At 43.3% G+C, this 57,671-nt stretch carries 55 protein-coding genes, 2 rRNA genes and 1 pseudogene (1 of these 58 only partly in view); 46 read left to right on the top strand and 12 right to left on the bottom strand.

All coding sequences use genetic code 11. The annotated features are described in order from the left end of the window. A 23S ribosomal RNA gene (locus tag V1500_RS08625) occupies nucleotides 1–156 on the top strand (it extends 2,790 nt beyond the left edge of the window). A 193-nt stretch (nucleotides 157–349) separates the two neighbouring features. After that, nucleotides 350–466: ribosomal RNA gene (rrf, locus tag V1500_RS08630) — 5S ribosomal RNA — on the top strand. Between the two features lie 520 nt (nucleotides 467–986). Here rrf and V1500_RS08635 read toward each other — a convergent pair. Further along, nucleotides 987–1,580, bottom strand: a complete 594-nt coding sequence (locus tag V1500_RS08635; protein ID WP_409305156.1) for a YdeI/OmpD-associated family protein — start codon at nucleotides 1,578–1,580, stop codon at nucleotides 987–989. Nucleotides 1,581–2,174: 594 nt separating this feature from the next. Between V1500_RS08635 and V1500_RS08640 the strand changes: the two genes are divergently transcribed. Beyond that, nucleotides 2,175–3,440 carry a S8 family peptidase gene (locus tag V1500_RS08640; protein WP_409305157.1) on the top strand — a complete coding sequence of 422 codons (1,266 nt, stop codon included), beginning with the start codon at nucleotides 2,175–2,177 and terminating at the stop codon, nucleotides 3,438–3,440. Nucleotides 3,441–3,490: 50 nt separating this feature from the next. Here V1500_RS08640 and yidC read toward each other — a convergent pair whose 3' ends face one another. Together yidC and V1500_RS08650 are read right to left on the bottom strand one after the other, a co-directional pair. Beyond that, a complete protein-coding gene (gene yidC, locus V1500_RS08645; RefSeq protein ID WP_409305158.1) occupies nucleotides 3,491–4,279 on the bottom strand; it encodes a membrane protein insertase YidC in 789 nt (262 codons plus the stop codon). Nucleotides 4,280–4,307: 28 nt separating this feature from the next. Continuing rightward, entirely contained in the window at nucleotides 4,308–4,595 is a 288-nt protein-coding gene (locus V1500_RS08650; protein ID WP_409305159.1) for a hypothetical protein, read from the bottom strand. Nucleotides 4,596–4,774: 179 nt separating this feature from the next. Between V1500_RS08650 and V1500_RS08655 the strand changes: the two genes are divergently transcribed. From V1500_RS08655 to V1500_RS08665, 3 genes are all read left to right on the top strand, one after another. Beyond that, nucleotides 4,775–6,268, top strand: a complete 1,494-nt coding sequence (locus tag V1500_RS08655; protein ID WP_409305160.1) for a UDP-N-acetylmuramoyl-L-alanyl-D-glutamate--2,6-diaminopimelate ligase — start codon at nucleotides 4,775–4,777, stop codon at nucleotides 6,266–6,268. Between the two features lie 89 nt (nucleotides 6,269–6,357). Then, complete coding sequence (locus V1500_RS08660) at nucleotides 6,358–6,672, top strand: DUF3243 domain-containing protein (protein ID WP_409305161.1); 315 nt, start codon at nucleotides 6,358–6,360, stop codon at nucleotides 6,670–6,672. Nucleotides 6,673–7,071: 399 nt separating this feature from the next. Then, on the top strand, nucleotides 7,072–7,551 hold the full coding sequence (locus V1500_RS08665; protein WP_409305162.1) for a hypothetical protein: 480 nt from the start codon (nucleotides 7,072–7,074) through the stop codon (nucleotides 7,549–7,551). An 869-nt stretch (nucleotides 7,552–8,420) separates the two neighbouring features. On the opposite strand, the gene V1500_RS08670 is transcribed toward V1500_RS08665, so the two are convergent. Further along, nucleotides 8,421–9,221 carry a glycerophosphodiester phosphodiesterase gene (locus V1500_RS08670; protein ID WP_409305163.1) on the bottom strand — a complete coding sequence of 267 codons (801 nt, stop codon included), beginning with the start codon at nucleotides 9,219–9,221 and terminating at the stop codon, nucleotides 8,421–8,423. 202 nt (nucleotides 9,222–9,423) lie between these two features. On the opposite strand from V1500_RS08670, the gene V1500_RS08675 reads away from it, so the two are divergent. The 4 genes from V1500_RS08675 (at nucleotide 9,424) to V1500_RS08690 (ending at nucleotide 11,743) form a co-directional block, all read left to right on the top strand. After that, nucleotides 9,424–9,642, top strand: coding sequence for a DUF1659 domain-containing protein (locus V1500_RS08675; protein ID WP_409305164.1), 219 nt, complete (start codon nucleotides 9,424–9,426; stop codon nucleotides 9,640–9,642). 30 nt (nucleotides 9,643–9,672) lie between these two features. After that, nucleotides 9,673–9,891, top strand: coding sequence for a DUF2922 domain-containing protein (locus V1500_RS08680; protein ID WP_409305165.1), 219 nt, complete (start codon nucleotides 9,673–9,675; stop codon nucleotides 9,889–9,891). A gap of 84 nt (nucleotides 9,892–9,975) precedes the next feature. After that, a complete protein-coding gene (locus V1500_RS08685) occupies nucleotides 9,976–10,134 on the top strand; it encodes a YvrJ family protein (RefSeq protein WP_409305166.1) in 159 nt (52 codons plus the stop codon). A 289-nt stretch (nucleotides 10,135–10,423) separates the two neighbouring features. After that, nucleotides 10,424–11,743, top strand: a complete 1,320-nt coding sequence (locus V1500_RS08690) for an MFS transporter (protein ID WP_409305167.1) — start codon at nucleotides 10,424–10,426, stop codon at nucleotides 11,741–11,743. A gap of 174 nt (nucleotides 11,744–11,917) precedes the next feature. On the opposite strand, the gene V1500_RS08695 is transcribed toward V1500_RS08690, so the two are convergent. From V1500_RS08695 to ahpC, 3 genes are all read right to left on the bottom strand, one after another. Further along, nucleotides 11,918–12,337 carry an organic hydroperoxide resistance protein gene (locus V1500_RS08695; protein WP_409305168.1) on the bottom strand — a complete coding sequence of 140 codons (420 nt, stop codon included), beginning with the start codon at nucleotides 12,335–12,337 and terminating at the stop codon, nucleotides 11,918–11,920. Between the two features lie 640 nt (nucleotides 12,338–12,977). Then, a complete protein-coding gene (gene ahpF / locus V1500_RS08700) occupies nucleotides 12,978–14,507 on the bottom strand; it encodes an alkyl hydroperoxide reductase subunit F (RefSeq protein WP_409305169.1) in 1,530 nt (509 codons plus the stop codon). A gap of 12 nt (nucleotides 14,508–14,519) precedes the next feature. Continuing rightward, nucleotides 14,520–15,083 (bottom strand): alkyl hydroperoxide reductase subunit C, encoded by a 564-nt coding sequence (gene ahpC, locus V1500_RS08705; protein WP_409305170.1) that lies wholly within the window; start codon nucleotides 15,081–15,083, stop codon nucleotides 14,520–14,522. Between the two features lie 576 nt (nucleotides 15,084–15,659). Between ahpC and abc-f the strand changes: the two genes are divergently transcribed. Further along, entirely contained in the window at nucleotides 15,660–17,465 is a 1,806-nt protein-coding gene (gene abc-f, locus V1500_RS08710) for a ribosomal protection-like ABC-F family protein (RefSeq protein WP_409305171.1), read from the top strand. 143 nt (nucleotides 17,466–17,608) lie between these two features. Here abc-f and V1500_RS08715 read toward each other — a convergent pair whose 3' ends face one another. Further along, nucleotides 17,609–17,812 carry a cold-shock protein gene (locus V1500_RS08715; protein ID WP_117325210.1) on the bottom strand — a complete coding sequence of 68 codons (204 nt, stop codon included), beginning with the start codon at nucleotides 17,810–17,812 and terminating at the stop codon, nucleotides 17,609–17,611. Between the two features lie 450 nt (nucleotides 17,813–18,262). Here V1500_RS08715 and V1500_RS08720 point away from each other — a divergent pair, with 450 nt between their 5' ends. Both V1500_RS08720 and V1500_RS08725 read left to right on the top strand, forming a co-directional pair. Beyond that, entirely contained in the window at nucleotides 18,263–18,388 is a 126-nt protein-coding gene (locus V1500_RS08720) for a hypothetical protein (RefSeq protein WP_409305172.1), read from the top strand. 281 nt (nucleotides 18,389–18,669) lie between these two features. Next, entirely contained in the window at nucleotides 18,670–20,247 is a 1,578-nt protein-coding gene (locus V1500_RS08725) for a peptide chain release factor 3 (protein WP_409305173.1), read from the top strand. Nucleotides 20,248–20,614: 367 nt separating this feature from the next. Here the strand turns inward: V1500_RS08725 and V1500_RS08730 are convergent, their stop codons facing one another. Further along, entirely contained in the window at nucleotides 20,615–20,836 is a 222-nt protein-coding gene (locus V1500_RS08730; RefSeq protein ID WP_409305174.1) for a hypothetical protein, read from the bottom strand. 278 nt (nucleotides 20,837–21,114) lie between these two features. On the opposite strand from V1500_RS08730, the gene V1500_RS08735 reads away from it, so the two are divergent. From V1500_RS08735 to V1500_RS08755, 5 genes are all read left to right on the top strand, one after another. After that, on the top strand, nucleotides 21,115–21,678 hold the full coding sequence (locus tag V1500_RS08735; RefSeq protein WP_409305175.1) for a glycerol-3-phosphate acyltransferase: 564 nt from the start codon (nucleotides 21,115–21,117) through the stop codon (nucleotides 21,676–21,678). Between the two features lie 15 nt (nucleotides 21,679–21,693). After that, complete coding sequence (locus V1500_RS08740; protein WP_409305176.1) at nucleotides 21,694–23,307, top strand: aminotransferase class V-fold PLP-dependent enzyme; 1,614 nt, start codon at nucleotides 21,694–21,696, stop codon at nucleotides 23,305–23,307. After that, complete coding sequence (locus tag V1500_RS08745) at nucleotides 23,304–25,160, top strand: LTA synthase family protein (RefSeq protein WP_409305177.1); 1,857 nt, start codon at nucleotides 23,304–23,306, stop codon at nucleotides 25,158–25,160. The genes V1500_RS08740 and V1500_RS08745 overlap by 4 nt, the downstream gene beginning before the upstream one ends. A 23-nt stretch (nucleotides 25,161–25,183) precedes the next feature. After that, nucleotides 25,184–25,705: a GNAT family N-acetyltransferase gene (locus V1500_RS08750; protein WP_409305178.1), complete on the top strand. Its 522-nt coding sequence runs from the start codon at nucleotides 25,184–25,186 to the stop codon at nucleotides 25,703–25,705. A 268-nt stretch (nucleotides 25,706–25,973) separates the two neighbouring features. Continuing rightward, complete coding sequence (locus tag V1500_RS08755; protein WP_409305179.1) at nucleotides 25,974–26,996, top strand: EAL domain-containing protein; 1,023 nt, start codon at nucleotides 25,974–25,976, stop codon at nucleotides 26,994–26,996. A 95-nt stretch (nucleotides 26,997–27,091) separates the two neighbouring features. On the opposite strand, the gene V1500_RS08760 is transcribed toward V1500_RS08755, so the two are convergent. Then, nucleotides 27,092–28,297, bottom strand: coding sequence for an FtsW/RodA/SpoVE family cell cycle protein (locus V1500_RS08760; protein ID WP_409305180.1), 1,206 nt, complete (start codon nucleotides 28,295–28,297; stop codon nucleotides 27,092–27,094). 369 nt (nucleotides 28,298–28,666) lie between these two features. Between V1500_RS08760 and V1500_RS08765 the strand changes: the two are divergent. The 7 genes and pseudogenes from V1500_RS08765 (at nucleotide 28,667) to V1500_RS08795 (ending at nucleotide 35,112) form a co-directional block, all read left to right on the top strand. Then, nucleotides 28,667–29,364: pseudogene (locus V1500_RS08765) on the top strand (SDR family oxidoreductase). A 170-nt stretch (nucleotides 29,365–29,534) separates the two neighbouring features. Then, on the top strand, nucleotides 29,535–29,768 hold the full coding sequence (locus tag V1500_RS08770; RefSeq protein ID WP_409305181.1) for a hypothetical protein: 234 nt from the start codon (nucleotides 29,535–29,537) through the stop codon (nucleotides 29,766–29,768). A gap of 209 nt (nucleotides 29,769–29,977) precedes the next feature. Then, nucleotides 29,978–30,973 carry an aldo/keto reductase gene (locus V1500_RS08775; RefSeq protein WP_409305182.1) on the top strand — a complete coding sequence of 332 codons (996 nt, stop codon included), beginning with the start codon at nucleotides 29,978–29,980 and terminating at the stop codon, nucleotides 30,971–30,973. Between the two features lie 236 nt (nucleotides 30,974–31,209). Then, the gene (locus V1500_RS08780) at nucleotides 31,210–31,395 is read left to right on the top strand and encodes a hypothetical protein (protein ID WP_409305183.1); all 186 of its coding nucleotides are present in this window, start codon (nucleotides 31,210–31,212) and stop codon (nucleotides 31,393–31,395) included. 266 nt (nucleotides 31,396–31,661) lie between these two features. Then, entirely contained in the window at nucleotides 31,662–32,870 is a 1,209-nt protein-coding gene (locus tag V1500_RS08785; protein WP_409305184.1) for an MFS transporter, read from the top strand. Nucleotides 32,871–33,133: 263 nt separating this feature from the next. Continuing rightward, nucleotides 33,134–33,877, top strand: a complete 744-nt coding sequence (gene sigI, locus V1500_RS08790) for an RNA polymerase sigma factor SigI (RefSeq protein WP_409305185.1) — start codon at nucleotides 33,134–33,136, stop codon at nucleotides 33,875–33,877. Continuing rightward, complete coding sequence (locus V1500_RS08795; RefSeq protein ID WP_409305186.1) at nucleotides 33,874–35,112, top strand: anti-sigma factor domain-containing protein; 1,239 nt, start codon at nucleotides 33,874–33,876, stop codon at nucleotides 35,110–35,112. The genes sigI and V1500_RS08795 overlap by 4 nt, the downstream gene beginning before the upstream one ends. Before the next feature lie 109 nt (nucleotides 35,113–35,221). On the opposite strand, the gene V1500_RS08800 is transcribed toward V1500_RS08795, so the two are convergent. Continuing rightward, nucleotides 35,222–35,416: a small, acid-soluble spore protein, alpha/beta type gene (locus V1500_RS08800; RefSeq protein ID WP_409305187.1), complete on the bottom strand. Its 195-nt coding sequence runs from the start codon at nucleotides 35,414–35,416 to the stop codon at nucleotides 35,222–35,224. A 1,135-nt stretch (nucleotides 35,417–36,551) separates the two neighbouring features. Between V1500_RS08800 and V1500_RS08805 the strand changes: the two genes are divergently transcribed. The 21 genes from V1500_RS08805 to V1500_RS08905 all read left to right on the top strand — a co-directional run bounded on the left by V1500_RS08805 (nucleotide 36,552) and on the right by V1500_RS08905 (nucleotide 56,612). Beyond that, on the top strand, nucleotides 36,552–36,824 hold the full coding sequence (locus V1500_RS08805) for a hypothetical protein (RefSeq protein ID WP_409305188.1): 273 nt from the start codon (nucleotides 36,552–36,554) through the stop codon (nucleotides 36,822–36,824). 193 nt (nucleotides 36,825–37,017) lie between these two features. Then, nucleotides 37,018–37,878: an alpha/beta fold hydrolase gene (locus V1500_RS08810; protein WP_409305189.1), complete on the top strand. Its 861-nt coding sequence runs from the start codon at nucleotides 37,018–37,020 to the stop codon at nucleotides 37,876–37,878. Nucleotides 37,879–38,033: 155 nt separating this feature from the next. Then, entirely contained in the window at nucleotides 38,034–38,993 is a 960-nt protein-coding gene (hpaD, locus tag V1500_RS08815) for a 3,4-dihydroxyphenylacetate 2,3-dioxygenase (RefSeq protein ID WP_409305190.1), read from the top strand. A gap of 180 nt (nucleotides 38,994–39,173) precedes the next feature. Next, on the top strand, nucleotides 39,174–39,341 hold the full coding sequence (locus V1500_RS08820; RefSeq protein WP_409305191.1) for a hypothetical protein: 168 nt from the start codon (nucleotides 39,174–39,176) through the stop codon (nucleotides 39,339–39,341). A gap of 509 nt (nucleotides 39,342–39,850) precedes the next feature. Further along, on the top strand, nucleotides 39,851–40,972 hold the full coding sequence (locus V1500_RS08825) for a zinc-binding dehydrogenase (protein ID WP_409305192.1): 1,122 nt from the start codon (nucleotides 39,851–39,853) through the stop codon (nucleotides 40,970–40,972). Between the two features lie 189 nt (nucleotides 40,973–41,161). Then, complete coding sequence (locus V1500_RS08830) at nucleotides 41,162–41,770, top strand: cysteine hydrolase family protein (protein WP_409305193.1); 609 nt, start codon at nucleotides 41,162–41,164, stop codon at nucleotides 41,768–41,770. Between the two features lie 262 nt (nucleotides 41,771–42,032). Continuing rightward, complete coding sequence (locus V1500_RS08835) at nucleotides 42,033–42,707, top strand: GntR family transcriptional regulator (RefSeq protein ID WP_409305194.1); 675 nt, start codon at nucleotides 42,033–42,035, stop codon at nucleotides 42,705–42,707. Nucleotides 42,708–43,474: 767 nt separating this feature from the next. After that, nucleotides 43,475–44,731, top strand: coding sequence for an acyl-CoA dehydrogenase (locus V1500_RS08840; RefSeq protein ID WP_409305195.1), 1,257 nt, complete (start codon nucleotides 43,475–43,477; stop codon nucleotides 44,729–44,731). Between the two features lie 40 nt (nucleotides 44,732–44,771). Further along, entirely contained in the window at nucleotides 44,772–45,545 is a 774-nt protein-coding gene (locus tag V1500_RS08845; RefSeq protein ID WP_409305196.1) for an SDR family oxidoreductase, read from the top strand. 90 nt (nucleotides 45,546–45,635) lie between these two features. Next, entirely contained in the window at nucleotides 45,636–47,246 is a 1,611-nt protein-coding gene (locus V1500_RS08850; protein WP_409305197.1) for a long-chain-fatty-acid--CoA ligase, read from the top strand. Nucleotides 47,247–47,289: 43 nt separating this feature from the next. Next, entirely contained in the window at nucleotides 47,290–47,853 is a 564-nt protein-coding gene (locus V1500_RS08855) for a TetR/AcrR family transcriptional regulator (RefSeq protein ID WP_409305198.1), read from the top strand. Nucleotides 47,854–48,057: 204 nt separating this feature from the next. After that, complete coding sequence (locus V1500_RS08860; RefSeq protein ID WP_409305949.1) at nucleotides 48,058–48,891, top strand: 3-hydroxyacyl-CoA dehydrogenase family protein; 834 nt, start codon at nucleotides 48,058–48,060, stop codon at nucleotides 48,889–48,891. Continuing rightward, the gene (locus tag V1500_RS08865) at nucleotides 48,891–49,679 is read left to right on the top strand and encodes an enoyl-CoA hydratase/isomerase family protein (RefSeq protein WP_409305199.1); all 789 of its coding nucleotides are present in this window, start codon (nucleotides 48,891–48,893) and stop codon (nucleotides 49,677–49,679) included. The genes V1500_RS08860 and V1500_RS08865 overlap by 1 nt, the downstream gene beginning before the upstream one ends. A 13-nt stretch (nucleotides 49,680–49,692) precedes the next feature. Continuing rightward, a complete protein-coding gene (locus V1500_RS08870) occupies nucleotides 49,693–50,094 on the top strand; it encodes an acyl-CoA thioesterase (RefSeq protein WP_409305950.1) in 402 nt (133 codons plus the stop codon). A 45-nt stretch (nucleotides 50,095–50,139) separates the two neighbouring features. Continuing rightward, nucleotides 50,140–51,216 carry a phosphotransferase family protein gene (locus V1500_RS08875; protein ID WP_409305200.1) on the top strand — a complete coding sequence of 359 codons (1,077 nt, stop codon included), beginning with the start codon at nucleotides 50,140–50,142 and terminating at the stop codon, nucleotides 51,214–51,216. Continuing rightward, the gene (locus V1500_RS08880; RefSeq protein WP_409305201.1) at nucleotides 51,216–51,971 is read left to right on the top strand and encodes a 2-phosphosulfolactate phosphatase; all 756 of its coding nucleotides are present in this window, start codon (nucleotides 51,216–51,218) and stop codon (nucleotides 51,969–51,971) included. The genes V1500_RS08875 and V1500_RS08880 overlap by 1 nt, the downstream gene beginning before the upstream one ends. An 82-nt stretch (nucleotides 51,972–52,053) precedes the next feature. Beyond that, nucleotides 52,054–53,769, top strand: a complete 1,716-nt coding sequence (locus V1500_RS08885) for an acyl-CoA dehydrogenase family protein (RefSeq protein ID WP_409305951.1) — start codon at nucleotides 52,054–52,056, stop codon at nucleotides 53,767–53,769. 17 nt (nucleotides 53,770–53,786) lie between these two features. Then, a complete protein-coding gene (locus V1500_RS08890) occupies nucleotides 53,787–54,563 on the top strand; it encodes an SDR family NAD(P)-dependent oxidoreductase (RefSeq protein ID WP_409305202.1) in 777 nt (258 codons plus the stop codon). A 14-nt stretch (nucleotides 54,564–54,577) separates the two neighbouring features. After that, the gene (locus tag V1500_RS08895; protein WP_409305203.1) at nucleotides 54,578–55,363 is read left to right on the top strand and encodes an enoyl-CoA hydratase/isomerase family protein; all 786 of its coding nucleotides are present in this window, start codon (nucleotides 54,578–54,580) and stop codon (nucleotides 55,361–55,363) included. A 15-nt stretch (nucleotides 55,364–55,378) separates the two neighbouring features. Beyond that, nucleotides 55,379–56,356: a zinc-binding alcohol dehydrogenase family protein gene (locus V1500_RS08900; protein WP_409305204.1), complete on the top strand. Its 978-nt coding sequence runs from the start codon at nucleotides 55,379–55,381 to the stop codon at nucleotides 56,354–56,356. An 82-nt stretch (nucleotides 56,357–56,438) separates the two neighbouring features. Then, nucleotides 56,439–56,612, top strand: a complete 174-nt coding sequence (locus V1500_RS08905; protein ID WP_409305205.1) for a hypothetical protein — start codon at nucleotides 56,439–56,441, stop codon at nucleotides 56,610–56,612. A gap of 204 nt (nucleotides 56,613–56,816) precedes the next feature. On the opposite strand, the gene V1500_RS08910 is transcribed toward V1500_RS08905, so the two are convergent. Next, nucleotides 56,817–57,269: a YfmQ family protein gene (locus V1500_RS08910; RefSeq protein ID WP_409305206.1), complete on the bottom strand. Its 453-nt coding sequence runs from the start codon at nucleotides 57,267–57,269 to the stop codon at nucleotides 56,817–56,819. Nucleotides 57,270–57,671: the final 402 nt, after the last annotated feature.

Here is a 57,671-nt window from a genome sequence, read left to right on the forward strand (position 1 = left end):
GCTGAAAGCATCTAAGCATGAAGCCCCCCTCAAGATGAGATTTCCCATGGCGCAAGCTGGTAAGATCCCTGAAAGATGATCAGGTTGATAGGTCAGGGGTGGAAGCGTGGTGACACGTGGAGCTGACTGATACTAATAGATCGAGGACTTAACCAAATTGAAAAGCGGAGAAAGCCCGCTTAAACCGATAGGATGTTGGAGCTTCTGGCGGAAAAGACCTAAAGTCTTGCCCAGAAGAAGCGAAACAGCCGTACGGTTTGGCTTTCGCAGCTAGACATTATCCTGTTTTGAAGACACGCAAAAACCTTACCTGTTATCTAGTTTTGAAGGAACAACGTTCCTCTATATGTTTGGTGACGATGGCGAAGAGGTCACACCCGTTCCCATTCCGAACACGGAAGTTAAGCTCTTCAGCGCCGATGGTAGTTGGGGGCTCTCCCCCTGTGAGAGTAGGACGTCGCCGAGCAATGATAAGCCAGCCGAAAGGCTGGTTTTTTGTTGTTTTAAAAATACCATAGGGAAATTTCCTATAGAGGGAAACTGTAGAAGGCAAAATATATAAAAACACAAAAACCTGGATGGGAGGAGCAAGGAGGTCGGTTCAGCGAGGACAAAGGAACGAAGGCTAAAACCGCAGCATCCTGTTGCAACGCTTTCATAACCTGATCCTATGATTGTACCATTTACATGAAACGCGCAGAGACCGCCTTCTGGCGAAGAGTTCCGCTGATCATGGCCGTCCAGGATTAGATCGCGCACCGATGATAGTTGGGGTCGTCTATTCCTGTGCAGAATAGGGCGTCGCAAAGTAAGACAGAACCAGCCTGTTGGCTGGTTTTTTCATCGTAATATCAACATAGGACATTTTCATATGGTTTATGCTTAAAAAAATAAGTATCGTTAAACATTGTATGATAATGGACGGAGGAGATATTTTGGACTGACCTCCTTTCTTACAATAATTGCGAAGCTTTTGGTGTAAGTTGCTAATCATTTAATCCCTTTCCATTTAGAATTTGCTGTAAACATTTTTCAACCCTTGACTCTCGAGTTTTGGATTGCTTGGGTGAAGAAAAATAAAGGATGTAGGCTCTTTGCCGTCCCGGGGTCAATGCTTGAAAAGCAGTTTTCAAGGCTGGGATTTCATCTAATTTATTTTGAAGTTCTTTAGGGATTTTGAGTTCTGCAGTCTTTTTAAAATTCACTTCCAAACCGGCTTTTTCTACTTCAATGGCTTTATGAATATAGACTTTCAAGATGGCTTCCATTTCAACTATTTCTTGAATATTGGTGAACCGAATCTGGCGCGCAGCCTGTACATTTTCCGTTTGTCGAATTAGGATTCCATGTGTATCCTGTATCAAGGCACCTTTGTGAAAAAGAAGCGCACAATATTCTTTAAATCCATGTATTAAAACTATGTTTTTGTTCTCAAACGTGTAACAAGGATGCTTCCACTTAAATTCTTCGGTCAGCTCGCAGTCAAGAACAATGTTTCTTAACTTCTCATATTCTTTCTTCCACTTGTTAGCTTCAGTTAAAATTTCATCAACCTTGGGATTTAATCTGCTCTTTGTCATCAGGGAACACCTCACTTAGCATATTGGCCTTACTTAAAATTATATCAACCTTTAGATTGTATTTTTCGCAGCATACCGGTAAGGTCTAAATCAGTAAATCATCTCATGATACAAATAATCTTCGCTTAAATTTTACTATACATTTTTTTATTGTCTACTGGCACTGGCCGAATGTATCTTTAATTCAGAATTGCTATGAGATTTGGTATTAATGCAGTGGTTTAAAAACGGATCAAGTGAATTCAGTAGGCTATAGGGAAGAAAGTGGCGCTGCAGCCATAGGTTGATGGATTCAAATATGGCGTATTTATAAATAGTTAAAAGAAATTGTTGGGATGAAATATTTATACATAAATTTACTACTATCCCAATTTATAACTGGAAGAATATTTTTTCGGATAAAAGACCTAAGTTTTTAGGGCTTTTTTTATTTGATGATGAATTGCTACTGATTCTTAATAATTAAACGCGAAAAATGACGATTTTTAATGAGTATTGTGGCATATTTAATTATCTCAATATTGCAAATAAAATAAAAAATATAGCGAGAGCTTGGCTGGTTGTCAGCATTAAATCCGGAGAGGAGAAATTGGCATGAAAAAGGGTAAAAAGCTTTGCGGTGCTTTGTTAAGTGTTGGAATTTGTTTCTCGATGTTCTCAGGTGGGGCGCATGCAGTACAGCAGCAACAAAGTGATCCAACAGCAAGTCAGAAAGAAACTCGGGTATTGATTCAGGGGTCGGCAGCACAGTTATCTGACGCGAAAGCGAAATATGGAAAGAAACGCGACTTTGGTACCAAAGGTTTTACCACAACCGTAAACGGGCCGGAGTATGAGGCACTAAAGAAGAACAAGAGTCTAAATGTGGAAGAGGTTGCCATCGTTTCGATTGCACAGGCAAAAGCGGCGCCGGTAGAGGCAGCAGCTGTCCCGTCAACAAGAGTTCCATGGGGAATAAAAGCCATTTATAATGATTCTTCCCTGACAAAGGCATCAGGCGGAAACGGTGTCAAGGTAGCTGTGTTGGATACCGGCACAACAGCATCGCACATCGACCTTTCTGCTAACGTAGAACAATGTAAAGATTTTACTATTGGGAATCCCTATACAAACAATTCATGCACAGACCGGAACGGACACGGGACCCACGTATCAGGTACTGTCCTTGCCAATGGCGGCTCTGATGGGCTGGGGATCTATGGTGTAGCTCCAGAAGCAGAGCTATGGGCTTATAAGGTTCTTGGAGATAATGGCTCTGGTTACTCTGATGACATTGCTGCTGCAATCCGTCATGCTGCAGATCAGAAAACAAGTACAAATTCGAAGGTCATCATTTCGATGTCATTGGGTTCATCGACAAAGGATACGTTAATTTCCAGCGCAGTCGATTATGCTTACAGCAAAGGTGTGTTGGTTGTTGCTGCAGCCGGTAATTCTGGCTATGCTGCCAACACGATCGGTTATCCTGGAGCACTGCCTAATGCAGTAGCAGTCGCGGCGCTTGAAAATGTCCAGCAAAATGGAACATATCGAATTGCTGATTTCTCATCAAGAGGCAATCCTAATACCGATGGGGATTACGTGATTGGTGAAAAGGACATTGAGGTTTCCGCACCGGGAGCGGCTATCGAATCTACATGGCTAAATAACGGATACAATACGATCAGCGGAACATCAATGGCTACACCGCATGTATCAGGGTTAGCTGCAAAGATTTGGGCGGCCAATCCATCTTTGACTCAAACTCAGCTGAGAGCACAGCTTCAGAGCAAAGCAAGGCAATATGATATTTTAGGCGGATATGGGTCAGCCGCTGGAGATGATTATGCTTCCGGTTTTGGTTTCCCTCGTGTAAAGTAGGAAATAAATAGAAATGGCCGCCCAAGACCAAAGGGCGGCCATTTCCATTTTTATTTATCTGGTACTGCTGGTGTCGCGGCTTCCGAAGGAAAGCCGGTGTCTTTTTTATAAAACTTGGCCAGAAAAGCAGATTGGGCTATAAGGAACAAGCCGCCGATTGACCAGTATAGCGGAAGTGCAGCAGGAGCATTAAGCGAAAAGAATAGAATCATAATCGGTGACATAAGCATCATCGGTTTCATGCTTTTTTGCTGTTCCATTGGCATTTGCTGCATCGATTTTTTAGCCTGGAGATAATAAATCACGCCCGCGATGATTGCCATAATATAATCGGAATGGCCAAGATTGTACCACAGGAAGTTATGCGTCGCTATTTCATGCGATCCCTTTATTGCATAATAAAATCCCATTAAAATAGGCATCTGGATTAGGATTGGCAGACATCCAATGTTCAGGGGATTTACACCGTTTTTTTGGTAAAGGGCCATCAATTCCTGCTGTAATTCTCTTTGCTTTGCAGTATCTTTCGTGTCCTTAAGATTTTTCTGGATTCTTGTCATTTCAGGCTTGATGGCATCCATTTTCGTCTTCATTTGTGTCTGTGCTTTGTATTGTTTTATGGCAAGCGGCATTAGCAGCAATCGGATTAGCAGTGTCATGATCACAATGCTGATGCCAAAATTACCATCTGCCAAACCAGCAATAAACTCTATGAGCTTGGTCATCGGATCGACGAGGACAGATTGGAAAAAGCTCTCCTTGCTCCCTGATTGGGAACAACCTGTTAGTAATAGGGCTATCATGCTTGATAATATACTGATCGAAATAAATTTTTTCAATTTACAGCCTCCTCATTTGTTTGCATTCTTAACAAACGATGAGACTGAATGGTTCCTCTGTGTCGGCCGTACCTTCCTTTCTTCTTATGCAAATGATATATCGGAAAAATCCGGAAAATTCAAATTCAAACGGAACCGAGGGCTCCAAAATGCTGCCTTTTGCATTGCGACTGTATTTATTCCTAAGACCGGCACGGCTTTCTCTTTTATCAAAGAAGAAATAGGCAGCGAAGGGAAGGAGGGTTGTCAGGAACAGTCCAAACGAAACCATGCTTGGTATAGCATTATAGTCAATTTCAAATAGTAATTCCCACACTGTTTATCCCTCTTTTAAATGGTATATATCCACTATATCAGATTAAGCTTCAAATTCCTATTTAGGATAGGTGAATCACAGATTGTAAAAATATTTTCAGAATTATGGTAGAAAATAAGGATAATGGGGTAAAGAGAAAGGTATTTTGCAAAATTCGACAGATTTACGGGAGTTGTGACATGAAACTATCTCAGCTTGTACAGTCCATTTCTGAAAATGTGCTTCATTATCAGGATGATCAGGATATTGAAATTTCCGGTCTGGAAATGAATTCGAGAAAGGTGGGGCCAGGAACCGTTTTTGTAGCGATACCGGGCTTCACTCATGACGGCCATGAATACATAGAAGATGCAATAAAAAATGGTGCTGCTGCCATAATCGGCGAAATACCTCAGACATTGAGCGTGCCCTATATCCAGGTAGCCGACAGCAGAAAAGCATTGGCCAGAGCGGCCAGCGCCTTTTATGGCTTTCCTTCCAGAAAACATAAATTGATCGGCATTACGGGTACAAACGGAAAAACCACTGTTTCTTATATGCTCAAGCATATTTTGAATACGGCAGGAAGAACATGCTCACTGTTTGGAACGGTAACCTACTCAATCAACGATGAAAGCTACAAGCCTGCCAATACAACCCCTGACTCCCTGCAGCTGCAAAGGCTTCTTGCCAAAAGCAATGATGAATTCGTGGTAATGGAAGTGTCCTCTCATGCTTTGCATCAATCGAGGGTAGAAGCCATTGAATACGATTTTGCCATTTTTACTAATCTTAGCCATGACCATCTGGATTATCACCAAACGATGGAGGAATATTTTAAAGTAAAGGCGGGGTTATTCCTCAACCACTTAAATAGTGACGGAAAGGCAATTCTCAATCATTTTAATGAATGGGGCATCAGGCTGTCGCGTCTGCTTGGCGCAACCCAGACAGCAGCCGTGACGCTTGGGCGTACAGGCTCGAATCCCTATACCATCCGGGAATGGAGTCCATTCGGTGGGACATTTACATTAATGGAAAAAAATGAAGCTCATACTATCGAAATTGGTATGCCTGGCATTCATAATGTGTATAACGCTGCAATGGCATTTATGGCGGCCCGTGAGATTGGGATACCCGCTGACGTAATTATCAGTGCATTAAAGAGCTTTGAAGGTGTGCCGGGTAGGTTTGAAGTGTTCCCTCATCCGTCAGGTGCCCGCTTCATTGTAGATTATGCCCATACAACCGATGCGGTCGAATATTGTCTAAGGACGGCCCGGTCATTTGGCGCGAAACAAGTTTCCCATATTTACGGATTCCGCGGCGACAGGGATGTTTCCAAGCGGGCTCATATGGTAAAGACGTCAGCTTCCTACAGCGACCGTTTTATCTTGACCTTTGATGACCTGAATGGTGTCGATCCCAAACATATGGTTGAAGAGCTCGAGCAGCTGACTGAAGGCTGGGGCAATGGGAAAGGGCTGGTGATCTCCGATCGGACACTCGCGATCATCAAGGCCTGGGAGGAAGCAGATGAAGGCCATTGGGTGTTTATTACCGGGAAAGGTCCTGAGGCTTATAAAGAGGAATTCTTGCTGCCATTCCAATCTGACCGCGACCTGATTGATTTTCTCCGTTCAGAAGAGGTTATTGGTGCAGCATATTCACTCCCTGAAACAATGATGCCTTAATGATGTCAACACATACAGCACATTCCGATGTTTAGATAAGCGGAAAAAAGGCTATTGAATAACAACCTTACGAAAAGGAGTGGTTACAAATGGAACAAAATAATTCAATCAATCAAGGAAAAGTTGAAGAGCAGTTAAATTCAATGGGTACCGAAAAGAAGGATGAAATTCTTTCAAGCTTTGACACCTTTAAGGACTATCTAAGTTCAAAGGTCTCTAAGGGTCAAATGCTGGGTATGAATGAAGAACAGCTTGCAAAAACTGCCCAGAAGGTTGCGGATTACTTAGCGGACCATGAGGAACCTCGAAATCGTGAGGAAAAGCTGCTGCAGGAACTCTGGAAGGTTGGAAACGAAGAGGAGCAGCACAAACTTGCGCATCTGCTTGTCAAATTGGTTCAGTAGAAACGAAGAAAGCATCGGTATATCCGATGCTTTTTTTCAAAATACATATAATGTAAAATTGCGCTGGTTGTGGTCAATTTTAGATTACCTAAAATAACTTGTTGAATAGATTCTAAAGTCGAAGGTTAATAAGTGTATGTACAAGGGATGTATAGTGTTCCTATAATAAAAAGCTAACTAGAATCTCTTATTGATACTCCGGGACTCTATATTCGACCTAATCGTTTTCTATTCACGAAGTAAATGCCGACCTTACATTAAGCTGCTTGGGAGCCAAGGAAGATTCTATTATGTTTTGCTGATTCCAGAGGTATACGCAATTTTATGGGCTGGCAGGCACCTATCTTTCGCTCTCTACATATTCATACAGGGAAGTTTCGAATAAGAGGTGAAATTCATTTGGAAACAGCCCATAACAATTTTCCGTATACATTCGTTGATCAAACGTTGGAAGAAGACTATTTCCTGCATGAAAGCACTGAAGGCATGAGCCCGAATTATAGTCCATTCAGAGGCGGTTTCCCGCAAGGTGCCCAGCCATATTACCCTCCGAGGCCACCACAGCCTGGAGGCCGCCCGCCATTCGGGGGACGCCCTCCGTTTGCCGGAGCCCCGCAGGACGGCCCTCCTTCATCCCCGCCGCCTGCTTTTGCCCCTCAGCCACAGACGGCGCAGCCATTTGCGGTGGATCCCGGTGCGATGAGAAGATGTAGATATCGATTTACCTATGTATGGCTTCGCAACGGCCGTTCCTTTTGGTTCTATCCCACCTACATCGGCAGGATGTCTGTAGCCGGATACAGATGGCGCCCCCAAAGCCGCAGATGGATGTACTATGGTACAGACGCAGACCGGATCCTTTCGTTTCAGTGCTTTTAGAGATGCCCCGCAAAAAACAGACCATTCAGAAACGATTTGGTCTGTTTCTTTATATAATTATGCAATGTTACTTAACTTACTCGATGTTTCAATATAAGCCGATTCCATATGGTGGAAAATCCTGCCATATCGACATAATCTAGGCATCGTCTATTATGATAGAGCATCCGGCAAGGGGAAGCTATGTTAGAGATATTTGCATTACATATCAATGCATTCAATGAGGAAAGGATCATAAGAGTATATCTTGCCTTCTGAAACTGCCAGAAACTAAGTTTAGTCTCGAAAGCAGGAGTTCAATGCTCGAAATCTGAAATTTATGTGCGAACTCCCGCAACGTCTGCACGAAATCCGATATTTATGCTCGAACTCGGAAAAATAGGATTTGCCAGCTCAAAAACAATCGTTTCTCTACAAATTTTGAATCTATCATAAATTTTTTCAACACATCCATTGTTAAGCCGTATCTAATGCCTTCTGAAACTGCCAAAAACTAAGTGTATGCTCGAAAGCAGGAGTTTTATGCTCGAAATCTGAAATTTATGCGCGAAGTCCCGGCAATTATGCGCGAAACCCGATACTTATGCTTGAAATCGGAAATAGGGGATTTGTTGTCTTAATAATAATCCCTTCAATGTAATTATTTCATTGGAGCTAGTTTTTTGGATTTGTAGTGACGTAAATATTGCCTGCTCATCGTCTAAAAAAGTCAGTTTCATGACCGCAACCCGGACTAACCTCACTGACATCGCCGTTACTGACTAGATTCGCGCCACTATCCAGAGAGATTTATAACTTCTTACCAAGCAAAAGCATAATGAACCTCATCGTAAAAAGGGTGAACCATTTCAAAGTCCACCCCAATCATTTTAAAAATAATCTGGATAATCTGTGGTAATTCCATCCAGTCCCATATTAGTGAATTTCACAATTTCTCGAGGTTCGTTGACGGTCCATGTAAATGCCTCTAAACCAGCGGCCTTTATTCTTGCGGCCAGCCTTGGTGACATCATAGTCCTCTTTGTGTTAATGAAGCTGGCAAAACCGGAAATCTCGCTTATTTTCCTGCTGGAGATTCCCAGGGGAGAATATTTGAACAGAACTCCTGCTGGAATGGACGGAAGCAGCTTGTGAAACCTCTTGATGCAGTGCTGATCGAACGACTGTACCATTATTTGCTGATCAGAGGGTATGTGGCGTGATTTCAGTTCTTCAACAAGCTTTTCTTCGATGCCTTTATTCAAATGCGGATCCTTAATCTCGATCATCAGGCCGGCTTGGGGCAGTATTTCGTCCAATACCTCTCTCAGCGTTGGTATGCGTTCGCCGGTAAAACCGCTATCGTACCAACTTCCCGCATCCAATTTCCGCAAATCCTTCAACATGTAATTCCTTACATCCCCTTGGCCATCCGTAGTCCTGTCCACAGTTTCATCATGAATTACGACAATCTTGCCATCCTTGCTGAGCTGTACATCTATTTCTATCAAATCTGCCCCTAATTCTACTGCCTTTCGATATGAAGCAAGGGTGTTTTCAGGGCAGTACCCTGCAGCCCCCCTATGTGCAATCCTCATTGGGCTGATTGTTCTTTTCTCTGATTTTTTACTGTTGTATTTACCTGAAAATATTAAAAGAAGAATCGGTATTGTTACTAGTAAAAGCGCCAATTGGTCTCTCCTATTTTGAATCGTTTATAACATTCATGATACCCATTATTTTGCATAAATAAAATGTCTATTTGCCACCATCTTTTTGTATTTCAAGTTGTGACAGAAAAGTGACGATGTATTTTTTCGGGAGAATTTTTTTCTCTTTCATTCTACTTTAGACGAAGTTTTTTATATAAAGAGGGTGAAGGAGGTGATACACATGGCAAGCGAAGCGCTTTTCGACACAGTATTGAGATTGACGTTCGATAACGGAGTCAATGAAAAGGGTGAACCTGTGTTCAAGAAGAAAGCATTCTCCAATGTTAAAACACAGGTAAACTCAGACCAGCTGCTGATGACTGCACAGGCAATCGCTGGATTGCAGACAAAGCCGCTAACAGAAGTCCAAAGGCAGGATACTAAAATCATCACTGCGTAAGGAAAAGGATGAAGGGAGGAGGTGAGTTAAATGGCAAAAACGCTGGAATTGATCTTTGCTACGAGGGAGGGAAAGACTGCTTCCCTATCTATCGAGGATCCAAAGGAGCCTGTGGACAAGGCGCAGGTTGCACAAGCGATGGACCAGATTATCGCAGCTAATGTATTTACATCTTCCTCAGGCGATTATATTGGCAAGAAGGGTGCCCGCCTGGTAGAGCGCAATGTAAGTGAGTACGAAATAGTCTAATTCATATGAGGGCATCCCTGTTATACTTCTTAGCGAAGGAGTCATGATCCTGGGAGCCCTCTTTTTTATGGAGGGGTGAGGAAAATGGATCAAATGCTGCCGTTCATTGGCGATGTCGGTTTCCCAATCGTTGTCACACTCTATTTGCTTCATAAAATAGAGGCAAAGCTCGACATGCTTAACGAATCGATTATAGGCCTTCCAGGCAGGATGCGTGAAGGAATCCATCCAAAAGCCAGTTAAATTTAAAAGACATTATGGTCTCCGGAAATCATAATGTCTTTTTTATTTGAATTCGATTTTATCGGCTACAAATGGCGGAATTCCTAACTTCACAAATGATAAACCTCCAACAAGCAAATACGATGATAAAGGGGGGATTGTAAGTCTGTCCGTAAACCTCCATTGCGGAGACAGTCAAAAAATAAAGGGTTTTTATTGGCTGCATGGAATATTGAAAGTACGTGCTTAGTACATTAATGGGAGCACGATTATGACTGCAGGTTTATTTTTAGAAAAAGGGTGAGTGTGAATGGATCCTCAGATTGGTTCTGAAACAAGAAAACGGAAGGGGAATCTAGGCTTATATCTTTCGCTTCCTGTAATGTCGTGGGCTTTATATGATTTTGCGAACACCATTTTTTCATCCAATATCAATACCATTTTCTGGCCTTTCTATCTGGATGAAGCCATAGGCGGCAATGAAGTGCTCGACCAGGTTGCAAGTACTTTTATTTCTTATGCCAATGCCATAGCCAGTTTGCTGCTTGTGGTTTTTTCCCCATTATTCGGTGTAATGATCGATCGTACCGGCAGGAAAAAGAAGTACATCGTCCTCTTCACATTGCTGGCAGCGGCCGGCACATTCCTCATGGGGGTTTTTGGCGGCGTTAAATTGGACGGGACATTATTTGGTGTACCCATGGCACTGGCCCTAGTGGTGATTTTATATATATTCGCAAAGTTCTTTTATCATTCAAGCCTGGTCTTTTATGATTCCATGATCACAGATCTAGGAACGAAGGAAGAGCTGCCCTTGATATCCGGCTTTGGCGTAGCGGTCGGGTATGTCGGCACCCTGGCAGGCTTGGCCGTATATCCGTTTATAGGGGACACTGGCTATCACAGGGCTTTTATCCCGACTGCGTTATTGTTTTTAGTTTTTTCGCTTCCGTTATTTCTCTTCTTAAAAGATAGACCAACAGCACAAACAGAAAAGCATTCTTTTTTGTCAGGGTATAAGGAGATTTGGCAAACCTTTAAGGAAATGAAGTCCTATCAGGCTGCGTTCACCTTTTTGATTGCTTATTTCTTTTTGAATGATGCCATTGCGACAGCTATCAGCATGATGGCAATCTACGCAAAAAACGTCGTGGATTTTTCATCGGGGGCTTTCATCCTTCTTTACTTGGTCTCAACAGTAACGAGTATCATAGGTTCGTTTCTGTTTGGCTATATAACAAAAGCAAAGGGATCAAAAACATCCATCATATATGTAGGAGTTATCCTGCTGGCTGCCCTCGCAGTAGCGGTGTTCGCGCCAAATGCAGGATGGTTCTGGCTGGCAGGAAGCATGTTCGGAATCTCGCTGGGGGCAATGTGGGTGACCTCCAGAACCTTTATAGTAGAACTTACACCTGAAGGAAAACGAGGCCAATTCTTTGGTTTATTCGCCTTTTCGGGCAAGGTGTCCGCTATTGTCGGGCCTTTCCTGTATGGGACGATCACATTGCTTTTCTCAGATCTTGGCGATACCGCAAGCAGACTGGCGCTTGGTTCGCTGATGCTGATGGCACTCGTGGGCCTTGTTTTCCTGATTAAAGTAGAGGATAGGGGAGCTTGGGTAAAATGAGGAGCGTTTTTTAAAGGAGTTTAAATTGGATAGGCTGTAAGAGAATAAAATCCAGATAGACCAATGATGATCCTGCACAAGAAAGGAAACCAGATAGAATCCCTTATAAGGAGACGGTTTGATAATACCATAGCTAAGGCTGCAGGACATCCTGCAGCCTTTTTTCCGCAATTTTCATATGGTGATGATTGTGACATCGATGTTCCCTTTGGTAGCCTTCGAATAAGGGCATACCTGATGGGCTTTTTGTACCAGTTCCTCGGCTTCCTGCTTGTCTACTCCGTGAATGGAGACATCGAGCCGTACGGCCAGCTTGAAGCCGTTGTCTGCCTCATCCTTACCGATCGTTACATTGGCAGTAACGTCAGTGCCTTCTACTTTCTTTCCTTCCTGACGGATTACAAGGTTCAAAGCGCCATCAAAGCAGGCTGCATAACCTGCCGCAAAAAGCTGCTCTGGATTGGTGGCGTTGCCGCCGGGACCTCCCAATTCCTTCGGCATCTTCAACGATAAATCCAGAACGCCATCCTCTGATTTGACTCTTCCTTCCCGCCCGCCGGTTGCGGTTACGGCAGCAGTATATAACGGCTTCATATTGATCACTCCCATTTATAGATTTCACATTAGTAATTCCCTTATATTTTGTCTCTAAACAATGGCAGGAGAGTAAAGAGAAGGGGGTGTATGGACAAATTTCGGTTAATGCCTATATGCAGCGCTATTGTTAAAACAAGTATATTTTTTTAGTTGCCTCTGTTAAACGATAAAGTTGATTTTGAGCAAAACAAAAGGAGTTGTTATCAAGTTTCTTTTAGTAAAACATCACGAAACAATATACGGATATTAGTATAAGAAGCAATATCAAAGGGATTGTTACGGCTATGATAATAAACCATATCTTAATCCACCTTTTTCTTTCAACGCCCAACCCTTAATCCCCCCTTATTAATTTAATTAGCCAATCACTTATATCCTTATCATACTGTTTATTGTTGAACTAATCTGCTCAACGTGAAGATCAACAACGACGTTTATTAGCACTTTTTAGTTAAAATAATTAGTCCTTGATGCGTTACCCGCAGAAAGAATAGTCGTAAAAATTGCTCACTAAGTCAAGTGCAGGTCTTCAGCCCAAAAAAGCCGCCTTACTAGTGATATAGTAAAAGCGGCTTTCGGAAAATAAATTCTATTGAGTTGTTTATTCTAAAATTACACAGCTGTTAGTAATGCTGCATTAATTTCGGATCATATAATCAAATGCGCCCAAGGATGCGGTAGCGCCGGATCCCATGGAAATGATGATCTGCTTATATGCACTGTCTGTACAGTCGCCAGCAGCAAATACTCCAGGAATATTCGTAGCGCCATGCTTATCGACAATGATCTCACCGAAGCGAGTTCGTTCGATAGTATCACCCAGCCAGTCTGTATTTGGTACAAGACCGATTTGAACGAAGACACCCTCTAGCTCAATGTGATGAACTTCTTGTGTTTCGCGGTCCATGTAAGAAATACCGTTAACCTTATCAGTGCCGGTTATTTCTTTTGTTTGGACATTTTTTAAGACCGTTACGTTAGGCAGACTGTAAAGACGCTCCTGGAGCACACGATCAGCTTTCAGTTCTGGCATGAACTCAAGGACTGTTACATGTTTCACAATACCCGCAAGATCAATGGCCGCTTCAATCCCTGAATTACCGCCGCCGATCACGGCTACCTGTTTCCCTTCAAATAAAGGACCATCACAGTGAGGGCAATACGCAACACCTTTGTTCTTGAATTCTTCTTCACCAGGAACGCCGACGTTTCTCCAGCGTGCACCTGTTGAAAGGATGACTGTCTTGCTCTTTAGAACAGCACCGTTTTCTAGTTCCACTTCGATTAGGTCTTTCTTTTCCAGGCTCTTGGCACGCTGTAAATTCATGACGTCGATATCATACTCTTTCACATGCTCTTCAAGGCTTGCAGCAAGCTTAGGGCCTTCTGTATATTTCGTAGAGATAAAGTTTTCGATACCTAAAGTATCCATAATCTGGCCGCCAAAGCGCTCAGCGACAATGCCTGTGCGGATGCCTTTTCGTGCCGCATAGATAGCCGCACTTGCCCCTGCTGGACCGCCTCCGACAACAAGCACATCGAATGGATCTTTATCTGCAAACTCGGATGCGTCTGCAGTGCTTCCCATCTTTGCAAGGATTTCTTCAAGTGACATACGGCCGCTGCCGAATGCTTCCCCGTTCAGGAACACGGTCGGCACTGCCATGATGTCCTTGTGTTCTACTTCATCCTTGAAAGCCGCACCGTCAATCATGGTATGGGAAATACCAGGGTTGAGAACGCTCATTACGTTCAGTGCCTGTACCACATCAGGACAGTTATGGCAGCTAAGGCTGATGTAAGATTCAAAGTGGTATTCGCCTTTTAGGTTTTTTACCTGTTCAATGATTTTTTGATCGACCTTAGGTGCTCTTCCGCTGACTTGAAGCAACGCCAATACTAATGAAGTAAATTCGTGTCCAAGAGGAATACCGGCAAAAGTAACCCCTGTGTCTTCGCCGACACGATTCACACTGAAGCTTGGCGTTCTCTCTAATTGTGCTTTCTCTAACTTAATGCTGGAAGACATGCTCACTAATTCTTCGACTAACGCCAGCATGTCACGAGATACGTCATCGGATCCCGCGCTGACTTTTAACAGAACATCGCCTTCCATAAGCTGAAGATATTGGGCTAATTGTGCTTTTATATCTGCATCTAATACCATGGTTCGGGCTCCTTAAATCTTGCCTACAAGGTCAAGGCTTGGCTTTAATGTTTCAGAGCCTTCCTGCCATTTAGCCGGGCACACTTCACCTGGGTTGTTGCGAACATACTGTGCTGCCTTGATCTTGTTAACAAGTGTGCTTGCATCGCGTCCGATGCCATCTGCATTGATTTCAACAGTCTGGATGATGCCGTCTGGATCGATGATGAATGTAGCACGGCCAGCAAGACCAGTTTCTTCGTCAAGTACATTGAAATTGCGGGTGATTGTATGTGTAGGGTCACCAATCATTATGTACGTGATTTTGCCAATAGCGTCTGAGCTGTCATGCCATGCTTTGTGTGTGAAATGGGTGTCAGTAGAAACAGAGTATACTTCAACGCCAAGCTCTTTTAGAGTTGCGTATTGTTCTTGTAAATCTTCAAGCTCGGTCGGGCATACGAAAGTAAAGTCTGCTGGATAGAAGCAAACTACGCTCCACTTGCCTTTTAGGTTTTCATCGCTCACCTGGATAAACTCTCCATTATGGTAAGCAGATGCATTGAATGGTTTTACTTCAGTTCCAATTTGTAACATAGAAAAATTCCTCCTTAAATATGCGTTAGAATTATAAAAAGCATGTTGTTAACATGCTGGATTAAAAAGCTTAAATATAATAATTCTAATGAGATATATATTATTGTACAATAATCATTTTTGTCAACCATAATGATTATGTTGATTTATTCTTCTAAAAAAATAGTTCAAAATAACCGTTTCTTATACAGAAAAATGAATTTTAATTAAAAATTAATATTATGCTTGAAAAGTATAGGTAATAAATACTGAGATTTTCAGTAAACTGATGTTCATCTATAAAAGAATTCAGTGTATAATAGAAACAAATAGTGTGAAGGAGGCATCTAATTTAGACATTATGTACATCCATAACTTTTTAGCTAATTAATTTTATAGCAAAAAAGTGCTCTGCCTGTGCAGAGGTATGGGATCCGTATGTCTACATTAGATTAGCAATTTCAAACGTACATTATACTTTTTTAGAATGCCTTCGCTCGATCAGATGGCATGTTTCCATATCTCTTTGTATGTATGCACAGGCTACCCCTGTGCTTTTTTGCTTTCATTCGATTGCAAAAACGGGAGGTAATCCATATGCATGTGTTAAAGGCTGAAAATATTATACTCGAAATAGATGGAATGACTATAAGCCAGGGAGTCAATATAGAACTGCGGCCGGGTGAAAAGGCAGCTCTGATAGGCGATAACGGGTCGGGGAAGACGACTTTCCTCCACATTTTGCTCGGAAAACATCCTTATTCAAGCGGAAGTGTCAGCTTAGGCGTAAAAAAAGAAGAGGTTGGCTGGATGCTCGAGGAACCAAGGAGTCACGAAGCAACTGTTCGGTCGTTTGTTGAGCAGGGGAACGAAAATTTCTATTCGTTAAAATTAATGCTGGCCGAATGCGGCGGTCAGTGGGAACATGAGGGCGGAAATCCTGAATTCATTGAGAGGTATAACAGCCTGCTCCAGGAGTATTCAGACCGGGGAGGCTATGAATGGGAGCTGCGTGTAGAGCGGGTCATGAAGGAGATGAGAATAGACGAAAGTTTATGGGGCAACCGCTATTCAAGCTTAAGCGGAGGGCAGAAGACTCGATTGAGGCTGGCCCGCCTGCTGATTAATCAGCCAAAGCTCCTTGTGCTGGATGAGCCAACCAACCATTTGGATGTCGAGTCAGTCGAATGGCTGGCCAAGTGGTTGCAGGCATATAAGGGAACCGTGCTGTTTATATCCCATGAAAGGGAGTTCATTGATCAAGTGGCAACCGTCACATATGAATTGACAGACCAAGGGACTAAAAGATATTCCGGAGGCTATTCCCAATACAGGCGGATAAAGGAACAGGAGCAGAAGGCTGCCGCGGCATTATATCAAAAACAGCAGCGAGAAAAGAAGAAGCTTCTGGAAATCATCCAGGGATATAAACAGTGGTATCAAAAGGCCTCGAACGCGGCAAGCGTACGTAATCCTTTTGCGCAAAAACAGGCAGGCAGGCATGCTGTGCAGCTTAAGTCAAAGGAAAAGGCACTTGAAAAGTTGGAAAGCAGGCAAATCCAAAAGCCAAAGGAAGGTAAAGCAATAAACGCTTCCTTTGTAGGTGATGCATTTGAAAGTAAAACTATGATTATGTTGGAGAAGGTTTCTTTTTCCTATAATGAACAGCCCATATTTCATAATGTGAGTCTCCAGATTATACGAGGAGAAAGGATTGCAGTAACAGGTGTCAATGGTTCGGGAAAAACAACCCTATTAAAACTGCTAACCGGCCAGATTGCCCCCAATAGCGGAGAAGTTAAACAAAATCCCCAGACAAAGATTGGGTATTTTATGCAGGAACTTGAGAGCCTGAATCCGGCCAATTCCATTCTTGAAGAAATACTGTCTCTAAAAGATGTCACACAGGAAGAAGCCAGAACAATTCTTGCTTGCTTTTTGTTCAGACGGGATGAGGTATACAAACAAATCCAAGATTTGAGTATGGGGGAAAAATGCAGGGTTGCTTTCGTGAAGCTTTATTTTTCGGATGCAAACTTATTAGTACTGGATGAACCTACGAATTACTTGGATATCAGTGCCAGGGAACAGATTGAAACGGCTCTTCTTTCATATCATGGCTCGGTTGTGATTGTTTCACACGACCCGTTTATGCTGAGGAGGATTGCGACGAGGGTAATTGCATTGGAACGCGGCGTTCTGCATGACTTCCCGGGGAATTTTGAACAATGGGAGGGCTATGAACACAGGAACAATGAGCTGCAAAATCTTAAAAATACGCAGCTGATGCTGGAAGCGAGGCTGGAAAGTTTAGTAAACAGCGAGGGTCAAATCGAATTGAATGAACTTCTGAAAGTCAAGAGGCAAATCGATGAGATTAAGAAACAAACAGGAAATCCTTAAGTCATTAAGAAAGGATGCTGCATAAGCAGCATCCTGAATCAAGCTAATAGGAAAGTATGGTATATTTAGCTTCCTGCAGATAAAGAAATACTTTACCGAAGCGCCAAGCCTCAGGTCAGTTTTTTCTGCCATTGGAAGTAAGATTAAAGTTTTACAACGTTTTTAGCTTGAGGTCCGCGGTTGCCTTCTTCGATTTCGAATTCGACTTCTTGGCCTTCATCAAGAGTCTTGAACCCTTCTCCCTGGATAGCAGAGAAGTGAACGAACACATCGTTGCCGTCTGGAACTTCGATAAATCCAAAACCTTTTTCGCTGTTAAACCATTTTACTTTACCTGTTACTGTCATTCGATAAATCCTCCTAAAAATTAACCAAAAAATTAATGTGCGCATTTCATTCTTCGTCTTAGGCAAATCATCAAAATTCACACATTAGCAAGCCCCAAAGGAATTCAACAGGAAACCCTTGATGTTTGCTAATATATGAATTTATTGGTGACTGAAAAGTTCCAATTGTCTATATTATAGCTGGAAAAAGACGAGTTAACAAGAAAAGGAAGGACTTTTGCACTTTCTTCAATCCCTATATTTTCCGTTAAATTAATTTTTATACTTGGTGCGTTTATTATAAACAGGAATTATCTACACTATATTTACCCCGCGCTTTTCTCTTTCAAACCACAATTTATCAGGTTACGCATTATTTTTGATAAAAGTCTGCTTTAGCCTAAGTCCATGCTTTAACAACCGGTTTGCCGGGTATAGAATAGAAAACCATATGGAAGGGAATGATACAGCATGGCAAAATCAATAATGAAACGTTTATTAATCGCCGCACTTCCGATTGTGATTAACCAGGCAAAGGAATATATGAAAAAGAAGAAAGCAGTTAAGAACATGCAGAAGACCAATATGGCCAGATAATGAGTTATATAGAACACGGCTTCCGGAAATCACCGGGAGCCTTTTTTTATGGATATATGAATACTCAAAAGGTATACAAAAGAAACCAGTGATAATATGTTCACGGATTGTAGCAAGAAACGGTGCATTGTGATATATTTTTCTATGTGTATAAAAAAGTGGCTAAATAGCCGAAGTTCCGAAAAACGGCCGAAAAGGGCCGTTTCTATATTGACCAAACACTAAAATGCTATTCGGTAAAGTATTTCCAACTATTTAAACAATAAGGAAGGTATATATAAATGACTAAAGCATTACAAGAAGAGGTTCAGTCCCGGAGAACCTTCGCAATCATTTCCCACCCGGATGCCGGGAAAACAACCCTTACGGAAAAACTCCTGTTATTCGGGGGTGCCATTCGTGACGCGGGTACGGTAAAAGCAAGAAAAACAGGAAAGTACGCAACCAGTGACTGGATGGAAATCGAGAAGCAGCGTGGGATTTCCGTTACTTCATCAGTGATGCAATTTGATTACGATGGTTTCCGGGTCAATATCCTTGATACACCCGGACACCAGGATTTCAGTGAAGACACATACAGAACTTTGATGGCTGTGGACAGCGCCGTTATGATCGTCGACTCAGCAAAGGGTATAGAAGATCAAACCATCAAATTGTTCAAGGTATGCCGAATGAGAGGTATTCCGATCTTTACATTTATCAATAAGATGGATCGCCAGGGGAAGGCGCCTCTTGAGCTTCTTGCAGAGCTTGAAGAGGTCCTTGGTATAGAATCCTACCCGATGAACTGGCCGATTGGCATGGGGAAGGACTTTGTAGGAATCTATGACAGATTCAATAGTCGAATTGAGCAATTCAAGACGGAAGGTGAGGAAAGATTCCTTCCATTAAATGAAGATGGTGAACTGGCGGTTGACCATGAACTTCAGAATTCTTCCCTCTTCGAACAGACACTTGAGGAAATCATGCTTTTGTCTGAGGCAGGAAACGAGTTCTCAGAGGAAAGAATAGCAAAAGGTGAGCTGACTCCGGTATTCTTTGGAAGTGCCCTGACAACATTCGGAGTCCAGACGTTCCTTGACGCTTACTTGAAGTTTGCTCCAGAGCCCCAGCCGCGCGAGGCAACAAACGGCAAAGTGGAGCCAGTCAGCAATGATTTCTCTGGGTTCATCTTCAAAATCCAGGCAAACATGAATCCGAAGCACCGCGACCGCATTGCCTTCCTGCGTATTTGCTCAGGGAAATTTGAAAGAGGGATGACCGTGTTCTTAAGCCGGACAGGAAAGCCTATTAACCTGTCATCCTCTACACAATTTCTTGCGGATGACCGTAACACCGTCAATGAAGCTGTGAGCGGCGATATTATCGGTTTGTATGATACAGGAAATTATCAGATTGGCGACACAATCACAACAAGCAAAGACATGTATCAATTTGAACGTTTGCCGCAATTTACACCGGAGTTATTTGTCCGTGTTTCTGCGAAAAACGTCATGAAGCAAAAGCATTTCCATAAGGGAATCCACCAGCTTGTCCAGGAAGGTGCCATCCAGCTGTTCAAGACAGTGAGAATGGAAGAATATTTGCTTGGTGCCGTCGGCCAGCTGCAATTTGAAGTTTTCGAACATCGCATGAAAAACGAGTATAATGTGGATGTCGTCATGGAACGAATCGGCAGCAAAATCACACGCTGGGTGGAAGATGAGAAAGTGGATGAAAATCTTCACAGCTCACGCAGCATCCTTGTAAAAGACCGTTATGACAAATATGCGTTCCTCTTTGAAAATGAGTTCGCATTGCGCTGGTTCAACGATAAAAATCCTGATGTAAAACTGTATAATCCAATGGACTTGAGATAAATACGAAGCCCCGTACACGAAAAATGTGTCCGGGGCTTTTTAGCGCATATGGACATGCCAACATCGGCTTTGCCATGCCCTGCATGATGAGGGGGACGTCAGCGTTGCCGGACCCGCGGGATGTGGATCATCAGCATTGAAACAGGAGGTGACGGGTTCTGACCTTCCTCCAGCGGCCGAATTAGCCGATGAACCTTGATTTAGGGGATGTGCTGAGAGTTACAAGCTATGAACGACATTTCCACACAATACGTCGGGAAAGGGTTCTTCATACTTGCGACGAAACTGCACCAAGCTGCATTCCATTCAAATCGTTGAAGATTAAATTCTTCATACAGGGATGAAGCTGCCCATCCATACAATTCATTTAAGAAAAATCTTCATTCAGGTCATTAAGCTGCCTATTCATACAATTCGTTGAAGAAAGACCTTCATTGAGGTCATTAAGCTGCATATCCATACAATTCGTTGAAGAAAAACCTTCATTCAGGTCATTAAGCCGCACATCCATACAATTCGTTGAAGAAAGTCCTTCATTCAGGTCATTAAGCTGCATATCCATATAAATCATTGCAGATTGAATCTTCATACAGACGAAGCTGCATTTACATACAATCGTAGAAGAAAGGATCTTCATAGATGATGAAAGCCCGTTTCCACACGAAACGTTGAAGATTTGGTCTTCATTATGGCTATCTTGCAGTTCACATGAAGTATAGGACAGAGAGCTTCAGCTTGCTTATTAAGTCGCATTTTGTCTGTAAAAGTAGAAAAACAGGCTGAACTTTTAAAAATGTTATATAATGGAAAAGAGTCCTAAAGTTGTAAGACTTTTCTGCAAAAGATGTGACAAAGAGTGGGGAAAACATGAGCGTCTTAGTTTTTGTAATTGTTGTGGCCGTTTCATACCTTATGGGCTGTGTAAATGGCGCCTATTATTTGGCAAAGCATGTGGCTGGCAAGGATATCAGGCAATTTGGAAGCCAAAATGCCGGGGCAAGGAATGCCGGCAGGCTGCTTGGGAAATGGGGTTTCGCAGGTACTGTAATGATTGATGCAGGAAAGACGCTGCTTGCCCTTGAAATAACTAATAAGGTAAGCGGAGGTAACGGATACTGGCTAGTTTTTGCAGCCTTTCTGGTGCTGGTGGGCCATATCTGGCCGCTGCACTTAGAATTGAGGGGCGGTAAGGGCGTAGTTGTGTATCTGGCTGCTGCCTTATATTTTACTCCGCTTTCCATTCTGGTGACAGCTGCCATCCTGGCTGTTCTTTTTGCAGTCTTCAGGCGCTTTACCATACCGGGGCTGATCGCACTTGCTTCTATACCGGTAACAACCTTCATTGCCGGCCATCCGTGGATATACACTGCGGGATTGCTGTTCATGCTTGCTGCAGTGGTCTATGCTCACATCGCATATAATCCGGTTTGAAAAGGAGCTGATAACATGGTTTCTCAATCTTTAGTGTACAAAATAGCCGACCAAAACGATGAGATGGAGCAGATATATTCGCTAAACTATCGTACGTTTGTGGAAGAAATCCCGCAGCATCCAAGAAATGGAACATCTACTCTCGTTGACCGGTTTGACAGCGAGAATACATATATCATCGCCAAAAAGGCAGACGAAGTGGTAGGGATGATTGCAGTAAGGGGAACCCGTCCATTTTCTCTTGACCAAAAGATTCCGAACCTGGATGATTATCTGGCTGCTGATTCAAATCCATGTGAAATCCGTCTGCTCTCGGTAAAAGAGAAGTTTCGGAAGAGCTATGTTTTTTATAAATTAGTCGGTGTGCTTGTATCCTACTGCCTGAAACAGGGTTACAATATGGCGTTGATATCCGGGGTGGAGCAGCAGCTTTCACTTTATCGAAAAATTGGCTTCATAGAGTTTGGCACGATGCTTAGCAATGGCAACGCCAGATTCCAGCCCATGTATCTGTCAAGGGAGCAGTTTGCCCGGTATTCCATGGCGTTCAGCAGGCTGATGGAAAACAGTGCTGCCATTTCAGAGCCATTAAATTTCCTGCCGGGACCGGTAGCCATTTCTGAAACAGTCAAGAAGGCATTTCAAAACCGCCCGATCTCTCACAGGGATAAAGCATTCCTGGCAGAAATCCTTGAATTGCGCGAGAAGCTGTGCCAAATGGTTAACGCAAACCATGCAGAGATTGTGGCCGGTACGGGGACGCTTGGCAACGACATCGCAGCCGGCCAGTTAAATAAGCTTCCGGGCAAGGGGCTCATCCTTGTAAACGGAGAATTCGGAAATCGGCTGATAGATCATGCCAACCGGTTTCAGCTCGATTTTCTCGTACTGTCCAAGGAGTGGAATGCCCCGGTTTCTGTAGAAGAAATCGATGTGTTTTTAACAAATCATCCGGAGGTCAGCTGGGTCTGGACGGTCCATTGTGAGACATCGACCGGTTATCTTTACGATATCGACGGAATTCACCAGGTTTGCAAAAAGCATAATGCAGAGCTATGTGTGGATGCCTGCAGTGCCATTGGAGTTATTCCAGCCGACTATCGGGGTCTTTTTATGGCAGTGACGGTCAGCGGAAAGGGGCTTGGTTCATTTCCCGGCCTTGCAATCATTTATCATAGGGATGCTGTCCGCCCTGATACCACCCTTCCCAGATATCTGGACCTTGGGACATACGCATCGCATGGCAGTGTTCCCTTTACTCATTCATCGAACCTGGTCCAGGCTCTGCATCAAGCTGTCAAAATGGCGGCTGATGAGGCACGATGGAAAAAAAGCACTGCCATTAGAAAAAAGTTTGCCGCAGCGGGCATTCATATATTAGGGGATGATGCTTACTCGCCGGGGATCGTCACCATAGTCGCTCCCGAAGGAATCTCTTCTCGGGTACTGGGTGACAGCCTTAAGAAAAGCGGCTACCTCTTAAACTATGAAACCGAATATCTATTAAAGAGGAACTGGCTGCAGGCGGCCTTTATGGGCAGCCAAACTGAAGAGAATGTGGATAGACTGATTAAAAAGCTGAAGCTGGAGCTCGAAAAACTGATGCCTCTTGGAGCAGGATCCCTATGAAAAGTTTGCGTTCCTTATCCAAAACCAGACTCGCGGTTTACGCTGCGTTATGCTCACTGTGGCTGAAAACGGTAGCGGTCTCCTTTGCCGGCTTCAATTTGACGGTCCATTCCTGGATGGATATCCTGGTGATCCTTGCGAATCCGGCCGGATCCATTGTTCTGCTGCTGGGATTCAGCTTTTATTTCAGTAAAGAGTTGAACAGATTGGCTTTGTTCCTTATCCTCCTGTTGGGTACCGGACTGCTGTATGCGGACTTGCTCTATTACCGCTTTTATATTGACTTTGTTACGGTTTCAGTGTTGTTCCAGTTTCATAATGTAGGAGGGATCGGGCCAAGTACGTTTGAGCTGATAAAACGCTGGGATTGGCTGATGTTTGCCGATTTATTTATATTCGGCGCTCTGTTTTACAAATGGAGAAATATCAGAATGGTCATTCGCCCAAAGCGGAAAAAACAATACCTGACAGCGGGAATCGCCATGCTTGCAGCACTGGTTGCAATCAATGCAGTCCACTCCGCGAATTTGCTGAAGTCCCAGTTTAACCGGCATCAGCTTGTAAAAGCGGTCGGTCCGTATAATTACCATCTCTATGATATAGCAATGGGCTTAAGGCCTACGATTGACCGTGTGTTTGCGGATAAAAAAGACACTGTTGAGATAGAAAATTATGTTTCGCATAAAAAGGGGAAGGAATCGCCATATTTTGGTGCTGCCGAGGGAAAGAACCTGATCCTGATCAGCATGGAATCCATGCAGAATTTTGTGATGAATCGGGAATTGGACGGTCAGGAAATCACCCCTTTTTTAAATGGGCTGATTAAGGAGAGCTTCTATTTCAGCCAGATTTATGACCAGACCGCACAAGGGAAGACTTCTGATGCGGAATTTATGATAGATGCCGGCTTGTATCCTCTTTCTAGCGGATCGGTATTTGTGCGGAGGCCTGATAACACGTTTAACAGTCTTCCCAAAATTTTGGAGGCTCATGGGAATTACTATTCAGCCTCGTTCCATGGCAATGATCCCGAGTTCTGGAACCGGCAGAATATGTATCAGAGTTTAGGGTATGACCGTTTTTATTCAAAGCCGGATTATGAGGTGACCCCGGAGAACTCTATTAATTATGGAATTAAGGACATACCATTTTTTGAGCAGTCGATTAGCCATATAATGGATTTGCCACAGCCATTTTATGCAAAATTTATCACCTTGACCAACCATTTCCCTTTCCTTCTCAATGAAGAAGATCAGCTAATCCCGCAGGCCAATACGGAACAGGAAGTAGTGAACCGTTATGTCACAACGGTCAGATACCAGGATGAAGCAATCAAGAAATTCTTTTCATCGTTAAAGAAAAAAGGATTATATGAAAACAGCGTCTTTGTTCTGTACGGCGATCATTACGGCATTTCTGAAAAATATCAGGGAGCCTTGAATGAGCTGTTAGACAAAGACTCGGACCCTGTATCTGAGGCAGCATATAAGCAAGTGCCTGTCATTATCCATATCCCAGGACAGAAGGCAAGGGAGATTTCTTCCCCGGGAGGAGAGATTGACATCCGGGAAACCATTCTCCATCTGTTTGGCATCAAGACCAAAGGCAAGTCCCAGCTGGTTTCCTTTGGGCATGACCTATTCACAAGGGACAAGAGCCTGCCCGTCATTTTCAGGGATGGAGATTTTGTAACCGATTCCCTCTTGTACAAGGATGATGTCTGTTATGACAGAAAGGCGGGCATTGAGCGTCAAGATGGTGCCTGTGAGCGTCTGCAAACCAGGGTCAATGATGAATTGAATTTATCTGATGAAATTATATTTCGAGACCTGTTGAGGTTTTTAACAAAATAGCCTGGATGATATGGAGGGTGTCAATGACGGTAATCCAGTTACAGCCTCTTATGGCACATGATACAGAGATCGGTGATGTTGTGGAGCTGTATAAAATGATTTGGGGAGCGGAGTCTGGTTTTTGTGCCAGGCTCCAGAAACACTCAGGCTACCATGGCTTTATTGGCCACACTGCAAAAACCGCAGATGGGGAAATGGCAGGTTTTGTATATGGATATTGCTCCCTTCCGGGTATGTACTATCGAAAACTTATGGAAGCGGCATTAACATCTGATGAAATTGCTTACTGGCTGGATGATTGTTATGAGTTCGTGGAGCTTGGGGTCAGGCCGAAGCACCAAGGCAATGGAATAGGAACCATGTTGCATGATCGCCTGCTGCAGGAGGCCACTTGTAAGACCGCCATTCTCAGCACCCAATACAGCAATGTCCGGGCAAGGTGTCTGTACGAGCGTCTAGGTTGGGTCTGTATCAGCGAATCTTTTTTTCCGGCGTCTCCTGGTCCACGCTATATCCTAATGGGGAACCGGTTAAGGGAAGGATAGGTAGATTCGATTAATTTAATATCCGCAGTTTGGTATGTTTGGAACTTGGAGCTAAGTTAAAACTGCTTAAAAGGCAGGATGCAGACCTTATCCTGCCGAGCAATTTATTTTCGGATTGCAACCGGGATTTTTGCTTTCATTGTACTGTCGGGTTTTACTCTCATATTATGAGAACATTTAATATGGGTAATGTGCTGGATGTTCTATCAAAATTAACCGCTTCATGATATATTTGGAAAATAATACAACAGTGTAAAGGAGAATAGCTTTGCCGCACAAATGTCCAGCTTGTTCTGTCAACTTTGTATCTATCGAAAACGGATTTTTATACATATCGGGAGAAGGTCTTATATCATTCATACTGCGCCATTTTCCACTCACCATCCTTCACGAGGATGGGGCGTACATACCCTTTGGTTCAGAGCAGGAGTTAGAGAGCGTGATAGATAAGCTTGCTGCTTCCGAAGAAGCCAATCATGTTGAAGCCGCGCTGACCAAGATTATGAAGAAGCCCGTTCTTTTAACCTTATTTCCTGAACTCGCGGAGAGGATCAGAAACCAGGAGGCTGTCCACATTATCCAGACAACGGATTTCCAGGGATATTTCCAGCCTATCATCAATCTCCAAACCAATGAATTATATGCCTATGAATCTCTATTGCGCGACCCGCTTAACCGGATTTCACCCGGGAAGCTATTCCACACGGCACAGGCAACGGGAATGCATAGCATGCTGGATCAAAAAGCCCGCGAAACAGCGATCAGATCTAGAGTGGGGAAGGTCGAAGACGGAATCAAAAGCTTTATCAATTTCCTTCCGTCTACTATTTACAATCCGGAATATTGTCTGCAGCACACCTTTCAAATTGTAGAGAAGTATGATGTAAGTCCGGAGGATTTGGTGTTCGAAGTGGTGGAAACAGAAAAAATTAAAGATATCGAGCACTTGAAGAACATATTCAAAGTGTATAAAAGGGAAGGCATGAAGGTCGCGCTCGATGATTTTGGGGCGGGCTTCTCGACAATGGAGGTTTTGCTTGCTCTTACACCTGACTACGTCAAGGTCGACAGGGCAAGCATCATGTTCTGCGACCAGGATCTAGAGAAACAGCGATTCCTGAAAGAATTGGCAGCCGTTTCCCGCAGCCTGGGCATTGCAACTCTTGCTGAGGGAATTGAAAGGAAAGAAGAATTAGAGTTTTGCAGGGAATTGGGAATGGATCTCGCTCAGGGGTATTATATCGGCAAACCAGGCGAGGTGCCAAAGATACCGGCACTCTCAGGGATTTAAGAGTCAGCCATTTTAGGTGACTATAGAAAAAGGGACAGGCGGTAAACGCCTGTCCCCATTTTTTATTACAGATAATGTTTGGAAATGCCAATATCTTATGCCGAAATTTTCGATTCTTTTTTTTGTTTCTCCTCCAAAAGGTTCATCCGCATGATGACGTTTTGCATCACGCCCATGGATAGCATCAATAAGAGGAGGGATGAGCCTCCATAACTGATAAATGGGAGGGTGATTCCGGTAATAGGCAGCAGCCCGGTAACTCCGCCTATATTAATCACCACTTGTATTCCGATCATGGAGGAAATCCCAATCAGGAGCAGGCTGCCATAAGGGTCAGGGCATTTAGCTGAGAGCATGAATCCTCTAAGGACAATGAACCCTAATAATCCCAGGACAAATATTACACCAAAAATCCCCAGCTCTTCCGCAATGATGGCCATGATAAAGTCTGTATGTGATTCGGCAAGATAACCATATTTCTGGACGGAATCACCGAGCCCGACCCCGGTGACGCCGCCTGAGCCGATGGCAAGCAGCGAATTCGCAAGCTGATAGCCTGCGTCCTTTGCATTTTCTTCAGAGAATGGCTCTGCAAGGCCGGTGAACCTTGAAACCCGTTCTTTTGAAACAAGTTCTGATGCCTGGCCGGTCACTACTGCTCCAAGCGCTATAACTGCGAATGCGACAAGTAAAATGCCAATTAATTTACTCAGGCTCTTCAACGACATTCCTGAGGAGAGGATGATGGCACCGGAAATACCAAGGACCACCACCGCCGTTCCAACATCAGGCTGGAATACAATGAGTGCGGTGATAATCACCAGAAATACGATTGGCGGGATAACGGCTTTGTCGATATTATTGATGCGGTCCTGCCTCTTGCCGTAGATAGCTGAGAGATAGATAATCATAGCCAGTTTCGCAAATTCGGCAGGCTGAAGGTTCCTTGACCCTAGTTGGAACCAGCTGGTCGCATTTCCGGCAGTATGTCCAACAATTCCTAACAATCCCAATAATCCGGCGATCCCGAGCATCATCGTCATGAGGAACTTTTTATTTGCATAGGCCTTATACGGAAAAATCATGGTCATCAACATGGCGATAAAACCAATGATCATGGAGGTCCTTTGCTTTTGAAGGAAAAAATCCATCGATTGTCCGTAACGGGCCACTGCTGTAATCATACTTGAACTGTACACCATTACTAATCCAAATAGGCAGAGCAGCACAACAGCTATGAATATAGGATAATCGTAAGCTCTAATTATTCTTTTCAATTGTGCATCACCTCTGTATTGCATGTTTTCTATTACTCTATAGTACCGGAAAAATCGGCATTTGATAATAAAATATTACTTCTTTTTTTCGTAACAGTATTTTCATTCAGATGGCTGTGTTTACAAACAGATTTCCTGGCAAGAAAAACATCCTCGATTTTATTATCGGTTGTTCCATTCCGCTTAATAGCTGGTTTGCACAAATATTATTGAAATCATGACTGCCATTTTACACGTTCAAAAGCTGATTTTTTCTGTTTTGCGGATTTTATCGTTATATTAGGGGCCATGCCGAATTGTGTAAAAATTATTCGGAATTTTCAATAATATTTATTTACCATTTGAAATGGTTTCATTACAATCAGTAGGAATTTAAAACAGGAGGTAGACGGGGTGGAGCGTGAACATTTTGTAACCGGATTTCCCGGATTCATAAGCAGCCAGCTGACCAGGGAATTACTCAAAAGGGACCATCGCCTTAATAAGATCTTTTTACTGGTCCTGCCTTTTCAAAAACAAAAGGCTATGAGCGAAATTTCTGCCATTGAGAAAGTCATAAAGGGGGAGCGTGTTCAATTTGAAATCGTATCTGGAGATATTACGTTGGATGGCCTTGGCATTGAAAAGCAACTACAGGAGCAGGTTCGCCACCAGGTGACGTATGTGTTCCATCTGGCTGCGATTTACGACCTTGCCGTCGAGGAGCCAACTGCAAGGCATGTCAATGTGACCGTACTGAAAATATGAACAACTGGGTAAGGAAGCTGAAAAAGCTGGAGCGTTACGTGTATTTCAGTACAGCCTATGTCGCCGGCGAGAGGAAAGGGAAGCTTTATAAGCATGAACTCATTCAGCCGCCTGCATGTAAAAACCATTATGAAAGCACCAAGTTTGATGCGGAGGTCATGGTTGACAGTCTGAAGAATGACATTCAGGTAACGATTATCCGGCCGGGTATTGTTATCGGACACTCCGTCACAGGAGAAACGATCAAGTTTGATGGATCCTATTTTATCATCACATTATTTGGACAGACTGCGTTTTATGCCGGTTCACCCATATATGGGAAAAAAATCTCTCAGCCAGGTTAATATCGTCCCCGTTGATTATATTATTCAGGCAACAATCGTACCTGGCTTTGCTTGAGGACGGAGCCGGAAAAACATATCACCTGACAGATCCGCATGCGTTAACCGCTACCGAAATATATGAAATACTTGTTAATGAGCTATTTAAAAGAAAGCCAAGGGGGACGCTGCCATTGTCTCTCAGTAAGGCTTTGCTGTCACTAAAGCCGATCCGCTCCTATTTGGGAGTCGAAAAGGAGGCTCTTGATTATTTTACCTGGAGGGGCGTTTTCGACAGTTCCCAGGCGCACGAGGACCTTGCTGATTCCGGCATCCACTGTCCCTCGTTCAGGGAAACGGCACCTGCGATGATTGACTTTTACCTGAGGAATAAAAATGAAAAAGCCTATCACATTCAAATCAGATGAGGGTTCAGGGCTAGAATGAGGGAATGGTCTGTACTCGCTTTCGTAAAATCTGCCTATCCGTACAGGTAGAATTTCTTTAGTAAACAAAAATCCGCGGGTCATGTCATTTGATATTCCAATTGATCATGTTCATAATAAACAATACCCTGTTTCTTCCTAATTTACTGTAAACGGGTTCAACCATTTTATTATTTGGAGGTTTGTTGCCAATGGAAAAAAGACAATTGGGTATAAATGGTCCTGAGGTTTCTAAAATTGGCCTCGGGCTCATGGGAATGTCGGATCTCTATGGGGATGCAGATCGCAGTGAAAGCATTGCCACCATTCACGAAGCGATGGAAAAAGGCATTACCATCTTCGATACTGGCGATTTTTATGGCATGGGCCGGAATGAATTGCTTCTTAGAGAGGCTCTAAAGGGAAAAGACCGGGACAAGGCTTTCATTTCTGTCAAATTTGGTGCCATGCGTGGTCCGGACGGTTCATGGCTTGGATATGATGCCAGTCCAAATGCGGTTAAAAATTTTCTCGCCTATACGTTAAACAGGCTTGGGGTTGATTATATAGATTTGTACCAGCCGGCCCGTGTGGATTCTAACGTACCAATCGAGGAAACGGTTGGCGCTATTTCCGATATGGTCAAAGCAGGCTATGTACGTCATATCGGACTGTCCGAAGCAGGAGCGGAAACGATTCGCCGTGCCCACTCTGTCCATCCGATATCATGGCTGCAAATTGAATACTCCCTGTTTAGCAGGGGCATTGAAAAAGAAATATTGCCCACCCTCAGGGAATTGGGGATAGCTTTGAATCCGTATGGTGTATTATCGAGAGGCCTGCTGAGCGGCAAATGGTCGAGGGAACGAGAAATGAGCAACCGGGATTTTCGTAACTACTCACCAAGATTTCAGGGCGAGAATTTAAGTCATAACCTGGAGCTTGTTGAAGCTTTGCGCAGGGTGGCGGAGGAAAAAGGCACGAACGTTGCACAGCTGGCGATTGCCTGGGTTCTATCACGCGGAGAGGATGTCATCCCGTTAATTGGAGCGCGTAAACGCGAGCATCTTCAAGACGCTTTACATGCTATGGAATTGCATTTATCTGCAACTGATCTGGAACAAATTGAGGAAGCCGTCCCCGCCAAGGCTGTAGCCGGCCTGCGCTATGCAGAAAGTCAGTTTAAGGAACTCGACAGCGAGAAATAATGGTTCAGCACTGATTCGGTCCACCGGGATGGGGTCATTATAAGGGTGTATACAGTAATCATGTCATTTTTTAAAACAGATGCTTATCGGTATCTGTTTTTTTTGTAAGCAGTGTCCAAAACAATGGTTTCCGGGACACCTCGGGAACATTATTAAGGTTATATCGTGGGATTAAAGTCTTGCCTTGCTGAGAAGAATAGAAAGGTGCCAAATTCTTATCGAACGGAGATGACCGTATGGATAATAAAAGAAAAGAAACCATGCTTGAACGAACTGGAAGAAACGACGTACCAGGCGGCGATCCATTTGCAGGTGTACAGGATGCACGAAATACAAAAGAGGGGACAGGAAATATGATACACGAGAATAGCCTGTCAAATAAATCAGATAATGTAGAAGGCAGCGAGACTATGCATGACTGATAGGACAAACGCCAATCCTGGAGATGCAGCTGAATTTTTTTACATATGCAATTAAAAAAGACCCTAAAGACGGGTCTTTTTTCTCTGTAAGATAGCTATTTATGTGTACACAGCGGCAAACAATGTATGTTTTTCATCTAGGCATTCTGTTAACCTTGCCCGATTTTTCATTCTAAGTATTCTGTTAAATATCGTTTACATACTTTGAAATTGCCGGTAATATATTTAGTGATGCGAAATAACAATAAAGACTGGCGGATGAATTTATGTTAAAAAATAAAAATGTGTGGATCCTCATGGCAGGAGAGTTTACAGCAGGGCTTGGCATGTGGGTTGGAATAATAGGAAATTTGGAATTTCTTCAGAAGCTCGTTCCATCTGATTTTCATAAATCACTAATCCTGCTCGCCGGTTTGCTTGTTGGTGTTCTGGCAGGGCCGATGGCGGGAAAAATCATCGACAGGTCATCGAAGAAAGAAATCCTTATCTATTCTGGTTTGGTCAGAGTGTTTTCAATGTTCTTCATGTTCATTGCCATCTGGACCGAAAGCATAGCCTGGATGATTGCCTACATGGTAGGAATAGGGCTTGCAGCGGCTTTTTATTTCCCGGCAATCCAAGCTGTCATTCCGATGATCGCAAGAGGAGGAGAATTGCTTACACTGAATGGTGTCCATATGAATGTCGGCACAATTGCCCGCATCATAGGAACTGCTCTGGCAGGCATATTGCTTGTATATATCTCTCTGTTTAATCTATATCTCCTTACCTTAGTTTCGTACATCATCATTCTTATCTGCACATTTGCCCTTGATATACAAGAGGATGCAGTGCATGAAAAAACGGATAAGTCCGTCAGTAAAAATACAGGAGGCTTTAAGGAGATCATCCCGCTGCTAAAGAAGTCGCCGCAGGTGGTACTGGCGCTTTTCCTGCTATTGGTACCAACCCTCTTCATAGGAAGCTTTAATTTGATGGTACTTGAAATAAGTGAATTGCAGCAGGACCCGTCTGTAAAGAGCTGGCTATATACAGCAGAAGGATTGGCATTTATGCTTGGTGCTTTCTTAATTAAAAAAGTAACGGGGGAAAAGAACCCGGTAAAGATTATGCTGCTTTGTGCAGTGATCATATCATTTTCCCATCTATCCCTCTTTTTTGCGGACAGCAAGATTCTATCCATCCTATCGTTTGCCGTATTTGGCTTTTTTGCCGGTGTATTTTTCCCGGTTGCGGCTACTTTGTTCCAGACCGCTGTGGCAAAGGAATACCACGGCAGATTCTTTTCCTTCAGGGGAATGGTCGACCGGATTTTGTTTCAGTTGATTCTGGTTGGGACCGGCTTTTTCCTCGATACCATCGGGTTCAAGAATATGGTCCTCTGCTTTGGAGGAATGTCGCTGATCCTGGTAATTTTCTTTTTCTTAAGACAAACCAAGCCGCGGGAAAAAGTACAGCTGAAATCAGCCTCTTAAATGACCGGATAAATCCGGTCTTTTTTTTGTGAAGATTCAAAACCGAATTTTTTGGAATTGCAGTGGAATTTGTTAAAAATAATTTCTTGCCACCCCCTAAAATATGCCTGTCCTGGCCGAATGTATTTTAATGATGCCAGGCTAGAAAAAACAATATTGTATTGAGGAAAACAGGACTTTTGTACCTGTTCATTACTGCCGCCCCATTAAAAAATAAGATTGTCGCATTATGTTATAATGTGGCATAGAAATGGGGTGAGCAGATGCTAAGTGTAATTTTTTCGGCGTTTAAGAAAAAACGTTCTTTGGAAGAGACAGTTATAAAAATTCAGAACGGCGATCTGCTTCTCCGAAATGAATTGATTGAAAACTTCAAGCCGTTCATTGCAAAAGCAGTTTCATCGGTTTGCCGAAGATATATAAATGAGTCAGATGATGAGTTCAGCATCGGGCTGATTGCATTTAATGAAGCGATAGATAAGTTTACATCGGATAAGGGCCATTCCCTTCTTTCCTTCGCGGAGACCTTGATCAAGCGGAAGGTAATAGACTACATACGCAGCCAGAGCCGACGCCAGGACGTCATTGTAGACATGCACTCTGCAAATGAGGGGGACAAGCTGGAAGCCTATCTGGAAACCGAAAAGTCGCTCCAGGAATATGAAAAAACGAAGGAAGCGGAAAGACGGAAAGAGGAAATCCTGCACTATCAAATGCTGCTGAAGGAATTCGATGTTTCCTTTTCGGACCTGGCAGAACATTCTCCTAAACATGCCGATGCCAGGAAAGGCGCCATAGCCATTGCAAAAATTATTGTGGAGGATCAAGAGCTGAATGAGATCCTCTTCACAAAAAAACGGCTTCCCATCAAGCAGCTGGAAGAACGGGTCAAAGTAAGCAGAAAGACAATCGAACGCAACAGAAAGTATATCATTGCTGTTTCGATCATCTTAAACGGCGGGTTTTTATATTTAAACGAATATATAAAAGGGGCAATTGATGAATGAAAAAGGGAGTAGTTTTAGAGGTCGATAATCATTTTATAACCCTCTTGACCCCAGAAGGTGAATTTTTAAAAATGATGATAAATGAAGGACGCTATGAAATCGGCGACGAAATCGACTTCATTCCAAACTTGAAAAAGAAAAGACGAAGAATACCTGCTTACTTTCATTTTTCCTGGCCGAAAACTGCAATAGCCGGTGCGGCTGCGATACTGATTCTGTCATCCGCATTGCTTCCGGGGGTATTTTCCGACAAAGTTTCTGCATATATGACAGTTGATCTTAACCCAAGTGTCGAAGTAGCCCTAAATAAAGATCTGAAAGCGGTAGAAATAAAGGGCCTTAACAAGGATGGCAAACGCCTGATAGAGAACATTCCCGGCTGGAAGAATAAAGATATCCGCTACGTAACGGGACAGATTATTGAACAGAGCAAAGAACTAGGATACCTGAAAAAGAGTAAACAAGAAATTTTGTTCAGTACCACAGTGGTGGAAAATGAAAAAAATCTCCACAAGGAATTGAAAAATTCAATTAAAGCCGTTTCTGTAAAGCAGCCAATAAAGGCTTCCAGCATCACCATCCTGGAAGCAACCGAGAAGGAACGCAAGAACGCGATCAAAGAGGGGATGTCTACGGGAAGATACGTTCAGCAGCAGGATGAAGCCAGGTCTGATGCGCCAGTAAAAAAACATAAAACGGAACCAGCGGCTCCCGGTCCCATGACAGAGGAAAAGTCCCTCACATCTGCAAAAAGTGCAAAATGGCAGCAGGCTATTCAGCAACAAAAAAACAAGATCCAGGAAAAACCAGGTAAACCCGTTGTAGATAAGAGCAATGAAGCCGCTGCTGCAGTAAAACAAAAGACCATTGCCAAACTGGCCAACAATCAGCCAAAACATGAAGCAACGAACAACAAAAAGCGACAGCCAAACCGAAAGCATACAGATACCAAAAGACCGGAGCAGAAAAAAACAGCTAAGCCAAAGCCAGAGCCATCACCATCACAATTCCATAAAGATAAGCAAAAAAAGGCTGCACCACCAAAAAAGCATAGCACTAATTCAATAAAAAAACCTGTCGAAAAAATAAAGGATAAGGTTGAAAGAAAACAGTATGAGAAGGCCCGAATAGAAAGAAAAAAGCAAAGAATAAAACAAGAGAGAACAACCGGGACAGGTAAAAAGAAGCTGGAAGATAGTTTGGGAAAAACAAGCAATCATGTACCCATAAAGTAAAAAATATGATTCCGTTGAATGACTACTAGGAAAGCTGCACTCTTTGGCAGCTTTCCATTTTTAAGGCTTCTGATAGCCCCGTATTAACAATCGGCTGCCATATATTTAATTATTTATTTAGGTTGCTTAGTTCAGATTGTGCCTGGGCGATGAGACGTTTAGTGATTTCTCCTCCGACTGACCCATTTGCCCGTGAGACCGTTTCAGCCCCTAATTGAACACCGAATTCCTGTGCAATTTCATATTTGAACGTTTCTAAAGCCTGTTCAACTCCAGGTACCAAAAGGCTGTTTCTGTTTGCCATATCCAATCTCCCCTTTTCTCTAGCTTACAGCGGAGGAAGCAGTAGATCGCTTGTCATCGCTGTGTTAATAGTATGTGCAAAATATCAGCTTCAAATTGTATTTTATTTTGGATATTTGTCGGTAAAATATTCTTCTGTGATTGTATTTTCCATGATGCATGATTATTTTGTCCACGCGGAATGATAGCCATAACGAAGAAGATTATGTCATATATGGTCTCGTGTGCAATCGTGTCTCTGTGCTGAAAGGGTAATGACTGACAGATCCATCTATCATTCAACTTTTGGTCCACTTTTCGTATCGAAATGAACTTGTATGGGTCGCAACAGCACACGCATTAATGTTAGTGATTTTACCCATTTCATCCTGGATAGTCGATAAATTTGTATGAACAAATATTAAAGAAAGCTTTAACACAGTGTGACCAGGATAGGATAGTTAAGTTCCGCTAAAATTTTTAGCTAATTTTGGAATACTATGGAAAACAAGGATCTTTTGGTACCAAAAGGTAAAATAAAAAACATCTGATTAGACGAAAAATGTAATATTTAGTATACCGAGTATGTTTTCGAAATAATGGCCGACAAGTTTATGACGGCGATTCAAAATCCCACCACTTAATGACAAAATGTAACATTGATTCGATGTGATGAGGGTAAATCGGCGGGCCCGTGCCGTCTCGGAAATTTAAGTTTCAATCAAGTTTCGTTCTTAGGAACCAGGCAGTTATCGTTTCATTTTCAATTGGATATGAGGACATGTACCGGCATATATTTTCCGGTATTTTTATTTCAAAAAAGTCGGCATGTTTTCTTTCCTGAATTGTCGAAGTTAGGCTACATATTCGACGAAATCTGATCAATGTCAGCTAGCGATATTTCTTCAGGAATGCCCTTCGATTTTCTTAGATTTCACCTTCAGGATCTGGCGCAGCCTTGTCCTAAATCTGGCCCGGATTATTTACAACCACTTTACAAACTTTGTAAGTATTCTCTATTTGGTAAACATATTTCTCATTAACAATTTCTATATAGTTTGAACTTAAAGTTTGCTTGATAACCAAAAGAAATTTTGGTACATCATACGTCGAAATAAAGGATGATCCTGAATAGGCGGTGATATGTATGAAATCCAATGTTGATTACAAGAGGTGGAAAGCAGACAACTGAAAAAGTCGTGGCATGTATGAACGGTACCAGGCAATCCGTCTATATCGTGAGGAAACCTGTTGCTGAAATCGCCGCCATTCTCAAACTTAGCAGTAAAATAATTGAAAACTATATCCCTTTCTATCGAGATCAAGGTTTGGACGGGTTAACCATGAGCTTCTCATCGGAAAACCGCACGGTTGACAACGGAACAGCAAGCGCACTTAATGCAAGTCAATATGAATTTTCAGTCCCATGAATGCGGGTTCCCAGCCAAGTTCAATTGGACGCTGGTCTGCTAATACGTAAGGTTACTTTATATTTCTGTCGAGAGAGAATTGAATACAAAATACAAAAAAATCAAAAGATTTTGACAATATAATGCTAATATATTAGTATATAAGAAACTGAATATAGTGAATAACGTATACATGTTGAAGGAGTGGTGAATCTTGACGGAGTATAGTATTTGGAATCAGTTATCGTCCCTAAGTTTTAAACAGTACTATCTGGATGCAAATGGGATCAAGACACGAGTTTTAGAAACTGGGCAAGGTGATCCTTTAATATTATTACATGGTACCGGAGGGCATATTGAGGCGTATGCCAAAAATTTCAAAAGTTTAAGTAAACATTTTCGGGTGATCTGTATTGATATGGTTGGCCATGGCTACAGTGATAAACCAAATCGTCCGTATACGATTGATTATTACAGCCAGCACTTATTGGATATTTTGAAAGCGCTTAACTTAACTTCTGTTTATTTGTCCGGAGAATCTTTAGGTGGTTGGGTAGCGGCATGGTTTGCAGCCCATCATCCTGAATATGTTAAAGCGATGATTTTGAACACTCCGGGAAATGTAACAAATAATATAGAGACAATGAAAAAGTTAAAGGAATCGACTGTAAGAGCAGTAGTCGAGGCTAATTATGAAAATGTTCGAAATAGGCTTGAATGGCTGATGTATGATAAGAGTCAGGTAACGGAAGAGCTTGTTGAAGTTCGATATCAAATTTATAAGCAACCAGGTTTTGTTCAGGCTGTACATAATATTGTGGCCTTGCAGGATATGGAAACGCGATTAAAGTATACATGGGAGCCGTCTTGGTGTAAAAAGATCACGGTTCCAACACTATTGGTTTGGACAGATCATGACCCAACATCTACTGTTGATGAAGCAGTATTATTACAGGAAATGATTCCTGGCAGCAAACTCATTGTGATTAAGGATGCCGGGCACTGGCCACAATGGGAAAAACCTGAAGAATTTGATGCGATTCATTATCAATATTTTATTGAGGGTGACATCTAGAATAATACTAGTACATAGAAAAAGGGCTTTCAGGCAGGATGAAAGGACACGTACCATTCAAATGATATGAAATGTAAGAGTTATCTTTCCTTTCATTTATTTACGTTTAATATATTTGTATATAACACACTATGTATGGAGTGAGGGGATTAAAAATGATTTTACGTTTGGGTCATGCTGAACTTTTTGTCACTGATTTAGATAAATCACGAGATTTTTATGTTAATGTTCTTGGTTTTATTGAAGCAGGAAAAAAAGGGAATAGTTTATACCTTCGTGCAATTGAAGAGTTTGACAAGTACTCTCTCATTCTCACACAAAATTCCTATGCTGGAATGGGACATTTTGGTCTTCGAGTATCCCATCCGGATTACTTGCATGTTTTAAAAAAGCTCCATGATGAACAGGGTATTAAAAATGAATTTATTGAAGACCGTCTTCATCCAGGATTAGGAGCTTGTCTTAAGGTTACCGAGCCAAATGGGCACCATATTGCTTTTTATCATGAGATGGCACAAGTCGATTACACAGATGGAATGGGTGGAATGGATGCTTTACCAATGAGGCGCTCCCATCTTCATAGAGGTGTGCCTCCATTGAAAATTGACCATGTTAATTTACGGGTTCCCAATGTTGATGAAGCGTTAAAATATTGGAGCAGTCTGGATTTTAGCATTTCAGAGTACGTTGAAGAAGATGAAGGCAAGTTCGCAGCTTGGGTAAGGCGTACTACCACTACCCATGATGTGGCATTAGTAAAAGCGGAAAAAGCTGCTCTTCATCATGTTGCCTACAACGTTGATGGTGTACTGGGTGTAGTGAAAACGGCTGATCTATTAGCTGATGCAGGCTATAGAGATTCCATTGAATATGGACCGGGACGACATGGGGTATCAAACGCTTTCTTCTTGTACATCAGGGATCCGGATGGGCATAGAATTGAAATTTATTCAGGTGATTACCACAGGGACCTAGATCATGCGCCAATTAAATGGTCAAAAGAGGATTACGACAAAAAAGGCAGACTCTGGTGGGGAGCAGCGGTGCCGGAACGATTTTTTGAAACAACACCTCTAAATAAAGAATGGATGAAAGTGGGTTTTTCCATTAGGTAAAATAGGAGGGGTGAAATTTGATTACAAAAGAAGTGAAACTTGCCTTCGAACATCTTGCTTAGGCAGAAAGAAGTAAAAATGCAGTGTCTCCTATTTCGGATCTTTATCTTCATATAAATATGGAAGATGCCTATAACATTCAATTGCAAGCAATTGACGATAAAGTAGGGAAAAGTAGGTTTGACCTCTAAAGCCATGCAGGAATTACTTGGCGTAGATCAGCCAGATTATGGTCATTTATTAAACAGCATGGAGATTGAAAACATGGCCGGTTCTGTCCCGTCGTATGTTTCAGGCTATAGTTTAAGGACTGAACCAATATTTGAAGGAAATAAAGTCACAATTTAATAGTGTGGCTTCCATCCCGCAATGCAACTTCCGTAATGACTACATCTCGAATATCCTTCATTATTAATAGCCCTTCCCTTTTTCCTATCGCAAGCTATTAAACTGTCGATGAACTTTTCGCTTTATTTTTGGAAAACTCTTGGGCAACCTTTACCGCTGCAGTTGTCATAATATCCAAATTACCTGTGTATACAGGAAGATAGTCTCCATGATTCTTGATATCGCTGCTGAACTTGCCAGTTCGATATAAGATATGATTGATAAATTATGCAGAATGGCCAAAAGTATACTGTACTGAATCGATAAGGAATTAATAGCAATACAACTACTTAATTATATACTGCAAAATCGTAATTTTATAGTTAGATAGGGGGTGAGCTTATGTAAAACCAAGGCACTGTTATTTCGAGAAAAAACTTTATTCATATTTTTTATTAGTAAAATTGAACACGGTAACCATAGCCCTATTAAGTAGTTTTCAAAAATGAATGACAAGGAGAAGAGAAAAAATGGAGAACACAATGAAAGCAGCCCGCATACATTCGCTGGGAAGTCCGTTAGAATTGGAAAATGTTCCTCTTCCTACATTAGGAGATGAAGATGTACTCATTGAGGTAAAAGCAGTTCATGTAGCCCAATATCATACTGCTGCAATGTTAAGAACAGAACACAGTTTAAATATATATCCGCCTACGTTCCCTGCCATTCTCGGGATGGGTGGAGCAGGAAATATTTCCCAGATCGGTTCAAATGTTAATGGATTTCAAGAAGGGGAAAGAGTCGTTATCAATCCAATCCTTACATGCGGGACATGCGAATATTGTATGGATAATCGTCCAGGTCTTTGCGATATGTGGGTACTCCATGGCTATTATGCCCTTTACAAGCCAAATGGAGTGCCATTGCTTGAAAATTATCCAGGTGGCTTTGCCCAATATGTGAAAGTTCCCGCGCGAAACGTAGTACGTATTCATGATAATATTCCCTATGAGCAAGCAGCACGCTTTAATTATACAGGAATTTCATATGAAGCGCTTAAGAATGGCGGGTTTCGTCCTGGCATGACTGTTTTAATAAATGGTTCCACTGGAGTATTAGGTACAGAAGGAGTGCTATTATCCCTAGCTATGGGTGCTGCAAAGGTGATTGCAACAGGGCGTAATCGTGAGCGATTAGCGAAAATAAAGGAATTAAACCCTGAACGTGTGTTTACAATCCTTCTCGGTGAGGAATCAATTGTACCAAGTATTAAAGAATTTACTGACGGAAAAGGAGTACACTTATATCTTGATACGATGGGATCTGTCGCAGGCCAGGAGTCTCCTATTCAATCGGTTCATGATTGTCTTGACGGACTTAAAAAGGGTGGCACCGCCGTATTTATTGGCTCCATGCAAAATCATGATGTTAAATATAATTACGAATATTATATCGGTAATGCCATTAAAATTATGGGATCCGTTTGGTACAATAATCAATCTCTCTCAGAACTGGTAAATATGGCTGCTGCAGGTACATTAAAATTGAGCAATTATGATACAAAAACTTTCTCTTTGGAGCATGTCAATGAAGCGTTTGATTTTGCCGACCAACGAACGGGTGGATTGAACAATATTATCGTTAAACCGTAAACAATAATACTCCAAATGATGGGGAAGTTCTCATTTATATCCGACAAAATCTACATAACTAATAAAACTGCAAAAGAGTCGGCTTGGGGTTCCGACAAAAAAAATCGGGCGAAGTGTATCTTTATTTTCCTGTTACTCAAGACTGAGGCAGATAACCATATGAGATCTTATAAATTGGGGGTTAATAAGATGGGAATGAATTTTGATCCAGCAACAACGGCTGTTTTGTCTTTACACCTGTTAAATGATATTGTTTCCATAGACGGCAAGTTTGGTTCATTTTTCGGTGAACAGGTTGTCGCCCGCAATGTTATTGAAAAAGGAAAGTTGTTAGTTGAAACGGTCCGGTCTTTACAAATACCGGTTATTCATGTAGCAGTAAGATTTCAACCCGAACATCCAGATTTAGTTCCAAATAGTCCACTTCTATCAATGGTAAAGGACATGGATGCGCTTGTTGAAGGAACATGGGGTGGAGATTTTGTTGAGGGTTTGCAGCCAATCGGGAGTGAGACTGTAATAGTACATCAAAGGGTAGGCGCTTTTCAGGAAACTGAATTGGCTGCTATACTAAAAGACCGCGGAATTGATTCTGTCATCGTTTTTGGAGTAGTCACCAACAACATTGTTGAACATACGGTAAGAAACGCAGTAGATCATGGTTTTCATGTCTTTGTTGTAGAAGATTGTTGTTCAGCAGCAACACCTGAGGCCCATAAAGCATCCATCGAAACACTCGGGCTTCTTTCCAAAATTATTACTCTAAATGATGTGGTCCCTGTCACTCCTCAAACGTAAAGGCAGTATCCTCCTCTAGAACACGTAAAAGATAAATGGCCTATAATCGTGCATTTTAGAGGAGGATTCTTTTTACTGGATTGATTCAATCAAGGGATGTAAACAGTGTAAAATGGTCATTAGGAATAAGTTCATACATGAAAATTTCTAAGGTTATTGGCTTACTTCGTCAGAAATAATATTGATTTACTTAAGAAATAAGCTAATATAAAAATAATAATAAGCAATACATAGAGAACCAAGGGAAAAGGATGTATTCAGCATGGATTTATATAAGACTCTTAAAAAAGCACCTGTCATGAAATCTGTTTTTGTATACGAGCAAATGAAAGAAGAACTTATTAATGGTAAATGGAATTTTGGAGAAAAAATCCTAGTAAATGCTTTAATAGAAAGATTTAATGTTTCAAGGAGACCCGTCATGGAGGCTCTAAAGATGCTTGAAAACGACGGTTTCATACAAATTCTACCTCAGTATGGATGTAAGGTGATTGATTACTCCAAGAAAAGTGCACTGGAAGTCATCTTACTTCGTTCAGCGATTGAAGGTCTGTGTGCGGAAATGGGTGCGAAAAATCATACAACGGAAGAAATAGAGTCATTAGAAAATTATCAGCGCATGATTAGTCTTAATCCGGAAAAACTCTACGACAAGTACTTCTATCTAAGATATAATCGTGAATTTCATTCCCACATTGCCTTAATGGCGCATTCTGATAAAATCAGGGAATACACCGTGCAAATCTGGGGTCTGAACGACTTCTATCTTGTAAACTTATTTGATCATTTCAGGTGGGATATTACTGGTTCATTAGAGGGCCATAATAAAATTGTTGATGCCATTAAGGACAGGGATGGAGCCAAGGCAAAGAAATTAATGGAGGAACATTTGGAGCTGTTTATTCACCAGCATAAGGATAGACTTCCTGAAATGTAAAGGGTTAATGCCCTTCTTCAAGGATGGTGAAAAACGAATTTAAACCATAAAGACGTTATTACTAATGTAAAATCCCCCTACCACTTCGATTTGCATGTTAAGCCTTTACTCGAAGATGGACCCCTGTAGATTTTCTCTTATCGTCATATTTCTTAGCCTGTAGGTATAAAGAAGACTATCAGCTTTTCTTCACAAACGGCTCGTGAGTAATTTTTACCATTTTGGTTAAAATTCATGACGCAGCCTCCTAGTATTTAAGTATTGTCCTTATCATTGGCCAGCTTAGGACTCTCCCATTCTATCAAGAGGCTATTTTTTTATTCAAACTCCATTTTCCTTCATTACAGGAATGTTACCCCCTTTATTCAATAAGTAAATTTAGTCTTAGACCCCAATCCACTATATACATCTATATAAATTGTACTAAAGAATTTCCTGAATGACATTCGATCCCATTCTTACATAAAGTCGGTCAATTACTGAGAAATCGTCATCGGGAAACTGCAGGACAAGCTGTCCAAGAAAATCGATGTGAATATAACCGATATAAAGTAACCTTGGCCGACCTGGCCTTCAAGCAACTGAAGAGCGGTTTGAAATTGTGCCCGATGCCTAACTTTACTAATGCTTATCGTGTCCGAGTCGCTGCTCTGGAATGAATTTTTTCAATCTTTTGATAAATAGTTGAATTTTGCCTTATTAAAGTATATTCTTTTTATAAATACATACATACTAACCGGTTGGTTAGTTAACAAGGGAGTGAAGGAATGAATTTTTCATACTCTGAAAAGGAGATTGAACTTCAAGGAAAGCTGACAAAATTTATGGAAGAACATGTTTATCCGAACGAAAAGGTATTCGAACAGCAGCTGAATGAGGGAACAGATAAGTCCAGCCACTTGGCATTTCAAAAGTTTGATAGAAAAACGCAAGGCCGCTGGAATAAGGTTCCATCCATTATGCATGAGCTGACTGAGAAGGCCAAGGCAGAAGGGCTATGGAATTTATTTTTGCCCGAGAGTGAATACGGTGCAGGGCTTACGAATCTGGAATATGCGCCATTATGTGAGATTATGGGAAGATCGTTGATTGGGCCAGAGGTCTTTAACTGCAATGCACCCGATACGGGCAATATGGAGGTGCTTGTCCGTTATGGGACCGAAAAGCAAAAGGAACAGTGGCTGCAGCCATTATTAAATGGTGAAATCAGATCATGTTTTTCGATGACTGAGCCGGAGGTTGCCTCTTCAGATGCGACCAATATTGAGGCCCGGATTGAAAGGGATGGGGATCATTACATCATCAACGGGCGTAAATGGTGGTCATCAGGTGCCGGTGATCCGCGCTGCAAAATAGCGATTGTCATGGGCAAGAGCAATCCAGATGCCAACCGTCATGAACAGCAATCCATGATCCTGGTTCCTCTTGATACCCCTGGGGTTACCATTGAAAGGATGCTTCCGGTGTTTGGCTATGATCATGCCCCGCATGGCCATGCCGAAATTACATACGATAATGTCCGCGTACCGGCAGAGAATCTGATTTGGGGAGAGGGCAAGGGATTTGCCATCGCACAGGGACGCCTTGGGCCTGGCCGCATTCACCACTGTATGAGGCTGATTGGAGCAGCAGAAAGGGCGCTTGAAGAATTATGTAAGCGTATTCAAGATAGGGTCGCATTTGGAAAGCCTTTAGCAAACCAAGGCGTAATCCAGGAATGGGTGGCTGATTCAAGGATTGAAATCGAGCAGGCAAGGCTTTTGACGCTAAAAGCAGCTTATATGATGGATACTGTCGGCAATAAGGAAGCGAAGGCTGAAATCGCCATGATTAAGGTGGTCGCACCATCCATGGCTCTAAGTGTATTGGACAGGGCGATCCAGGCATTTGGCGCTGCCGGGGTATCCAATGATTTTACACTTGCTGCCCAGTGGGCAAATGCGCGTACTTTACGTCTGGCTGACGGTCCGGACGAGGTCCATAAGGCCCAGATTGCCAGGCTTGAATATAAAAAATATAAATAAAAAAATAAATGGATGAAGAGCAGGAAGAGGAGTGGATCATGTGAATGTAATGGAACTTTTTAGCCTTAAGGGAAAGACGGCGATCATAACAGGCGGGGGACGCGGACTTGGGGAACAAATTGCGACAGGCTTCGCGGAGGCTGGGGCAAACCTTGTACTTTGCTCCAGGAAACAGGAAGCGTGTGAAGAAGTAGCTGAAAAGATCAGGGGGCTGGGAGTGAAAGCACTTGCCCTGAAATGTGATATTTCCAATCCCGAAGATGTTCAGAATGTGATCCAAAAAACAGTGGAAGAATTCGGGGGAATCGATATTCTCGTTAACAACAGCGGTGCGACCTGGGGAGCACCGGCTGAGGAGATGCCGCTTGAGGCGTGGAACAAGGTAATCAATGTAAACGTAACCGGGACATTTTTAATGAGCCAGGCAGCCGGCCGCGTCATGATCGAGCAGCGCCGCGGGAAGATCATTAACATCTCATCTGTCGCAGGCCTTGGCGGCACGGACCCAAGGGTGATGAATACAATCGGCTACAATACCAGCAAAGGAGCTGTCATAACCCTGACTAAGGACCTTGCTGTAAAATGGGGTCCGCATAATATCAACGTAAACGCCATAGCACCAGGGTTTTTCCCGACCAAGATGTCCAAAGTCATCATCAAACACGGAAAAAATCCAATCCTTGAATCCACTCCGTTAAGGCGCTTTGGTTCAGAGGATGATTTAAAAGGAGCGGCCCTGTTCCTTGCATCTGATGCATCCAACTATGTAACCGGGGATGTTTTGATCGTAGATGGAGGAACACACGCGATGTAAGCACAGGGCGTCAATTATCAGACAAAGCCCAATTTCCTTATAGCCGATAAATGGCATTTCGATGTATATTTTATAATTGGAGGTAGGACAATGAGTTCAAAACCCTGGCTTTCTGTATATGGAGATTATATTAAAGCTGAAGCCGAAATACCGGATTACAGTATTCCCCAGCTCCTTCAGAATACGGCAGAAAAATTCCCGGAAAACATCGCGATCACCTTTTATGGCAAAAAGATTTTGTATAAGGAGCTTGTTTATGCAGCAAATGCCTTTGCGTCAGCCCTCCAAAACCATGGCGTTCAAAAAGGGGACCGCGTGGCGATCATGCTGCCGAATTGCCCTCAATATGTGATTGCATATTATGGGGTTTTGACAGCTGGCGGGATTGTTACACAGGTGAACCCAATGAGTGCTGAAAGAGAAATTGAATACATCCTGAATGATTCCGGAGCTAAAACCATGGTAGTGCTCGACGGATTGTATGCCAAGGCAAAACAGGTGCAGACAAGAGCAGAGCTGGACAAGCTCATCGTTGTCAGCCTTCTTCCGTCAGAACATGATTTTGCCCCTGACTTCACATTTGATGCTTTCTTAAAGGAAGGCAGCGGCCAGGTGACACCTGTGCCAATCGAACCTGAACACGATGTGGCAGTCCTTCAATATACGGGAGGAACCACCGGGCGTTCCAAAGGGGCTATGCTGACGCACCGCAATTTGGTTGCCAATGTGTATCAGTGCTATGAATTTTTCAAAAATGATATCGTTGATGGGCAGGAAAGTTTTTTAACGGTCATTCCGCTATTCCACGTGTTTGGTATGACTGCAGCCATGAACTTCTCCATATTGACGGGCGGAAACTCGATTATGCTGCCGAGATTTGATGTAGAAGAAGTGCTGAATACCATTAAAAACGAACAGCCTACCAATTTTCCGGGAGTACCGACCATGTACGTCGCAATCACAAACCATCCAAAGGCAGAAGAATACGGAATTGATTCCATCCGAACATGCAACAGCGGAAGCGCACCGATGCCGCTGGAGTTACTTCGGGAATTTGAAAGGAAAACAGGCTCACAGATTGTTGAGGGATATGGATTGTCTGAAGCGGCGCCCGTCACTCACTGCAACCCTACCTTCGCTGAAAGAAAGCCCGGAAGTGTAGGAATCGGCTACCCTTCAACCGAATATAAAGTTGTGGACATTGCCACCGGAACGGAGGAAGTGCCGCCCGGGGAGCTTGGAGAATTGATCATTAAGGGACCACAGGTAATGAAAGGCTACTGGAACATGCCGGAGGAAACAGCAGCGACTTTAAGGGACGGCTGGCTGTACACTGGGGATATTACCCGTATGGATGAGGATGGGTATGTCTATATCGTTGACAGGAAAAAGGATCTGATTATCGCAAGCGGCTTCAATGTCTATCCGCGTGATGTGGAAGAAGTGATTTATGAGCATCCATCTGTGCAGGAGGCTGTGGTAATAGGAGTACCTGATGCCTACAGAGGGGAAACCGTAAAAGCTGTGATTGTGCTAAAAGCAGGGAAAACGGCTACGGAAGAAGAAATCATTCAATTCTGCCGTGCCAATATGGCAGCCTATAAATCACCTACCATTGTTGAATTCCGGGACCAGCTGCCAAAGACTAGCGTGGGCAAAATCCTTCGCCGGGCCTTAAGAGAGGAAGCCTCAGTCAAGTAAGTGTAACGCAAAATTTTTTTAAACAGATTGTGAGGATATTAGATTGAAGGAGAAAATTACAGAACATAGCATCCGATTATTCGAGAAAAAAGGTTTCACCGAAACATCCATTCAGGATATTGTCGAATCTATCGGTGTCACAAAGGGAACCTTCTATTACTATTTTTCCAGTAAGGAAGAATTATTGATGGATATCCATAACCGATATATTGATCAATTGCTTTCCGAACAGGAGAAAATCCTGCTGGATGAAACGAAATCCTCGCAAGAAAAGCTTTCTGATATTGTATTAATGCTGATTCAGAGTATAAGAGGCCAGGGGCCAAGTGCCAAGGTATTCTTCCGGGAAATGCAAAATCTTAGCCAGGATCGGCTCGAGGAAATCGTACAGAAAAGGGACGAGTTCCGGCTGAATATTCAAAGAGTGCTGGAGGAAGGGACGGAAAACGGTGAATTCAAGCCTGAGCTGAATGCTCCCATCGCTACCTTTGGCATTTTAGGAATGGCCAACTGGAGCTACCAGTGGTTTAATCCTGAAGGCCTTATGAATGAAAAAGAGGTATCGCAGATATTTACCGATATGATTTTGAGCGGAATCAAAAAGTGATAATTTTCATTTTTACCATATGATTCCGACACGGACCAAAAAATCATAAGCTTCTATGTAGCACAAAACTCGCTTCCCGGGGAGGGACCTGCCCGGGAGGCATCAATCTTTAACATACTAACCGGTTAGTTTGAAAAACTTAATGGGGTGATCAGATTGGCAGTAAACAAGGTGAATCGAATTTCAGTGATAGGCGCCGGGCAGATGGGGCATCAGATTGCGATGCTTTCTGCACTTGGAGGGTTTGAAACTGTCCTTCAGGATGTACAGGAACCTGCTTTGAAAAAGGCGGAAGAAAAGCTTCATGGGATACTGGATAAGTGGGTAGGGAAGGGCAGGCTGTCAGACGACCAAAAAGCGGCAGCGTTCAGCCGCCTTCAATTTACAACTGATATTGGGGCTGCTGCTAATGCGGATCTGATCATTGAGGCAGTAGTGGAGAAGCTGGACGTAAAGAAAGAGGTATTTTCAAAATTGGAAGCGATTGCGCCTGAGCATGCGATCTTTGCCACAAACAGTTCAACAATCGTCAACAGCCTTCTTGCCGATGTGACGAACCGTCCGGACAAGTTTGTTAATATGCACTTCTTCTTTCCGCCCCTCGTCATGGACTGCGTCGAAGTAGTCATGAGTGATACAACTTCCGAAGAAACCGCCCAGATTGCGATGGATGTGTGCAAGCAAATGAATCGGACAGCTGTTTTGCTGAAAAAAGAAATTTCCGGATTTGTGGCGAACAGGATTCTTGGGGCGCTTCAAAGGGAAGCCGTTTATTTATATGAAAATGGGATTGCCGACTTTAAAGATATCGATATCATCTGCAGAAAGGCATTGAATCATCCTATAGGGCCTTTCGAACTGATGGATTTGTCAGGAATCGATGTGGGTTACTTTGTGATGCAGCAGCGCTATAAAGAGACCGGGAATCCGGAGGATAAGCCATTTGCATGCATTGAGGAAAAAGTGAAACAGGGCCATCTTGGCCGTAAGACTGGCAAGGGATGGTATGACTATAGCGGTGAAGGAGTGAAACGCTGATGGTACAGCAAACGCAATTCGTAAAGGTCGAAAAGGAAAATCAATATGCGATTCTGACAATCGATAACCCCCCATTGAATGTACTGAGCCAGCAGATCTTCTCGGAATTATATGAAGTATTCTCAGAATTGGAACAGGATGATGAGGTTGTCGCCGTCCTATTGACAGGGGCCGGTGAAAAGGCTTTTGCAGCAGGCGCAGACATTAAGGAATTCCCGCAAATGATGGGGAGTTCAAATTTGAAGGAAACGATTATGAATGGACACAGGACCCTGAATTTTATCGATGATTTCAGGAAGCCTACCATCGCCGTACTGAACGGGATGACCTTCGGGGGAGGTTGCGAACTGGCTCTTTCATGCGATATCCGTATTGCCGAAGAGCATAGTCAGCTAGGGCTTCCCGAGGTAGCCCTAGGGCTCTTCCCGGGAGGAGGGGGCACTCAGCGGCTTCCGCGTCTGGTAGGTCCTGCAAAAGCCAAAGAGCTTATGTTTACCGGAAAGCCGATTACTGCACAGGAGGCAGAGAAAATCGGACTGGTTAACACGGTAGTCGAAAAAGGCAATGGCCTCAGTGAAGCAAAGAAGCTGGCAGGCACTATAACCGGCTACTCATTGCAGGCGCTGTCCCGGATTAAGAAAGCAGTGAACGAGGGTCTCCAATCATCCCTGGATGAAGGAATTGACCTGGAGGCAACTCTATTTGCAGAGGTATTCCGGACGGAAGATATAAAAGAGGGCGTACAGGCTTTTATTGAAAAGCGCAAGCCCAGCTTCAAGCATAAGTAGGAGGGGTTTTATGATGCAGGAAACACAGCTGACTGTGCGGTTTTGCGAAACGGATGCTTTGGGACATATCAATAACACCAGCTATTTCATCTATCTGGAGGAAGCAAGGATAAAGTTTTTTGAACTGCTCGGCTATAGCATGGATACAAATGAATGGAACTTTATATTGGCATCGACCAAATGTGATTTCGTCAGCCAGGGATACTTTAATCAAATACTGTCCGTTAAGACGTTTGTGACCCATGTCGGAACGAAGAGCTTTGAAATTACCCATGAGATATCCTGCACGCAGACAGGCCAATTGATAGCCAAAGGGAATGCTGTCATTGTGTACTTCGATTTTAATGAGCAACGCAGCAAGCCGATCCCGGCACTGCTAAGGGAAGGCCTTGAAGAGCATAAGCTCGCAGTCTGATTTCTGAATATTCGTAATCCTGGATTTGAGGAGGTTTTTCAACATATGGCTAATACTAATTCGTCTGATACCATATCCGTCCGCAGCGGAGAAGAATTGAACATTCCTGTATTAGAGAAGTTCCTGAAGGAAAATGTGGAGGGCTATCCAGACAGGATGCTCGAGATCAAGCAATTCTCAGCGGGCCACTCCAACTTAACCTATGAATTAAAAGCCGGCGATTGGGAAGCGGTTCTGAGAAGGCCTCCGCATGGACCGGTGGCGCCAAAAGCACATGACATGAAAAGGGAGCATTTCATTGTCCAAACTCTTCATCCTTATTTTCCGGAAGCGCCAAAGCCGATTTTATATTCAGACGATGAATCCATCGTCGGCAGCCAGTTCTTCATAATGGAGCGGAAGAAGGGAGTCGTCCTGGACACAGCCTTTCCGGACAGTTGGAATGTGGACGGGCAGCTGTGCCGCAGACTGTCCGAAATCATGGTGGAAAAACTGGTTGAACTGCATTCCATTCCTTATAGGGAAACAGGCTTACAGGAGATCAGCCGCCCTGAAGGGTTCATGGAACGGCAAATCCATGGCTGGATATCCAGGTATGAACGTGCGAAGACGGATGATATCAAAGAGGCGCCACAATTACTGAATTGGCTGGCCACTCATCTTCCAAAAGAATCCGGCCATGCAATCATTCATTATGATTACAAACTGAACAACGCCATGTTCAACCAGGAAGGTACCGATATGGTCGGCCTTTTCGATTGGGAGATGGCAACAGTTGGCGACCCGCTTGCTGACTTGGGGATTGCAATGGGCTACTGGACGGAACAAAATGATCCTGACCTCCTTAAGTTTGGCATGGGCAAAGCTTCGGTTACCGTCAATGAAGGGTTCATGTCAAGGCGGGAATTCATTGAGTCATATGCCCGAAAAAGCGGCAGAGATGTATCCAATATTGATTTTTATTTAACCTTTGCATACTTCAAGCTGGCTGTCATTTGCCAGCAGATTTATTACCGTTACAAAAAAGGGCAGACGAATGACCAGCGCTTTGCGTCATTCAACCACTTCGTGAAAAGCCTGATCACCCACGCTTCAAACATAGCTGGCAAGGAAGTGCTTTAATGAAGAAAATTCATCTGCTTGTTAAAAAGGAAGACATCGATGAAGAAAAAATGGCGGAAGGGGACAAAATCGCCGTGGTGTTCGACGTCCTCCTCGCAACGACGACGATTGTGTCGGCCTTAGAGGATGGTGCTCTTGAAGTGATTCCGGTATTAAGCTCAAAGGAAGCATTGGACGTTCAACAAAATCAGCCGGACAAACAAATAATAGTAGCCGGGGAGCTGAATGCGGAGCCGGTCGATGGCCTGGTCTATCCGAGTCCACTGCAGTTGAGAAGGCTGGTTAAGGGTAAAACGCTCGTTTTGACCACGACAAATGGAACGGTTGCTTTACGAAAGTCGCATAAAGCGAATAAGGTGTATGTGAGTTCCCTGCTAAATAATTTGGCTGTTGCTAATAAACTGGCCGGGGAATGGCAGGATGAAACGGTTGTGGTGGTTTGTTCCGGGAATTCGGGAGAAATTAGTCTTGAGGATATATACGGTGCAGGCCATTTTATCAGCTGCCTATTGGCAGAAAACATTGCGGCAGAGGTCGAATTGACGGATGCGGCCATGGCGGCATTGGCTATGTTTGAGGGCAGAGAGGACCAGGCATTTGAAGTATTGGAATCCTCCTATGTTGGAAGGCTGTTTGCCAGGCATGACGCAGAGGAGGAACTGGAATTCGCGTCCCGAAAAAACATCGTTTCCATAGTACCCATGCTGACAGGGGAAAAGACCATTCTTACACCAGTGGCCAATAAAAATTTTTGATAGCAACAAGGAGGGCAAAATTGTGGAAGAACAATTGCTTAAGGATCATAAAGGAACCAGTTTCCTATATTCCGATATTAATATGGATTCATTTTTTACTCCTGAAGATTTTACAGAAGAACATAAAATGATTGCTTCGACTGCCAAGCAATTTATCGAGAAAGACGTGATGCCGAGGAAAGATGAGATTGAAGAGCAGAATTTTGACACGGTGGTATCGCTCCTGCATAAGGCAGGCTCTCTTGGCCTTCTGGCTCACAGCGTTCCTGAGCAATACGGGGGTCTGGGATTGGACAAGATTTCAAAGGGCATTGTCGGTGAGATGGTAGGCCCTGCCAGCGGATATGGCGTTGCACACTCAAACCATACATGCATAGCTACCCTGCCGATCACTTACTTTGGCACAGCAGAGCAAAAGGAAAAATATCTGCCGAAGCTTGCCTCCGGGGAATACATCGGTGCTTACTGCCTTACCGAGCCAAACGCAGGGTCGGACGCTCTTGCAGCCCAGACTGTTGCACGGCTGAATGAAGCCGGTACCCACTATATCCTGAACGGAACAAAAATCTATATAACGAATGCCGAGTTCTCGGATACTTTTATCATTTATGCCAAGGTCGATGGCACAAAATTCACAGCGTTTATTGCTGAAAGGAGTTTTCCCGGACTGTCACTTGGACCTGAAGAACAAAAAATGGGCATTAAGGGATCTTCTACGAGATCAGTGATTTTGGAAGATTGCGAGATTCCGGCCGAAAACCTTTTGGGTGAGGTCGGGAAAGGCCATGTAATTGCCCTGAATGTGCTGAATCTCGGCCGCTATAATCTGGGATCGGCCTGCATGGGTGCATCTAAGACTGGTTTGAAGAAAACGATCGAATTCATCCAGCAGCGGAAGCAGTTTAAAACAGCAATAGCCGATTTCCCGGCATCCATGGAAAAGGTAGCGAAAATGGCCGCCCGCATTTATGCGGCAGAATCAGTACAATACCGTACCGCTGGCTTGCTCGAACAATCACTTGGAGGTTTGTATGAATCCGAGGATCATAAGCTGATAGCAAGACGGCTCAGTGAATATGCAACAGAATGTGCGATCTGTAAGGTGTATGGATCGGAAACACTTGATTATACGGCAGACGAAAGCCTGCAGCTACACGGTGGGGCAGGGTTTATTAAGGAATACGGCATCGAGCAAATATACCGCGATTCAAGGATCAACCGTATTTTTGAAGGTACAAATGAGATTAATAGACTTCTAATACCGACCCATTTATTCAGAAAGGCAATGAAGGGGGAACTCGATTTACAAGGAAAGATTGAAGCAGCTTTCACCTCGCTGACAAACCAAAATAAGGAATATGATGGAGTTTTCGCAAAGGAAAGGGAAGCGGTGGATGCCATCCGCAGCCTGTTCCTTGTCACCGCAGGGCTTGCCTATCAATCTTATGGCGAACGTCTTCCGTCCGAGCAGGAAGTCCTGATGGGCCTTGCCGACATCGCCATTCAGCTGTTTGCTGCAGAATCTGCCGTGTATCGAACCTACAAATCGATTCTTGCAAACGGTGAAGAAAAATCGCGGACAAAGATTGACCTGGCAAGAGCCACCCTGGAGGAAGCTCTATGGATGGCTGAAAAAGTATCACGAAGGTTTGCGTCTGAGCTAGCGTCAGGCGAACAGAGGAAGCAATTGCTGTCATTGGCATTTCGGGTCGGCAGCCGCTTTATGCCAGGGGAAAGTGTAGAAAGAAACAGGCGCATTGCCAGGATGCAATATGAGGCTTGCCAATATGAATGCTAAAGGCGGTGGAGGATGATATGAGGTTTCAGGATCGGGTTGCAGTCATTACGGGCGCAGGGACCGGCATTGGCAAGGCGGCCGCACTAAGGCTTGCCAGCGAAGGTGCTGCAGTGATTCTGGTTGGCAGGACGCAATCCAAACTGGAAGAAACGGCGGAGGAAATAACAAGGAGAGGAGATGGCCATCCAGCAGACATTTTTTCGGCAGATGTGACTTCAGAGGAAGCGGTCGCAAGGCTGTCGAAGTTCATTCGCGAGAAATATGGCAATTTGCATGTTCTTGTCAATAATGCTGGCGGCTCTCACCAGTCCAAGCTATTTGATTTAACAGAACAGGCATGGGACCAGGTACAAAACGTCAATCTAAAAAGTATTTTTCTAGCTTCAAAGCATTTGGGAAGAATGATGGCCGATGCGGCTGGAAATGAATCAGACCCTGTCGATCGTTCCATAGTCAATATTGCCTCGCTTTCGGGACACCAGGCCGGTGCGCAAATCCCGCACTATAGTGCAGCCAAGGCAGCCGTCATTAGCCTGTCCAAGTCCCTCGCCCTCGAGCTTGCACCCTACAGGATCAGGGTTAATTCGATATCTCCCGGCTTTGTTGAAACACCGCTGACAGCGGATGGTTTGAAAAATGACCGCTTTGTAAATGCCATCAGGAAAAACACGGCTTTAAGAAGGGTAGGAAGGCCTGAAGAGATTGCTAATGTAATTGCTTTTGCCGCTTCACCGGAAGCTTCATATATGACTGGGAGCGACCTATTGGTTGATGGCGGCTGGCTTATCATGTAAAGGGAGTGAAAGTTATGGGTGAACAAACACAGGATCTATTGGTCCATGTAGAAGGCTCGATAATGAGTATCACGCTAAACCGTCCGGAAAGTTTGAATGCATTTAGTCCTGATATGATTCTTGGGCTGACGGAGGCCGTTAACAGCGTGAAAGAAAATAATACGATCAGGGCAATCGTTTTGTCTGGCGCTGGCAGAAGTTTCACGGCGGGAGGCGATGTAAAAACGATGGGTAACACGAATGCAGCACAGGTGTATGATCATATAGGAAAACTTAATGAGTGCATTCTTGCCATGCAGAGTGCTGAGGTGCCGATCATTGCTGCGGTGCATGGATTTGCTGCCGGGGCAGGCTTCAATCTGGCTCTTGCCTGTGATCTAATCATTGCAGCGGAGGACAGCAAGTTTGCTTTAAGCTTTAGCCAGGTAGGACTGATTTCTGATGGCGGTGGTTCTTATTTCGTACCTCGGCTGCTTGGCCCGCATCTTGCCAAACAGTTCTTTTTCAGCGGTGAACCCATACCGGCGGAGCGTTTATACCAATTGGGAGTCATTAACCAGCTGGTGCCGATCGAGGCCTTGAAGGAAGAAGCCCTAATGCTTGCAAAGAAATTGGCACAGGGGCCAACAAAGGCATACGGCATGATGAAAAAGATAATCAATCATTCCTTTACAGCCAGTCTAGAAGAAATTCTGGAGCAGGAGAGAATATCCCAGACGATGATGGTGACTACAGAAGACCATCTGGAGGGTGTACAAGCATTCAAAGAAAAAAGAAGGCCTGAATTCCAGGGCAAATGAAAGAGGTTGAAGAAAATGAAAGCAATTCAGTTTACAGAATACGGCGGCCCTGAAGTATTAAACCAGGTGAATGTGGATGTTCCGGTCCCAACCGGTCATGATGTGCTGGTCGAAATCCATGCAGTAGGTGTCAATTACGCAGACACGGCACGCCGCGAGGGAGAATATGTAGTGCCTACACCGCTGCCATTCATTCCGGGTGCAGAAATTGCAGGGATTGTCACTCAGGTAGGCGAGAAAGTAACAAGGGTAAAGCCAGGAACCAGGATCGTCAGCCTCATTGAATCAGGCGGCTATTCCGAATATGCGTTAGCAAACGAGTTCTCCGTGATTCCATTGCCGGATCAGGTTGATTTTCATAAGGCAGTATCAATCCCGCTTCAAGGATTAAGTGCTTATCATGTCCTTAAGACGATGGGCAGGCTTCAGCCGGAGGAAACTGTTCTCGTCCATGCTGCAGCAGGAGGAGTAGGTCTGATTGCCGTACAGCTTGCAAAAATCTTTGGGGCAGGAAAGGTCATTGCAACGGCAAGCAGTCAAGATAAATTGGACCTTGCCGCATCAATGGGTGCGGATGTATTGATTAATTACACTGAAGAGGGCTGGGAGGATAAGGTTCGGGAAGCAACCAGCGGCAAGGGAGTCGATGTCGCTCTAGAGATGGCCGGAGGACAAATTTTTAACAAAACCCTGCGCTGTCTGGCAACGTTCGGACGTCTGGTTGTGTTTGGAAACGCAAGCGCCCAGCCGAGCACGCTTGACCCGACACATTTGATGAGACGCAATCAGTCAGTAATCGGATTCTTTTTGCCGCAGATCATGAAAAAGCCAGAGCTCCTCGTCCCATCGATCCAGGAACTCTTTACGTATGTTGCAGAAGGCAGGCTGCAGCTGGTCATTGGAGGAGTTTATCCTCTTGAGGAAGCTGCCAACGTGCATACACTATTGCAGTCCAGGCAGACAAAGGGCAAATTGGTCCTGCAGGTAAAATAAATATTTTATCATTGCAAGCCTGTATAAATTTGAGCCAAACCTCCCAAAATACGTAACATACCAATATGGAGGTGCGGTATTAATGGACAAAGAATCAGGGCAGCATTTCACTCAGGAAGACGGACTGCCTTCCGAACAAATGGAAAGGCCTGCTGAAAACCGCACAGAATTTGGCGCAGAGCTTACTGGTGGAATGAATGCTGCTAAAATCTATGATGTGCTGGCATCAAACTCCAGAAATACGAAAAAGCGATAGAAAAAAAGGGTCCATTTGCGGTAAGCAAACAGGGCCCTTTTTTATTTTTTCTATGCTGGTTAAAACAGAACTGTTAAATATAAGCTGAGGATCCTATTGAATGCAGTAGGGCCCATAAAGAGGAGACTAGATTTCCTTAAAAAGTTCTCTATTGGAGTATTATCATAGAAAAGGCAATTACAAAAAAACAGAGGATTTCGTTTCCTAGATCGCACTGCTTTTCGTATCAGCTGCTACCGTAAATTTTTGCAGATAATCGGATCTGAGACTATAAGAAACTACTTTCTCCTTGTACTGCTTGACTACGTCAACATGGTCATCGTAACTAAAAACAAAGAAATGTACGACATTCTTTCCTCTTTTTACGCTGATGATAAATGGAGCAACCTTAGTATCAGGATGTAGAAATAATTTTTCATTGCCTGGATAAATCCAATATTCTTCTATAAATGCAGCTTCATTAAAAGAATCAATAAACCTAATTTTCTCTTCCTCTTCTAAATGCTTACCGTTACATGTTACAGTAACATCTTTTGAACTAAGTTTTGGATGAAGTGCAAACTTACTTAAGTACCATGCTACCACTGCACTTGGAGGACTCATGAAAAATTTAAAAGCTACAGCAATTGCTATAGAAATAACAACGGTCCAAGTCAAATCAGTTCAACTCCTATCATTATACAAAACCATACTCGGTCGCATATCTCTTCTTGGCCTGAAGATACTGCTCTATTATAGTATTAGATTAATGGCAGAACAACCTTAGGTTGAGTCTGGAATGTTGTAGCTTTACTGTTTAGGTGGATTTCTTCGTCAATTTGTATTTGCTGCTTATATCGAACATAATGAGCAAAATTCTTTAAAATGTTAGTTGGTGTTTGGAATTTATCCTCTAGGAAGGGGTACTTGCACTCCAGCATAGCCCTGAAATTTTAGGATAAAGCCTTGTTTGCCCGTTTTCTTTTGCACCATACCTACATAGGCAACAGGGCCACAGGGTATGGCTCTTTTAGTCATTTGTATTCTTCGCAACTTCCTAGGTAATATAAATTCATGCTG

This window comes from Peribacillus sedimenti (assembly GCF_046237635.1).
Lineage (GTDB): Bacteria > Bacillota > Bacilli > Bacillales > DSM-1321 > Peribacillus > Peribacillus sedimenti.

Bases quoted from the DNA above. Each gene is read 5' to 3' on its own strand.
- V1500_RS08635 (WP_409305156.1), bottom strand. From the start codon at position 1,580: ATGACAAAGAGCAGATTAAATCCCAAGGTTGATGAAATTTTAACTGAA.
- V1500_RS08640 (WP_409305157.1), top strand. From the start codon at position 2,175: ATGAAAAAGGGTAAAAAGCTTTGCGGTGCTTTGTTAAGTGTTGGAATT.
- V1500_RS08655 (WP_409305160.1), top strand. From the start codon at position 4,775: ATGAAACTATCTCAGCTTGTACAGTCCATTTCTGAAAATGTGCTTCAT.
- V1500_RS08660 (WP_409305161.1), top strand. From the start codon at position 6,358: ATGGAACAAAATAATTCAATCAATCAAGGAAAAGTTGAAGAGCAGTTA.
- V1500_RS08675 (WP_409305164.1), top strand. From the start codon at position 9,424: ATGGCAAGCGAAGCGCTTTTCGACACAGTATTGAGATTGACGTTCGAT.
- V1500_RS08680 (WP_409305165.1), top strand. From the start codon at position 9,673: ATGGCAAAAACGCTGGAATTGATCTTTGCTACGAGGGAGGGAAAGACT.
- V1500_RS08685 (WP_409305166.1), top strand. From the start codon at position 9,976: ATGGATCAAATGCTGCCGTTCATTGGCGATGTCGGTTTCCCAATCGTT.
- V1500_RS08690 (WP_409305167.1), top strand. From the start codon at position 10,424: ATGGATCCTCAGATTGGTTCTGAAACAAGAAAACGGAAGGGGAATCTA.
- V1500_RS08695 (WP_409305168.1), bottom strand. From the start codon at position 12,337: ATGAAGCCGTTATATACTGCTGCCGTAACCGCAACCGGCGGGCGGGAA.
- ahpF (WP_409305169.1), bottom strand. From the start codon at position 14,507: ATGGTATTAGATGCAGATATAAAAGCACAATTAGCCCAATATCTTCAG.
- ahpC (WP_409305170.1), bottom strand. From the start codon at position 15,083: ATGTTACAAATTGGAACTGAAGTAAAACCATTCAATGCATCTGCTTAC.
- abc-f (WP_409305171.1), top strand. From the start codon at position 15,660: ATGCATGTGTTAAAGGCTGAAAATATTATACTCGAAATAGATGGAATG.
- V1500_RS08715 (WP_117325210.1), bottom strand. From the start codon at position 17,812: ATGACAGTAACAGGTAAAGTAAAATGGTTTAACAGCGAAAAAGGTTTT.
- V1500_RS08720 (WP_409305172.1), top strand. From the start codon at position 18,263: ATGGCAAAATCAATAATGAAACGTTTATTAATCGCCGCACTTCCGATT.
- V1500_RS08725 (WP_409305173.1), top strand. From the start codon at position 18,670: ATGACTAAAGCATTACAAGAAGAGGTTCAGTCCCGGAGAACCTTCGCA.
- V1500_RS08730 (WP_409305174.1), bottom strand. From the start codon at position 20,836: ATGAAGATTCAATCTGCAATGATTTATATGGATATGCAGCTTAATGAC.
- V1500_RS08735 (WP_409305175.1), top strand. From the start codon at position 21,115: ATGAGCGTCTTAGTTTTTGTAATTGTTGTGGCCGTTTCATACCTTATG.
- V1500_RS08740 (WP_409305176.1), top strand. From the start codon at position 21,694: ATGGTTTCTCAATCTTTAGTGTACAAAATAGCCGACCAAAACGATGAG.
- V1500_RS08745 (WP_409305177.1), top strand. From the start codon at position 23,304: ATGAAAAGTTTGCGTTCCTTATCCAAAACCAGACTCGCGGTTTACGCT.
- V1500_RS08750 (WP_409305178.1), top strand. From the start codon at position 25,184: ATGACGGTAATCCAGTTACAGCCTCTTATGGCACATGATACAGAGATC.
- V1500_RS08760 (WP_409305180.1), bottom strand. From the start codon at position 28,297: ATGCAATACAGAGGTGATGCACAATTGAAAAGAATAATTAGAGCTTAC.
- V1500_RS08775 (WP_409305182.1), top strand. From the start codon at position 29,978: ATGGAAAAAAGACAATTGGGTATAAATGGTCCTGAGGTTTCTAAAATT.
- V1500_RS08780 (WP_409305183.1), top strand. From the start codon at position 31,210: ATGGATAATAAAAGAAAAGAAACCATGCTTGAACGAACTGGAAGAAAC.
- V1500_RS08785 (WP_409305184.1), top strand. From the start codon at position 31,662: ATGTTAAAAAATAAAAATGTGTGGATCCTCATGGCAGGAGAGTTTACA.
- sigI (WP_409305185.1), top strand. From the start codon at position 33,134: ATGCTAAGTGTAATTTTTTCGGCGTTTAAGAAAAAACGTTCTTTGGAA.
- V1500_RS08795 (WP_409305186.1), top strand. From the start codon at position 33,874: ATGAAAAAGGGAGTAGTTTTAGAGGTCGATAATCATTTTATAACCCTC.
- V1500_RS08800 (WP_409305187.1), bottom strand. From the start codon at position 35,416: ATGGCAAACAGAAACAGCCTTTTGGTACCTGGAGTTGAACAGGCTTTA.
- V1500_RS08805 (WP_409305188.1), top strand. From the start codon at position 36,552: ATGTTGATTACAAGAGGTGGAAAGCAGACAACTGAAAAAGTCGTGGCA.
- hpaD (WP_409305190.1), top strand. From the start codon at position 38,034: ATGATTTTACGTTTGGGTCATGCTGAACTTTTTGTCACTGATTTAGAT.
- V1500_RS08825 (WP_409305192.1), top strand. From the start codon at position 39,851: ATGGAGAACACAATGAAAGCAGCCCGCATACATTCGCTGGGAAGTCCG.
- V1500_RS08830 (WP_409305193.1), top strand. From the start codon at position 41,162: ATGGGAATGAATTTTGATCCAGCAACAACGGCTGTTTTGTCTTTACAC.
- V1500_RS08835 (WP_409305194.1), top strand. From the start codon at position 42,033: ATGGATTTATATAAGACTCTTAAAAAAGCACCTGTCATGAAATCTGTT.
- V1500_RS08840 (WP_409305195.1), top strand. From the start codon at position 43,475: ATGAATTTTTCATACTCTGAAAAGGAGATTGAACTTCAAGGAAAGCTG.
- V1500_RS08850 (WP_409305197.1), top strand. From the start codon at position 45,636: ATGAGTTCAAAACCCTGGCTTTCTGTATATGGAGATTATATTAAAGCT.
- V1500_RS08860 (WP_409305949.1), top strand. From the start codon at position 48,058: ATGGGGCATCAGATTGCGATGCTTTCTGCACTTGGAGGGTTTGAAACT.
- V1500_RS08865 (WP_409305199.1), top strand. From the start codon at position 48,891: ATGGTACAGCAAACGCAATTCGTAAAGGTCGAAAAGGAAAATCAATAT.
- V1500_RS08870 (WP_409305950.1), top strand. From the start codon at position 49,693: ATGCAGGAAACACAGCTGACTGTGCGGTTTTGCGAAACGGATGCTTTG.
- V1500_RS08875 (WP_409305200.1), top strand. From the start codon at position 50,140: ATGGCTAATACTAATTCGTCTGATACCATATCCGTCCGCAGCGGAGAA.
- V1500_RS08880 (WP_409305201.1), top strand. From the start codon at position 51,216: ATGAAGAAAATTCATCTGCTTGTTAAAAAGGAAGACATCGATGAAGAA.
- V1500_RS08885 (WP_409305951.1), top strand. From the start codon at position 52,054: ATGGATTCATTTTTTACTCCTGAAGATTTTACAGAAGAACATAAAATG.
- V1500_RS08890 (WP_409305202.1), top strand. From the start codon at position 53,787: ATGAGGTTTCAGGATCGGGTTGCAGTCATTACGGGCGCAGGGACCGGC.
- V1500_RS08895 (WP_409305203.1), top strand. From the start codon at position 54,578: ATGGGTGAACAAACACAGGATCTATTGGTCCATGTAGAAGGCTCGATA.
- V1500_RS08900 (WP_409305204.1), top strand. From the start codon at position 55,379: ATGAAAGCAATTCAGTTTACAGAATACGGCGGCCCTGAAGTATTAAAC.
- V1500_RS08905 (WP_409305205.1), top strand. From the start codon at position 56,439: ATGGACAAAGAATCAGGGCAGCATTTCACTCAGGAAGACGGACTGCCT.